Annotated in this window: 52 protein-coding genes (2 of these 52 running past the window's edge); 31 read left to right on the top strand and 21 right to left on the bottom strand. The window is 49.1% G+C overall.

Features of this window, described 5'->3' with window-relative positions:
* The 9 genes in view from M988_RS14975 to M988_RS14935 are tightly spaced (at most 12 nt apart) and all read left to right on the top strand, a layout consistent with a single transcriptional unit that may run on beyond the window.
* Nucleotides 1-1,814 carry the 3' portion of a phage tail tape measure protein gene (locus tag M988_RS14975; RefSeq protein ID WP_064574748.1) on the top strand. Its footprint begins 268 nt before the window's first position, so 1,814 of the gene's 2,082 nt are visible here — the last part of the coding sequence; the start codon falls outside the window, past its left edge; it ends in the stop codon at nucleotides 1,812-1,814.
* The gene (locus M988_RS14970; protein ID WP_082919464.1) at nucleotides 1,811-2,146 is read left to right on the top strand and encodes a DUF2590 family protein; all 336 of its coding nucleotides are present in this window, start codon (nucleotides 1,811-1,813) and stop codon (nucleotides 2,144-2,146) included. The genes M988_RS14975 and M988_RS14970 overlap by 4 nt, the downstream gene beginning before the upstream one ends.
* On the top strand, nucleotides 2,139-3,323 hold the full coding sequence (locus M988_RS14965; protein WP_064574746.1) for a baseplate J/gp47 family protein: 1,185 nt from the start codon (nucleotides 2,139-2,141) through the stop codon (nucleotides 3,321-3,323). The genes M988_RS14970 and M988_RS14965 overlap by 8 nt, the downstream gene beginning before the upstream one ends.
* Entirely contained in the window at nucleotides 3,316-3,912 is a 597-nt protein-coding gene (locus M988_RS14960) for a hypothetical protein (RefSeq protein WP_064574742.1), read from the top strand. Before M988_RS14965 ends, M988_RS14960 begins: the two co-directional genes overlap by 8 nt.
* Nucleotide 3,913: 1 nt before the next feature.
* Nucleotides 3,914-5,887, top strand: a complete 1,974-nt coding sequence (locus M988_RS22690) for a phage tail-collar fiber domain-containing protein (protein WP_082919463.1) — start codon at nucleotides 3,914-3,916, stop codon at nucleotides 5,885-5,887.
* Nucleotides 5,888-5,899: 12 nt separating this feature from the next.
* Nucleotides 5,900-6,424, top strand: coding sequence for a tail fiber assembly protein (locus tag M988_RS14950; protein ID WP_064574741.1), 525 nt, complete (start codon nucleotides 5,900-5,902; stop codon nucleotides 6,422-6,424).
* Nucleotides 6,414-7,139 (top strand): hypothetical protein, encoded by a 726-nt coding sequence (locus M988_RS14945; protein WP_064574738.1) that lies wholly within the window; start codon nucleotides 6,414-6,416, stop codon nucleotides 7,137-7,139. Before M988_RS14950 ends, M988_RS14945 begins: the two co-directional genes overlap by 11 nt.
* On the top strand, nucleotides 7,111-7,650 hold the full coding sequence (locus M988_RS14940) for a baseplate complex protein (protein ID WP_064574736.1): 540 nt from the start codon (nucleotides 7,111-7,113) through the stop codon (nucleotides 7,648-7,650). The genes M988_RS14945 and M988_RS14940 overlap by 29 nt, the downstream gene beginning before the upstream one ends.
* 7 nt (nucleotides 7,651-7,657) lie before the next feature.
* Nucleotides 7,658-9,379, top strand: coding sequence for a hypothetical protein (locus tag M988_RS14935; protein WP_064574734.1), 1,722 nt, complete (start codon nucleotides 7,658-7,660; stop codon nucleotides 9,377-9,379).
* A gap of 545 nt (nucleotides 9,380-9,924) precedes the next feature.
* Here M988_RS14935 and M988_RS14930 read toward each other — a convergent pair.
* The 3 genes from M988_RS14930 to nadK all read right to left on the bottom strand — a co-directional run bounded on the left by M988_RS14930 (nucleotide 9,925) and on the right by nadK (nucleotide 13,265).
* On the bottom strand, nucleotides 9,925-10,431 hold the full coding sequence (locus M988_RS14930) for a hypothetical protein (protein ID WP_064574733.1): 507 nt from the start codon (nucleotides 10,429-10,431) through the stop codon (nucleotides 9,925-9,927).
* 196 nt (nucleotides 10,432-10,627) lie between these two features.
* Nucleotides 10,628-12,289 (bottom strand): DNA repair protein RecN, encoded by a 1,662-nt coding sequence (gene recN / locus M988_RS14925; protein WP_008812627.1) that lies wholly within the window; start codon nucleotides 12,287-12,289, stop codon nucleotides 10,628-10,630.
* A 97-nt stretch (nucleotides 12,290-12,386) separates the two neighbouring features.
* On the bottom strand, nucleotides 12,387-13,265 hold the full coding sequence (gene nadK, locus M988_RS14920; protein WP_004847209.1) for an NAD(+) kinase: 879 nt from the start codon (nucleotides 13,263-13,265) through the stop codon (nucleotides 12,387-12,389).
* A gap of 123 nt (nucleotides 13,266-13,388) precedes the next feature.
* On the opposite strand from nadK, the gene grpE reads away from it, so the two are divergent.
* Complete coding sequence (gene grpE / locus M988_RS14915; RefSeq protein WP_008812628.1) at nucleotides 13,389-13,976, top strand: nucleotide exchange factor GrpE; 588 nt, start codon at nucleotides 13,389-13,391, stop codon at nucleotides 13,974-13,976.
* Between the two features lie 54 nt (nucleotides 13,977-14,030).
* On the opposite strand, the gene ung is transcribed toward grpE, so the two are convergent.
* The gene (gene ung / locus M988_RS14910) at nucleotides 14,031-14,726 is read right to left on the bottom strand and encodes a uracil-DNA glycosylase (RefSeq protein WP_008812629.1); all 696 of its coding nucleotides are present in this window, start codon (nucleotides 14,724-14,726) and stop codon (nucleotides 14,031-14,033) included.
* Nucleotides 14,727-15,106: 380 nt separating this feature from the next.
* Here ung and grcA point away from each other — a divergent pair, with 380 nt between their 5' ends.
* Entirely contained in the window at nucleotides 15,107-15,490 is a 384-nt protein-coding gene (grcA, locus tag M988_RS14905; RefSeq protein WP_008812630.1) for an autonomous glycyl radical cofactor GrcA, read from the top strand.
* A 304-nt stretch (nucleotides 15,491-15,794) separates the two neighbouring features.
* Here grcA and srmB read toward each other — a convergent pair whose 3' ends face one another.
* Nucleotides 15,795-17,123, bottom strand: coding sequence for an ATP-dependent RNA helicase SrmB (srmB, locus tag M988_RS14900; RefSeq protein ID WP_008812631.1), 1,329 nt, complete (start codon nucleotides 17,121-17,123; stop codon nucleotides 15,795-15,797).
* 236 nt (nucleotides 17,124-17,359) lie between these two features.
* Between srmB and M988_RS14895 the strand changes: the two genes are divergently transcribed.
* The gene (locus M988_RS14895) at nucleotides 17,360-18,022 is read left to right on the top strand and encodes a tRNA1(Val) (adenine(37)-N6)-methyltransferase (protein WP_282107349.1); all 663 of its coding nucleotides are present in this window, start codon (nucleotides 17,360-17,362) and stop codon (nucleotides 18,020-18,022) included.
* A gap of 255 nt (nucleotides 18,023-18,277) precedes the next feature.
* Nucleotides 18,278-19,657, top strand: coding sequence for a branched-chain amino acid transport system II carrier protein (brnQ, locus tag M988_RS14890; RefSeq protein ID WP_008812633.1), 1,380 nt, complete (start codon nucleotides 18,278-18,280; stop codon nucleotides 19,655-19,657).
* Nucleotides 19,658-19,739: 82 nt separating this feature from the next.
* Here the strand turns inward: brnQ and nadB are convergent, their stop codons facing one another.
* Entirely contained in the window at nucleotides 19,740-21,341 is a 1,602-nt protein-coding gene (gene nadB / locus M988_RS14885; RefSeq protein WP_172635535.1) for an L-aspartate oxidase, read from the bottom strand.
* Between the two features lie 214 nt (nucleotides 21,342-21,555).
* Here nadB and rpoE point away from each other — a divergent pair, with 214 nt between their 5' ends.
* From rpoE to lepB, 6 genes are all read left to right on the top strand, one after another.
* A complete protein-coding gene (gene rpoE / locus M988_RS14880) occupies nucleotides 21,556-22,131 on the top strand; it encodes an RNA polymerase sigma factor RpoE (protein ID WP_008812634.1) in 576 nt (191 codons plus the stop codon).
* A gap of 29 nt (nucleotides 22,132-22,160) precedes the next feature.
* Nucleotides 22,161-22,805 carry an anti-sigma-E factor RseA gene (gene rseA, locus M988_RS14875; RefSeq protein WP_035503207.1) on the top strand — a complete coding sequence of 215 codons (645 nt, stop codon included), beginning with the start codon at nucleotides 22,161-22,163 and terminating at the stop codon, nucleotides 22,803-22,805.
* A complete protein-coding gene (gene rseB, locus M988_RS14870; RefSeq protein ID WP_008812635.1) occupies nucleotides 22,805-23,767 on the top strand; it encodes a sigma-E factor regulatory protein RseB in 963 nt (320 codons plus the stop codon). Before rseA ends, rseB begins: the two co-directional genes overlap by 1 nt.
* Nucleotides 23,764-24,228: a SoxR-reducing system protein RseC gene (gene rseC / locus M988_RS14865; RefSeq protein ID WP_039187291.1), complete on the top strand. Its 465-nt coding sequence runs from the start codon at nucleotides 23,764-23,766 to the stop codon at nucleotides 24,226-24,228. The genes rseB and rseC overlap by 4 nt, the downstream gene beginning before the upstream one ends.
* Nucleotides 24,229-24,360: 132 nt before the next feature.
* Nucleotides 24,361-26,154 carry a translation elongation factor 4 gene (gene lepA, locus M988_RS14860; protein WP_008812637.1) on the top strand — a complete coding sequence of 598 codons (1,794 nt, stop codon included), beginning with the start codon at nucleotides 24,361-24,363 and terminating at the stop codon, nucleotides 26,152-26,154.
* 117 nt (nucleotides 26,155-26,271) lie between these two features.
* Nucleotides 26,272-27,246, top strand: a complete 975-nt coding sequence (lepB, locus tag M988_RS14855) for a signal peptidase I (RefSeq protein WP_039187287.1) — start codon at nucleotides 26,272-26,274, stop codon at nucleotides 27,244-27,246.
* Nucleotides 27,247-27,384: 138 nt separating this feature from the next.
* Here lepB and M988_RS22875 read toward each other — a convergent pair whose 3' ends face one another.
* The gene (locus M988_RS22875) at nucleotides 27,385-27,522 is read right to left on the bottom strand and encodes a hypothetical protein (RefSeq protein WP_156518182.1); all 138 of its coding nucleotides are present in this window, start codon (nucleotides 27,520-27,522) and stop codon (nucleotides 27,385-27,387) included.
* 21 nt (nucleotides 27,523-27,543) lie between these two features.
* Between M988_RS22875 and rnc the strand changes: the two genes are divergently transcribed.
* The 5 genes from rnc (at nucleotide 27,544) to acpS (ending at nucleotide 31,110) form a co-directional block, all read left to right on the top strand.
* Nucleotides 27,544-28,224 (top strand): ribonuclease III, encoded by a 681-nt coding sequence (gene rnc, locus M988_RS14850; protein WP_008812639.1) that lies wholly within the window; start codon nucleotides 27,544-27,546, stop codon nucleotides 28,222-28,224.
* Nucleotides 28,221-29,126: a GTPase Era gene (gene era, locus M988_RS14845; RefSeq protein ID WP_064574731.1), complete on the top strand. Its 906-nt coding sequence runs from the start codon at nucleotides 28,221-28,223 to the stop codon at nucleotides 29,124-29,126. The genes rnc and era overlap by 4 nt, the downstream gene beginning before the upstream one ends.
* A 12-nt stretch (nucleotides 29,127-29,138) precedes the next feature.
* Complete coding sequence (gene recO / locus M988_RS14840; RefSeq protein WP_064574727.1) at nucleotides 29,139-29,867, top strand: DNA repair protein RecO; 729 nt, start codon at nucleotides 29,139-29,141, stop codon at nucleotides 29,865-29,867.
* A gap of 131 nt (nucleotides 29,868-29,998) precedes the next feature.
* Nucleotides 29,999-30,730 carry a pyridoxine 5'-phosphate synthase gene (pdxJ, locus tag M988_RS14835; RefSeq protein WP_039187285.1) on the top strand — a complete coding sequence of 244 codons (732 nt, stop codon included), beginning with the start codon at nucleotides 29,999-30,001 and terminating at the stop codon, nucleotides 30,728-30,730.
* Entirely contained in the window at nucleotides 30,730-31,110 is a 381-nt protein-coding gene (gene acpS / locus M988_RS14830) for a holo-ACP synthase (RefSeq protein WP_004847188.1), read from the top strand. Before pdxJ ends, acpS begins: the two co-directional genes overlap by 1 nt.
* A 52-nt stretch (nucleotides 31,111-31,162) precedes the next feature.
* On the opposite strand, the gene barA is transcribed toward acpS, so the two are convergent.
* Nucleotides 31,163-33,904 carry a two-component sensor histidine kinase BarA gene (gene barA / locus M988_RS14825; protein ID WP_061060330.1) on the bottom strand — a complete coding sequence of 914 codons (2,742 nt, stop codon included), beginning with the start codon at nucleotides 33,902-33,904 and terminating at the stop codon, nucleotides 31,163-31,165.
* Between the two features lie 76 nt (nucleotides 33,905-33,980).
* Here barA and rlmD point away from each other — a divergent pair, with 76 nt between their 5' ends.
* The 4 genes from rlmD (at nucleotide 33,981) to M988_RS14805 (ending at nucleotide 41,534) form a co-directional block, all read left to right on the top strand.
* Nucleotides 33,981-35,297 (top strand): 23S rRNA (uracil(1939)-C(5))-methyltransferase RlmD, encoded by a 1,317-nt coding sequence (gene rlmD / locus M988_RS14820; RefSeq protein ID WP_064574725.1) that lies wholly within the window; start codon nucleotides 33,981-33,983, stop codon nucleotides 35,295-35,297.
* Between the two features lie 33 nt (nucleotides 35,298-35,330).
* A complete protein-coding gene (gene relA, locus M988_RS14815; RefSeq protein WP_064574723.1) occupies nucleotides 35,331-37,574 on the top strand; it encodes a GTP diphosphokinase in 2,244 nt (747 codons plus the stop codon).
* Between the two features lie 339 nt (nucleotides 37,575-37,913).
* Complete coding sequence (locus M988_RS14810) at nucleotides 37,914-38,939, top strand: GGDEF domain-containing protein (protein ID WP_061060328.1); 1,026 nt, start codon at nucleotides 37,914-37,916, stop codon at nucleotides 38,937-38,939.
* A gap of 165 nt (nucleotides 38,940-39,104) precedes the next feature.
* Complete coding sequence (locus M988_RS14805) at nucleotides 39,105-41,534, top strand: bifunctional diguanylate cyclase/phosphodiesterase (RefSeq protein WP_224452301.1); 2,430 nt, start codon at nucleotides 39,105-39,107, stop codon at nucleotides 41,532-41,534.
* A 91-nt stretch (nucleotides 41,535-41,625) separates the two neighbouring features.
* Here the strand turns inward: M988_RS14805 and paaY are convergent, their stop codons facing one another.
* The 13 genes from paaY to paaA all read right to left on the bottom strand — a co-directional run bounded on the left by paaY (nucleotide 41,626) and on the right by paaA (nucleotide 53,106).
* A complete protein-coding gene (paaY, locus tag M988_RS14800; RefSeq protein WP_039187273.1) occupies nucleotides 41,626-42,222 on the bottom strand; it encodes a phenylacetic acid degradation protein PaaY in 597 nt (198 codons plus the stop codon).
* Nucleotides 42,223-42,234: 12 nt separating this feature from the next.
* Nucleotides 42,235-43,176 carry a phenylacetic acid degradation operon negative regulatory protein PaaX gene (gene paaX / locus M988_RS14795; RefSeq protein WP_008812648.1) on the bottom strand — a complete coding sequence of 314 codons (942 nt, stop codon included), beginning with the start codon at nucleotides 43,174-43,176 and terminating at the stop codon, nucleotides 42,235-42,237.
* Between the two features lie 115 nt (nucleotides 43,177-43,291).
* On the bottom strand, nucleotides 43,292-44,596 hold the full coding sequence (gene paaK, locus M988_RS14790) for a phenylacetate--CoA ligase PaaK (RefSeq protein ID WP_039187269.1): 1,305 nt from the start codon (nucleotides 44,594-44,596) through the stop codon (nucleotides 43,292-43,294).
* Between the two features lie 80 nt (nucleotides 44,597-44,676).
* Nucleotides 44,677-45,882 carry a 3-oxoadipyl-CoA thiolase gene (gene pcaF, locus M988_RS14785; protein WP_064574719.1) on the bottom strand — a complete coding sequence of 402 codons (1,206 nt, stop codon included), beginning with the start codon at nucleotides 45,880-45,882 and terminating at the stop codon, nucleotides 44,677-44,679.
* Complete coding sequence (paaI, locus tag M988_RS14780) at nucleotides 45,879-46,328, bottom strand: hydroxyphenylacetyl-CoA thioesterase PaaI (protein WP_008812651.1); 450 nt, start codon at nucleotides 46,326-46,328, stop codon at nucleotides 45,879-45,881. Before paaI ends, pcaF begins: the two co-directional genes overlap by 4 nt.
* Nucleotides 46,325-47,881: a 3-hydroxyacyl-CoA dehydrogenase gene (locus M988_RS14775; protein ID WP_064574717.1), complete on the bottom strand. Its 1,557-nt coding sequence runs from the start codon at nucleotides 47,879-47,881 to the stop codon at nucleotides 46,325-46,327. Before M988_RS14775 ends, paaI begins: the two co-directional genes overlap by 4 nt.
* A gap of 2 nt (nucleotides 47,882-47,883) precedes the next feature.
* A complete protein-coding gene (paaG, locus tag M988_RS14770) occupies nucleotides 47,884-48,690 on the bottom strand; it encodes a 2-(1,2-epoxy-1,2-dihydrophenyl)acetyl-CoA isomerase PaaG (RefSeq protein ID WP_039187259.1) in 807 nt (268 codons plus the stop codon).
* A 4-nt stretch (nucleotides 48,691-48,694) separates the two neighbouring features.
* A complete protein-coding gene (gene paaF / locus M988_RS14765; protein ID WP_064574715.1) occupies nucleotides 48,695-49,468 on the bottom strand; it encodes a 2,3-dehydroadipyl-CoA hydratase PaaF in 774 nt (257 codons plus the stop codon).
* A gap of 9 nt (nucleotides 49,469-49,477) precedes the next feature.
* Nucleotides 49,478-50,536: a 1,2-phenylacetyl-CoA epoxidase subunit PaaE gene (gene paaE / locus M988_RS14760; protein ID WP_061060323.1), complete on the bottom strand. Its 1,059-nt coding sequence runs from the start codon at nucleotides 50,534-50,536 to the stop codon at nucleotides 49,478-49,480.
* 15 nt (nucleotides 50,537-50,551) lie between these two features.
* Complete coding sequence (gene paaD, locus M988_RS14755) at nucleotides 50,552-51,061, bottom strand: 1,2-phenylacetyl-CoA epoxidase subunit PaaD (protein WP_039187249.1); 510 nt, start codon at nucleotides 51,059-51,061, stop codon at nucleotides 50,552-50,554.
* 27 nt (nucleotides 51,062-51,088) lie between these two features.
* Entirely contained in the window at nucleotides 51,089-51,850 is a 762-nt protein-coding gene (paaC, locus tag M988_RS14750) for a 1,2-phenylacetyl-CoA epoxidase subunit PaaC (protein WP_064574713.1), read from the bottom strand.
* A 9-nt stretch (nucleotides 51,851-51,859) separates the two neighbouring features.
* Nucleotides 51,860-52,147 (bottom strand): 1,2-phenylacetyl-CoA epoxidase subunit PaaB, encoded by a 288-nt coding sequence (gene paaB, locus M988_RS14745; protein ID WP_004847152.1) that lies wholly within the window; start codon nucleotides 52,145-52,147, stop codon nucleotides 51,860-51,862.
* Between the two features lie 14 nt (nucleotides 52,148-52,161).
* Nucleotides 52,162-53,106 carry a 1,2-phenylacetyl-CoA epoxidase subunit PaaA gene (gene paaA, locus M988_RS14740; protein WP_039187244.1) on the bottom strand — a complete coding sequence of 315 codons (945 nt, stop codon included), beginning with the start codon at nucleotides 53,104-53,106 and terminating at the stop codon, nucleotides 52,162-52,164.
* Between the two features lie 319 nt (nucleotides 53,107-53,425).
* Here paaA and paaZ point away from each other — a divergent pair, with 319 nt between their 5' ends.
* From paaZ to pyrG, 3 genes are all read left to right on the top strand, one after another.
* Nucleotides 53,426-55,498, top strand: a complete 2,073-nt coding sequence (gene paaZ / locus M988_RS14735) for a phenylacetic acid degradation bifunctional protein PaaZ (protein ID WP_064574711.1) — start codon at nucleotides 53,426-53,428, stop codon at nucleotides 55,496-55,498.
* A gap of 71 nt (nucleotides 55,499-55,569) precedes the next feature.
* Nucleotides 55,570-56,364, top strand: coding sequence for a nucleoside triphosphate pyrophosphohydrolase (mazG, locus tag M988_RS14730; RefSeq protein ID WP_020303890.1), 795 nt, complete (start codon nucleotides 55,570-55,572; stop codon nucleotides 56,362-56,364).
* A 294-nt stretch (nucleotides 56,365-56,658) separates the two neighbouring features.
* Nucleotides 56,659-57,671: the 5' portion of a glutamine hydrolyzing CTP synthase gene (gene pyrG, locus M988_RS14725; protein ID WP_004847142.1), read on the top strand. The gene runs 625 nt beyond the window's last position; 1,013 of the gene's 1,638 nt are visible here — the first part of the coding sequence; the start codon lies at nucleotides 56,659-56,661; the stop codon falls past the right edge of the window.

The following is a 57,671-nucleotide window of genomic DNA, read 5'->3' as shown; positions in this document are numbered from 1 at the left end:
TCAGTAACCGCTACGGCAAAAGTGCGGTCGATGTTGTCAATTCCAGTTATGCCATTAAAGGCGCAATGGTGGGGCTGGCTGATAAAGAGCTACCTCGCGTCACCGTTGCTGCAAATACCCTCGCCGCTGGGGTAAAAGCCAGCGGGGAAGAAGCCGGGGAATACATGGGCGCAATGGCTGCGCGGTTCAATACTGAACTGTCGAGCTTAGGGCACGTGCGTTTTGCTGAAGAGCTGGCAGGTAAAACCGCCTATATGGTGCAGAACTTTGGCGTCAAGATGCAGACCATGCAAGAGCTGATAGAAGGCACCAAGAATGCCGGTGCTGACTTTGGCGTTAGCATGGATGAGCAATTTGCCGTATTGGGTACGTTGTCGCGCACCCTCGGTACCGAGTCCAGCGGGATTTACGAACAATTCCTACGCAGTGCCCCTGCGGCAGCGCAAAAACTCGGGATGAGTTTTGTTGATGCCACCGGAAAAATGTTGCCGATGGGCGAGATTTTACAAAAGCTTCAGGATAAGTACGGGGCAAGTATTGAAGGTAACGTCAAAGCACAACAGGCGTTAGATGCCGCATTTGGCGGCGGTGCTGATGTTATCAAGAAGCTATACGGCCAACAGAATACGCTTAATAAGAGTATCAGCGATTTAGGTCGTAATGATGGCATGAAGCGTGCTCAAGAGATGGCCGAAAGAATGGTTGAACCTTGGGATCGCCTTACACAAATTTGGAAAAACATGCGTATTGCTATCGGCGATACGCTCTTGCCTGTGCTTAACCCACTGATTAATCGCGCTGCGGATGCCGGGGCGAAGTTTGCCCGCTGGCTTGAAATGTTCCCAAACATTGCCCGCTGGTTGGGCTATATCACCTTGGGGGTGTTGTCGTTCGGCCTAGCAGGTGCGGCAACCAACATCATTATGGGGGTATTTGGCTTCACCATGATGGGGCTGAAGGGGATTGCGGCGGTTGTGGTGGGCGGTTGGAACGCGCTTGTCTGGACGCTTAACATCCTGCGTCCTTCCCTGCTTTTGACGCGTATTGGATTAGCTGGTCTATGGGTGCAATCCAAATTATTGGCGCTGTGGACAGGCGTTTGCCGCGTGGCCCTGTTTTTGTGGAATGGTGTTCTAAAAGCGGGAGCCATTGCCATGCGTATCTATGGTGTTGCCACTATGTTTGCAGGTGTTGCTATGCAGCTACTAACCAGCCCTATCACTCTGATTATTGGCGCACTGGCGTTGCTAGCTGTGGGGATTTGGTATGTGGTCACGCATTGGGATGAGCTAAAAACCGCCATTATGAATACGGCGGCATTCCAGTGGATCATGGATATTGCCGGAAAAGTCGGTCAGGTCTTTGCTTCAGTATGGGCCTCCATCGTTCAGGGCTGGGGCGATGTTGTTAGTTTCTTTGCGGGATTATCGCCCGTTGCTGCGTTTACGGGGTTTGCCGATACCATCGGCGACGTTTTCAATAAGTTGTTTGACGTCCTAAAAAGTACGTTTGCAGCGTCCTACAACTGGATTGTGGAAAAGCTAAACAAAATCCCCGGTGTAGATATCGATCTGAAAACAACCAGTGTGCCAAATATGGCACAAGGCATGTCGGCACCTTCTGGGGGGCAGTCGCTACTGACGGGCACCAGTACCGGAACGGCTATTCCGCGTGATGGTCTGATGAGTCAGGTTAAATCTGATAGCAAAACAACCGTTGATAACCGCAAAACATGGGGTGATATCAATATTACCGCGCCGAATGGCATCACGCCGGGGCAGTTGTCCGAGTGGCAAGAGATGGAGGCGGGATGATGGCAGAGCCTAAATATATAGACCTTTTGATAACGGACGGTGATTTCACGCTCGACAGTGGTCGAGAGCCGTTGCGCTGCAACAACTGTGAAAGCATTGGTCAAGATATTGTGCATAGCATTCTTGAAAGCGGCATTACCGCCCAATTGATTGGAGAACGCAGCCCAACAATGCGCGGTGATGTGATCACACAATTGATTTTGTTAGTAGAAGACGATGAGCGACTCATACCCGGCACGATAGTGATCACTGAAGAATCACTCTCACGGCTCTATGTCACAGCCGAAACCTATGATTTTGGCACCTTAAGCAAAGGGGTTGATTATGACTGAAAAACCCGTGGTTGATTTTGAGCAGGTGCTTAAAGACAGCGGTATGCCTATGACCGCCGACGAGATCGGAGCGGCATTTGATACGACCGTGAAAGCGGAAGGTTTCGTTACGAATACCTCCAAAATGTCACCGTTTTGGCGTCTGATTAAAGTCATTGTCACAACGCCGGTATTGTGGCTTCAGGACGCACTCATCAACACCGTGCTGATGAATATGTTTGTCGCAACCGCCAGTGGGCAAATGCTACGGCTACTGGCATGGGCGGTGAATGTCATTGTTAAGCCCGCCACCGCTGCCGTGGGGGTGTTGCGTTTTTACAAATCAAATGCGGCGAACGCGGTCACCGTGCCCGCAGGAACACTGGTACAAACCGAACGCATCAACGGGGTTGTTTACGTACTGAAGGTGACGCAAGACACGCTTATTCCTGCGGGAAAAGAAAGCGGCACTGTGCCGGTTATTGCGGCAGCTACTGGCGATGGCTACAACCTTGCGCCCGGTTATTACCGAATATTACCCGTAAGCGTAACGGGGATCGGTAGCGTTGAGAATGAGGAAGACTGGTTACTAACACCAGGAGCAAACGAAGAAAGCGACGATGAGCTTCGCGAACGTTGCCGCAACCAATTCAATCTAGTGGGTAACTATCACACCGATGCGGTCTACCGCAGCATGATTGCGGGTGTTGCTGGGTTGTCGATTGATCGCATTTTCTTTTTACATGATGCGCCGCGTGGGCCGGGCACAGCAAATGCGTACTTATTGCTAGACAGCGGTGTTACGTCCCAGCCGTTTATTGATGCGGTAAACGACTATATCAACAGTCAAGGCCATCACGGACACGGTGATGATATGCAGTGCATGGCGATGCCTGAAACACGTCACACACTTGACGTAACGCTATTTGTTACAAATCCAGACAACATGAGCGCTGAAGATAAAGCCGCGTTACGTACTGGCGTTGAAAACCTGATCCGCTGTGCGTTTCGTGAAAACAGTAACTATGACGTAAAAAAGACGTGGCCCTATTCGCGCTTCTCATTTTCAAATTTGGGGCGAGAAATTCACAGAACCTTTGATGTGGTGGATTCATTGCGCTTTTCACTGACTGACATTGTCAGCGATCTCGCCGTACCAAGATTGGATGCGCTGACCGTGGAGATCGAACGTGACTGAATTTAAAAAACGATTACACACCCTGAAGTTACCTTCATGGATGGACAAAGGCGACCCCGCCAAGTTATTGCGTGCCTGTGTGGCATTTTGGTTACAGGTATATAACTGGATCACATGGCCGTTAAGGCAGTTTGATCCACTAACCTGCGTTGAGCCGGTATTAAACCTATTGGCGTATGACCGCGATATCACCCGCTTTAACGGTGAGCCTTTGGTGTTGTTCCGTAAGCGTGTGGCTTATGCCTTTATCAATGCGCGGGACGCGGGGTCAGTTGAGGGGTTTATTGCGATTTTCCAGCGTCTAGGCATTGGCTACGTGGAGTTGCTAGAACGCCAACCGGGGATTGATTGGGACGTTATTACGGTGCGCGTCACTGATAGTCAGATAGCAGAAAACACCGATTTGTTACTTGAAATTATTCGTCAATATGGCCGGACGTGCCGCCGTTACAGATTTGAAGTGATCACCAAGCAAAAAATGTTTATTCGCGCTGGGTGGTATGAAGGGGAATATGTTTGCTATGTGGCTAGCCTATCCCAAGAAACCAACAATAACAGCGCCACATATGGCGCGAAGCTAGGGAACTGAGATGTCACAAACTGTCATTACGCTAGCGTTTGAACGCTGGAAAGCGCAGCAAGCGATTAACAATAGTGCCGTGGTTTTAGATGAGTTTGTTTTAGCCAATGTGCCTAATCTTGATGTGGAAAGTCCGATTGACCGCGCCGAGCAGCTCCCAGAGGCGAAGTATATTGTCCATCGTCAAGCAGTCAGTGCAGCGGGCTTGGTGAATGAAAATTCCGTGGTCTATTCAGTCACTATGGGCGCGGATGTCGGTGATTTTGAGTTTAACTGGGTTGGTCTGATGAACAAGGCCACCGGCACGTTGGCGATGATTGTCCATGCGCCACTGCAAAGCAAAATCAAGAATGCCGAGGGCAAGCAAGGTAACGTGCTCACCCGCTCCTTTTTGATGGAGTACAACGGCGCGGCGTCAGAAACGCAGATCACAACACCCGCAGAAACATGGCAGATTGATTTCACCGCACGTCTTGCGGGGATGGATGAGCGCCAGCGCCTTGAGAACGTCGATATTTATGGCGCAGCGGCATTTTTTGGTGATGGTTTCTTAGTCACTCGTCAAGTTAGCCAATACAGCATTACGCAGGGGGCAGGCTACGTAGGTGGTCTGCGTTGCAAGCTATCGACCACGCAAAACATTACCGTGACGACCAAGCCGGTGAAAGTTTGGGCAGATGTGTGCTGGAAAGGCACGCTAACAAGTGTTTGGGCTGAAGAGCTGAAAATCACGGTAGCAAATACGCTGGCAAATTACGTGCAAGACGGTGTACAGCATTACGTGTACGCGGTCGCCAGCATTGATGCGAACGGCGTAATCACGGATTTACGTCCAAAAGGCACATTAGACGGCCAGCAGGGCAATAAAGACTTTTTGCGTATTGATAAAAGCCTGTCAGAAATCGCGGCGAAGGGGGAAGCTGCCCAGAAAAAAGCTATAGCGAACTTGGGGTTAACTCAAACCGTTGAACTAGCGGACGGCGCTTTACAGAAAGATGAAAACCTTTCAGATGTGCCCGATAAACCCAAAGCCCGCAAGAATTTAGAATTAGGTACCGCTGCAACATCCAATGTTCAAAAATCGGCTACGGATGGCACTGCCAATGCCTTGATGGCGAATGGTGCGTGGGGGATCGGTACGAGTGGTCTCATCATGAAAGATAGTGACATCCTATCGCCGACAAGCATTGGAAATGCGTTTTTCGTTCAAGGTGGTGGCGCTGATAATCATTTTGGCAGCTACGGCGCCGGTGTTCACATTTCTTATGGCACGGGAGGCGGTAATACCCTGCGGCTTACTGCGAATTTATTTGTCGATGCCTCTGGAAATCTGTCTGTTGAATGGTTGGAGGTTAACCGAAATGACGGGGCGGTTAAGGCGAAAAGGCTACAAAAACTTTATGGGCCATTGAATAAGCCCACTGCTACGGATATTTCAGCATTTCCAGTTCGTGGGATGATAGCTTCTGGAGTGAATCTAAATACCCTTACTGGAACAAAGGAAGGTTTTTATTATCAGCCTATGAACGCGTCTGCTACGGCGGCACTTAATTATCCAACTCAGGCGGCTGGTAGTTTGTGTGTCATTAAAAACGGCGCAAACGGTAATGATGGATGTATACAAGAATATCGTCCTTATAACAGCACAGTTATTTTCAGTCGAACTTACGATTTAGCCTCAAACAGATGGTCTGGCTGGGATTTTAGTTACAGTAAAAATAATCCACCTCCAGCACCCGATTTAAGACCCTATATAACGACATCAGCGGCTGATAATCGGTATATCCAAAATACCCAAATGGGCGCTGAAGAGTATAAGGATATCCCTTACCCCGGCCAAGCAAGTCTACCGTGGGGTGCCTGTATTACTGCGATAGTAGGTACAACTAAAAGTACAGGTTCGGGGATTTCATTTCATATCTCTCGGGTCTATTTCCGTCGCTTGCAAAAATATATCGGTGGCTCTTGGAAAAACTTCGCATAAGGGAAATACGGCATGATTTATAAAAATTTTACACCGTGCACCAACGAACGCACTGAGGATGGCGCGCTACACCTCCAGTCTGAGGACGGTCAAGATTGGTATGACGTACGAGAAAAGTTAAGCGCGGAAAAGCTAAAAATTGCATATCAAGCGGATGGTGTTATCCGTCAGCAAAGCTACAACGCGGTTGAGTTATTCCCTGAAAATCTTTCTATTGCGGAAGTGAGCAAGAAAAGTATCCCGAATGATTTTCCAGAGCGGCTTGACGGTAATTGGATTTTTGACGGCAAGAAAATCACACCGCGTGTAATCCCAAAATCCGAACTCATTGCGCAGGCCGAAGAAACCCGCGCGCAGCTCATGGCCGAGGCAAATCAAAAAATCGCGCCGCTACAGGCCGCATTAGACGTAGGCATGGCGACTGATGAAGAATTAGTCCAGCTCAAAGCGTGGAAAACCTACTTAGTGTTACTCAGTCGCATGGATACCAGCAATGCGCCAGATATTGAACTGCCAGAGGTACCCGATGTGGCGTGAAGCAAAAATCGCGTTTCCTGATGAGCTATCGGCACTCAGCTGCGCAATAGTTCCTGCCCACCCTTGGGTATATGGTTTGGGGCAGATTACCGATTCAGGCAATTATTTAAGCCCTGTCAATGCGTTGGCTTATTTATCCAAGAAGCTTGCTGTTAGCGCTGAAGAAACAAATGTTATTGTTTTTATGATCGCAGAACATGACCACAGCAATTTTATGCAGGGATTATCGCAACTGGCTGAGGTGTTCCCCGCGCCGGCATTTACTCAGGTCAGCAGAATGGCAAAGGCAGCGTTTGAGCTGAGCACAGTCAAAATGCAGCTACCAAGCAAGAACAGTGGCGCACTACCTGCGGCAGTCCCGTTATCGGTCGCAACCAATCGCGCTGCATTGAATGCACAGCGTGTGGCAAAAGCTCAGATAGACGCTGCAGTACAGACGAATACGGCAAAATTACAATTGCAGGTTGGCGAATTTATCCAAGCGCGTGCGGGCATGTTGAAAACTATTAGCGACGGTTTAGAGACGTTGAAAGGCGCAAGCGCTAATGCGTGGGTCTTTACCCATACAGGCAGCATGATAAACGCCGCCGTTGAATTACTTAAAAATATCCCCCGAGCCACAGCCGTGCATACGGTCGCGCTGATGTTCATCGGCGATAACTTGGCGGGGTTGGAGAAAATGATCCATGAGCCAAGCCGCGTTACTCGCTCTTGATGGTGAGGGGATCAGCATGAAGAATATGCTGGTTTCACCGTCAATGCAGTTTCAAGAAAAAGACCAATCCGGGCAGACCTCAAGCACCGCGAACGCAGAGCAAGGTATAAAAGCCAAAGAGCTGCGCGTATCGGGTCTGATTACGTTTGATGAGCAACCTGTGTTACAGCGATTATTTCAGTTAGCGTCAGCGACGGAATCTAGCGGAGCGCTCAAGAAGTACCGCGTTGCTAATGAAACCGCCGCCGCCATTAATTTTCGTGAAGCCACTTTCACAGGCACTATTGAAGCCACCCCACAAGAAGATCGCCTCGCTTGGCAGGTGAGTTTTACCTTACGTGAAAAGGTTAGCGTGCCGGAGAAGCGAGAAGCCAGAAAAGGCAATAAGACAACCAGCACAAAACAGACAGGTGCGGCAGGTGGCAAAGGTACGTCAGCTGAAGAAGGGCCGGAAACGCTGAGTTGGTTTGAAGCTAAAGTATTAAAACCCGTTAATGATGCGCTGGGGTAAATAACCGATGAAACCTATTAAACGCCTTTACCTATCAGCAGACAGTGTTCACCTCGCTGACGTCAACATTATGTTGGAGATTAACGCCTGTGGACGCGGCTTTATTACAGCGAAAACGCAGACTGATTACACAGGAAAAATGGTGCGGCTTGATGTGGGGTATGATGGCCTTGTCCTGCGGTGGTTCACCGGCTATGTAGAGCGATCACAACCAGCTGATAATGGCTCTGTACGTCTTTTCGTTCGTGAGCTGATCGGCGTGTTTGAAAAACTATGGCCGTGCTCATTCCAGCACCCAACACTAAGACAAATCACCGATTGGCTGACTGAACAAACAGGACTGAAGGTTAGCCCACCGGAGAGCGCCGCCTATGCTGACAAACCTATACCCCATTTCACCCACAGCGGAACCGGCTACCAACTGTTAGCAAGTTTGGGGCCTGCGTTTTCCATACCGGATTACCAATGGTACCAACTTCCCGATGGTGGCATTTTCGTTGGTGCGGCTGAACATGGGTTAATGGCGGGCAAACCGGTTGAAATCCCCAACGAGTTTAGCCAAACCACGGCGGGCGGTAACTCAATGACCGTACCACTTATTCAAAGTCTTCGCCCTGGTGCCGAGGTTAACGGCCAGCGCTTAAATCAGGTACGTCTCGAAAATGACAATATGACGCTTTCTTGGGTACCACGAAATAAGGCTACGGGTAAGCCTTTGCAAAAAGCGCCAATACAACGCCAGATGGAAAGCGCCTTCCCTGAATTAGCCTCCGGGCTACATTTGCCTAAGATGGCCCGTGTTGAGGCCCCTAGCGAAGATGTATCGAGCGGTGATATTTCCGATCAGTTCCGCCCCCGCTATGCTGTTGACTTGCAGCTGTTAGACGCGGACGGCAACCCAGCAACCGATACGCCAATTTATCCTGCAGTGCCGTTGCCAGTTCCTATGGCGGGCAGTGAGTCCGGCATGTTCCAATTTCCCCCACCGGGCACGTTGGTTGAAGTGGGATTTACAGGCGGACGCCCAGACAGGCCATTTGTACGGCAGACGATGCCACAAGGGCAGAACCTGCCCGATGTGAAGCCGGGCGAACAGCTCCAACAACAGCGTGATGGTGTATCACAGCGTGTGACGGTTGCAGGCGATTGGGTTCGCCAAACTGATCAGACGATAAGTGAAACCTCAATGAAGCGAGAAGTTAAGTCTGACGAGGAAACCCGCACTATTGTTGTCCGAGAAACCACAGTCCAAGCTACCGACAAGACAACGGTTTTAGGCACATCGACGTTACTAGCCGGTGCCGTGGTACAGGTGAGCCAAGGCGATTACAGCTTGGGAACGTCAGGGGCATTAACGGTAACGTGTCAGACAATGGCCGTTGATGTCACCAATGACGCAAAACGAATGATTGGCGGAAACCTTAGCGACACCATCAAGGGGGAAGCGACAATCAGCGTTGGGAGTTCACTGACGGAAAAAATAGCCGGAATTCGTCGCAGTGTCGCGCAGTCTCAAGAACTCATCGCCCCCGTAGTAAAGCTGGGGAGCGATAGCATAAACGTACTGACATTGCTTACCGACACGCTTGATGTGCTCAATGAGTTAGCCACCCAAGCAGCCAACCACACACACCCGAGCACAGGTCAAAGTCAGCAGGCGGCACAGTTCACCGCAACCGCCCAGAAGACCAGAGTGTTAGCTAAGAAATACGGCCCACTCATTGCGTAAACGTCGCATGATTTAAACGCCACACAAAGCCCACCACGCCCAATCAATCAACAAGGCCGACAACGTTCGGCCTTGTTTGCATTCGTCGCGCCATAACCCGCAGAGGAAACAGAAACCCACAGACGAAAGCGAGTGTCAGACGAAAACGGCGCTACACCGCACCCGCCTGCACGATTTGGATCTAAAAAATTTTGCAAAAGAATTTTTGCGCAAACGCACCGCCAGCCAGCGCCGACGCTGGGCTTGATGCATCTGAGTGCTTTTGCACTCTGTGCAAGCATTTGCAAAAGTTTGCAAAAAGTCAGCCTATCGCCTCGGCTAACGTTTTGTTTAACATCATGTTTTAAAAAGGATCTCTTTGCTTTTCGTCTGGATCTTTGCGGGTAGGGTTACGGGGTAGGGTTGAGGTCATTTATTTCTATGAGGTCAGGCGGGACGCGGCTTGTAGGTGAGTTGGCGAGGCTAGAACATATTGCAAAACTTTGCGCAAAAGGATCTATCATAAAGCCGCCCGCATATGCGGGCGGATAGTTCAGTTCATAAGTTTAGAGTTTGCCGCTTTCGATTTTGAAATCGACCAACTCTTTATTTTTCAGGTCATATGTACAGTAATATGTCATTGTTGTTTTGGCATTAAATCCATTTGTGAACTTAACTTTGTCCCCAATGAAGGTCATTCTATTTTTCGATTGATTATATTGGGAGTGACTAAACATCGGTGTAAACATTCCGTCAGTCCATTCAAACTCATACTTAGATGATTTTTCAATAACAGGCCTGCATAGGCTTGAAACTTGTATCCAGTTTTTTTCAAAGATGCAGGTATCATCACTGGCTTTACAGTCTTTTGCTGCGGCTGTTTTGGTTTTGGCTGGGGTGGTTTCATCATCGCCAAAGTACCAATAGAGACCAGTCCCAACCACGATAACAACGGCCAAGCCTGCAAGTGCGTGCCACCAACGCTCACCCGGTTTTTTTACACCACAATGCGGACATACTTTCGCACTATCGGACACTTCTTTTTTGCATTCTTTGCATGTAGTCATTGCCATAAATCATCTCCTATGAAAATTAATTCAATATGTTATGTAAGTCCTTAATGTTCGTATGACATTTTCGCTACTATCCGTGGTATTTCAAATTTTTTAGACAATAAAAACTACATGCGTGGTCAAGTTGTGGATCTGATTTTAATTAAATTCAATAAAAACAACTAATTGAATATTCATATAAAAAAGTTGAGCTTTTTTATGCGGCAAGCAGTTCTTTTGCATTTGCCAGCGTATTACGCGTCACTTCACTTCCGCCCAACAGGCGCGCCAGCTCTTGTAAACGAGCCTTTTTATCGAGTGGCTGCATAGTGGTTTCAGTTTCTGAGCCGTCAGTCTGTTTGCTGACATAAAAATGTTGGTGTCCACATCCTGCAACTTGAGGTAAATGGGTCACACACATAACCTGTGTAGATTCGCCAAGTTGACGCAACATCTTACCGACAATTGCCGCGGTTGGTCCACTGATGCCCACGTCTACTTCATCGAAGATGAGTGCCGGAGTATCCATTTTTTGTGCGGTGATAACCTGAATAGCCAGTGCGATACGTGATAGTTCACCGCCTGACGCGACTTTAGCCAGAGGCTGTAGAGGCTGGCCGGGGTTAGTCGTTACGCTGAATTCAATGCGGTCAGCACCGTCAGCGGTGAGCGCTTCAGGCATGAAATTCACGTCAATAGCGAATTGTCCATGAGGCATTGATAGCTCGTGCATGCTATGAGTGATTAACGAGGAGAGCTCCTGCGCGAACTCGACCCGCTGCTGGTGCAACTGCTGTGCTAGCGAAAGTGCTTGCTGGTGATGAATATGCACATTCTCTGCTAGCTGTTCCTGTTCGCTCTCTTGCTGACAGAGAGACTGCTGCTCGTCTAGTAATTGCTGATGGAACTGTGGCAACTCTTCTGGCGAAACGTGGTGTTTTCTGGCTAATGCAATTTGGCGAGAAATACGCTGCTCTAATTCATAGAGGCGTGCAGGATCCATATCGATGTTATCGCCATAGTGACGTAACTCGTTGCTGGCCTCTGATATTTGGATCGAGGCTTCTTCAAGCATATCTAGAAGCGGTGAAAACTGACTGTCGTAGCTAATCAATTCGGACACATTTTGTTTTGCACTGTGCAAGAGACTCAGAATATTGCCGTCTTCAGCCTCCGAAAGCATGTTGAGCGCTCGCTGACTGATGGTTAACAACTGCCCACTATTGGCTTGGCGCTTATATTCCTCATCGATTTGTTCATACTCACCCGCCTGAGGAGCAAACTCATTGAGCTCTTTTAACTGATATTGCAGCAGCTGTTTACGTGATTCACGCTCTGCTACCTGTTTTTGATGGTGCGTTAGCAAACGGCAGCTATGGTGCCATTGACGATAGGCCGCCTGCATTTCAGCCAACAGTTCTGATTGATTGCTGTAGGCATCAAGCAGATGCTTTTGATGTTCGGATTTGAGTAGCAACTGATGCGCGTGCTGACCGTGGATCTGGATCAGATGCTGACCTAACTCACGCAGCTGTGAAAGGGGAACCGCGGTGCCGTTAATAAAACCCCGCGAGCGGCCATCGGCGCTGATAACGCGTCGGAGCAGGCATTCGTTGCTGTCATCCAACTGGTTCTGTTCAAGCCATTGGCGCGCTGAGGGGGTGTCCGCCAAAGAGAAACGAGCGCAAATATCGGCTCTAGGCGTATTTAAACGCACCATAGCCGCTTCTGAGCGTCCTCCAAGGCATAAGCCCAAGGCATCGATAGCAATAGACTTACCTGCGCCAGTTTCGCCAGTGATAGCGGTCATTCCGCGTTGGAAGTCGATTTCAAGTTCACGAACAATAGCAAAATTAGAAATGGTCAGTTGCGTCAGCATTCGAAATTCCCCTGTACGGAATCACATAACTGTATTTAACTACAGTATAAACTGGTTTTTTATACAGTAAAGTAGCTGACGAAAAAATTTTCTTAATTTAGAAAAGTTTTTTAGACCACCCTAACTTGGTGCTTAATGTATTGAAATAGTTGTAGTCTTTGGGATGTATCAAGTTTAAATGAAATTGGCTACGCTGAATCATCACTTCTTCTCCTTGCTGAATTGGCAGGGCTATCTGGCTGTCACAGCTGATTTCCAGATCGTTGCTGAAGTGGCTAAAGCGGAGATGGATTTTGCTGTTACTATCGATAACAAGAGGTCTGGCGGATAGCGTATGAGGAAACATAGGCACCAGTGCGATGGCATCTAGGGTTGGGGTCAGAATAGGCCCCCCGGCAGATAATGAGTAGGCGGTAGAGCCTGTAGGGGTTGAGATGATTAGGCCGTCAGAGCGTTGTGAGAAGGCAAAGTTTTCATTGATATAAACTTCGAACTCAATCATATGAGCCACTTTACCAGGGTGTAATACTACCTCGTTGATCGCGGTGCTCATGCGTCTTTGTTGTTGCTCGCGGCACACCTGGACTTCAAGTAAAAAGCGTTGCTCGCTAAAATATTCGCCGTCGAGGACGTCAGAAAGCTGTTGTTTAGCGTTATCGGGATCGAGGTCGGTAAGAAAACCCAGGTTGCCACGGTTTACACCGATAACTTTGATATCGTAGCGCGCCAGAATGCGTGCCGCGCCGAGCATATTGCCATCGCCGCCGACGACGACAGCGAGATCGGCCTGCTGCCCAATGTCTGCCAAACTGCCTGTAGTCGCGTTTTCCAACTTGAGGTCGTGTGCAATTTGGTGTTCGACGATCACCGGATAGCCTTTACCGACGAGCCAGTTAAACAGCATCTCATGCGTGGCCAGTGCCGCAGGATGACGCGGATGACCGACCAGACCGATACATTCAAATTTTTTATTCATGCAGTGGTTTTCCTACTGAGTGCAATTTAATGACTCTCATTATGCGCGGTTCTCTTGAATCGCCAGCTTTCATCCCCATAATAAGCCAAGTAGCGAGATTAATGCCAAACCGCGGAGAATTTCATGAGTAGTAAAGAACAGAACATGTCGAATGAGCAAGCCTCACAAGAAATGGAAAACGGACAAGAGCAGCACGAACAGGCTCAGGTCGATGCGGCAGACGTAGTCGATGTGCGCGATGAGCGCATTGCTGAACTGGAAGCTCAGTTGCAGGAAGCCGCTCAGCGTGAGCGTGATTCTGTTATGCGTGCCCGCGCAGAAGCTGACAATATTCGCCGTCGTGCCGAGCAGGACGTAGAGAAGGCGCATAAATTCGCTTTAGAGAAGTTCTCTAACGAACTGTTGCCAGTGATTGACAGCTTGGAGCGTGCGTTGGATCTGGCGGATAAATCCAATCCAGATTTAGCGGCGATGATTGAAGGCATCGAATTGACGCTGAAATCTATGCTGGATGCCGTGCGTAAGTTCGGCGTAGAGCAGGTGGGTGAAGTCAATGTTCCGTTTAATCCTGAAGTGCATCAGGCAATGACGATGATGGAATCCGATCAGCATGAACCAAACCAAGTCATGATGGTTATGCAAAAAGGCTATACCTTAAATGGCCGCCTGATCCGTCCAGCGATGGTTGCGGTATCTAAAGCTAAGGCTTGATCGATATCCTAAAAATCAAAAACCAGTCGATCGACTGGTTTTTTTTCGCCTGAACTATTCCTCGCTACCGTTTTCCGGTAAGCGGGGCTGCCAGTCAATCGGCGTAAGCCCCTGTTCAATCAGGAGTCGATTGGTTTGTGAGAAATGGTGGCAGCCTAAGAAACCGCGGTGTGCAGACAGCGGTGATGGATGGGGTGCCTTCAACACGCGGTGGCGCTGCGTATCGATAATGCTGCCTTTCTTTTGCGCATGGGCTCCCCACAACAAGAACACAATCCCTGAACGATGTTCGTTAAGCGCTGCGACAACTTTATCTGTGAAGGTTTCCCAACCGAGCTTAGCGTGCGAGTGCGCTTGACCACGCTCGACGGTTAACACGGTATTGAGTAGTAAAACACCTTGGTCGGCCCAGCTTTTTAGATAGCCGTGATTAGGGATTTGAAATCCTTCAATATCGGTTTGTAGCTCTTTATACATATTCATGAGAGAAGGGGGCGCGGGAATGCCTGGGCGAACGGAAAAAGAGAGTCCGTGTGCCTGATTTGGCCCGTGATAGGGGTCTTGTCCAAGGATGACGACTTTAACGTCATTAAATTCGGTGAAGCGAAAAGCGTTAAATACATCTTTCTGCGGTGGATAAATGGTCTTACCGGCTTGGCGCTCTGCCGCAACGAAAGCAAGCGTGTCGTGAAAATAGGGCTTTTCTTTCTCGGCACCGATGACATCGTGCCAGTTTAGTGGAGAAGTCATCTTCACTTCCTCTTTGTTTATACGGAAATTATCTGGCGGTAGCTTACCGTTTCAAGCGATGAAGTTAAACCGTGAAGAAAATTTAACCACGTGCAGGTTAGCCACTGGGTGAGTGTTTTTTGAACGAAAATTAAATTTTTTTTGAAAATTTACAAAAATAGAAAAGTCTCCGCGAAATGGTTAAATTTGATGTAAAACATAAATTTGCCCAAATTGGTAAAATGACCACCATGAAAAAATTGATTTAAATCAAAGAAAACCCCACTCTATATTGGTATATAGAACATCAAGACAACATTGGTTTTACCAAATGGCCGATGTTAAGGCCGTAAACGAAGAAATTAATCCCAGATTTTTTGCTCTATTGACGGAGGCAACAAATGATTCAAGGTATTCAGATCACTAAAGCTGATAATGCAGACCTGATGAACTCTTTCTGGCTGCTTGATACAGATAAAAATGAAGCACGCTGCGTATGTGCTAAAGCAGGCTATGCAGAAGACCAGATCGTTGCAGTAAGCGAGTTGGGTCAAATCGAATATCGCGAAGTCCCTTTGGATATCAAACCAACTGTACGTGTGGAAGGCGGTCAGCACTTGAACGTTAACGTTCTGCGCCGTGAAACTCTGGAAGATGCCGTTAAGCACCCAGAAAAATATCCACAGCTGACTATTCGTGTTTCTGGCTATGCGGTGCGTTTCAACTCACTGACTCCAGAACAGCAGCGTGACGTTATCGCTCGTACCTTTACTGAAAGCCTGTAATTTCAGGTTTGAGGCAATAGGACATAGCAAAAAGGAGCTGAAAAGCTCCTTTTTTACGTCTGTAGCCCAGAGAACTTTGCTAAATAGTACAAAATAGCTGCACAGCATGTTGTTGCATAATTAATGTTATTTGCATTCTATTTCATTATATTAATTCCACTCTTCATCGAATTTTTAGTGCGCGAACTGGGAAAAGAATCAGAAAAAATAGTCTGGCTGGATTTAATCTCGTAGCGGTAAAATTGTTGGTGTTAGGATGAAAAAAAACCGCCATTAAAGGCGGTTTTTTTGTTAGCTCGCTGATTTATTCTTCAGTTGGAGTCACTGACTGTGCGGCTTTAGGCTTACGGCGTTTTCCGACATTTTTACTATCGCGGTGACGCACTTTTACCTTTTTATCTTTCTTCTCTTCGTCTTTTTTCTCTTGGCGCTTGAGCAGCGTCTTCTTAGACGGCTTACCTTTGTTCTTCTCGCTTGGCGGCTTGGTGGTTGGACGAAGTTCGTCAACCACGCGAGATTTAATTTGCTCTTCGACATAGCGGCTGATTTTGCCCAGCAGCAGATGGTCATGAGCTTCCACCAGAGAAATTGCGATGCCTTTACGACCTGCGCGACCGGTACGGCCAATACGGTGTAGATAGGTGTCAGCGGTGCGTGGCATATCGAAGTTGAAGACGTGGCTGATGTCTGGGATATCCAGACCACGCGCGGCGACGTCGGTTGCAACCAACACGTTCACTCGGCCATCAAGCATGCGCTTCATGGCTTCATTACGCTTAGCCTGCACCATCTCGCCTTCTAAGTAGCAGGAGTTGATACCCGCTTCGCGCAGCCAGCCTACCAGTTCATGCACGCGCTCGCGCTTACGCACGAAAATAACGGATTTGGTGACTTCAGGCTCTTTTAGCAAATGACACAGCAGCTTGGTTTTGTGCTCAAGAGTATCGGCGCGGTAATACCATTGCTGGATCTTCTTACGCTCACGGCGTGAAGGATCGGCTTCGATTTCGACAGGATCCTGCAGCAGACGCTCAGAGAACTCTTTAATTGCGTCGCCTTCCAGCGTTGCTGAGAACAGCATAGTCTGTTTACGCCAGCGAGTTTCTGCAGCGATGGTTTCGATATCTTGTGCAAAACCCATGTCGAGCATGCGGTCTGCTTCATCAAGGATCAGGGTTTCAACCGCGCGGCAATCGAAGTTTTCTTCTTTGATGTATTGCAGCAGACGACCAGTGGTTGCAACCACGATGTCTTGATTTTCGCTGAACACTTCAGCGTGATTCATGTAGGCAACGCCACCGGTGATGGTCGCGATATCCAAATTTGTATGTTTAGCCAATTCGATGGCTTGCTCGGCAACCTGCATTGCCAATTCACGCGTTGGAGTCAGCACCAATACACGTGGTGGGCCGGATTTTTTACGCGGGAAGTCGAGCAGGTGCTGCAATACTGGCAGCAAATAGGCGACGGTTTTCCCGGTTCCGGTAGGTGCTGAACCCAGAACGTCGCGACCGTCCATTGCCGGAGGAATGGCGGCAGCTTGAATGGCTGTCGGGCGGTCATAGCCTTTGTCGCGCAATGCGTCGAGTAGGCGTTCATCGAGTTCGAGTTCGGAAAAATTGCTTGCTGTCATGGTCTACCTCTACTTGGGGCGCCGATTATAGACGGGTTGGGGCAGATGTTCACCCATTAAAGCGGGGGAATTAGTATGTTTGCACCGATCCCGCCTTTGCGAATCTATGGGGATATTTTATGCTATGCGACCAAAAATAAGGAGTTACTGTGACTCAACGCCCATCAGAATCAGTACCATTGCGCCGTAACGGATTCACATTTAAGCAATTTTTCGTTGCACACGATCGCTGTGAGATGAAGGTCGGTACCGATAGTATTTTGTTAGGCTCGTGGACTGACATCAGCAATCTCGATGGAAAAATACTGGATATCGGCACAGGCAGCGGTCTTTTAGCTTTGATGCTGGCGCAGCGTACCACAGATGTCGTGCAAATTGATGCCGTTGAACTAGACCAAAACGCGGCCACTCAGGCAGCAGAAAATTTTGTCCTGTCGCCGTGGGCCAATCGAATGCGGGTTCACACCTGTTCATTACAGGCTTTTGCCGCGCAAACCTCCGAACGTTATGACCTGATTGTGAGCAATCCGCCTTACTATCCGCAGGGAGTAGAGTGTCGCAATGTGAGTCGCAATACCGCTCGTTATACCTCGGAGCTTAGCCACCAATCATTGCTAAAGCATGCGAGAGAATTGGCTACAGATAATGGCAGAATGGCCGTCGTTCTCCCTACTGATGTAGGCGTAAGCTTTATTCAGACAGCGGCTCAAGAAGGGTGGTTTATACTGCACTACACTGAAATTGCAGAATTTGACGATAGAGTCGCGCGACGTTCACTGATGTTGTTTGGTTCCAAGCCTGTAAATCAGCAGTCAGATCGACTAGTGATCCGCGATAAAAGCAGTGAATACTCCCATGATTTTCGCCTGTTAACGAAAGATTTTTACCTTTTCTTCTGAGTCTGTTGCTTTGGTTAGCATAATATTTCACTATCAGACTCAGATGCGGTAATTCACCGCAATTTTGTTCTGATAGGAAAGGCTGAAATAATTAACAGGCTCAGGGAGTGGGCGTTCATTGTCGAATTATCTCTAGTAGTGCCATTTCCCTTTGTATTACTCCTTTCTTAGTCAGATCCCTATTGAGCTTTAGTGAATAACTGGCGTACGTGTCTGCTGCGTATACGTCCAGAAAAATTTATAAGAGGGCAGACTATGCAACAACGTTTATCTACGGCTGACACCATGGGGTTAGGGTTAATGACCTTTGCTTTTTTTCTGGGCGCAGGAAACATCATTTTTCCTCCATTAGAAGGTCAGATGGCAGGGCATAACGTACTTTATGCTATGGGCGGTTTTTTGCTCACTGCTGTGGGTTTGCCGTTACTCTCTATTATTGCCGTTGCTCGGGCGGGTGGCGGTTTGCCGTCCATGACTCACGATCTGCCGAAAGGGACAGGTACTTTTGCCGCTGTTTTGTTATTTATCATTATCGGTCCAGCTTTTGCCGCTCCGCGAACCGGCTTGGTCGCTTTTGAAATGGCGGTAAAACCGTTGCTGGTTAGCTCAGGTAGCTACAGCGATACGCCGGTGACGCTGGGTAGCCTGACTCTGGATGGTTTACAAATGTTAGTTACCGCGCTGTTTTTTGCAGTGACGCTGATGCTTGCATGGAGCCGTGGCAAACTGATCGATAGTATTGGCAAGTTCTTGACGCCGATGTTGTTTTTGCTGCTGGTGGTCTTGGCGCTAGGCGTGATTTTCAAACCGCAAGGGGACATCGTAGCGCCGGTAGCGGCCTATGAGCAGATGGCATTTTCTAAAGGTTTTATCAGCGGCTACAACACTATGGATACCTTTGCTGCGCTGATGTTTGGGATGTTGCTGGTTGATGTATTGCGCGGTAAGGGTGTGACTGAGCCGAAGGCTTGCTTCCGCTATTTGAGCATTGCGGGTGTGATTGCTGCGCTCGGTCTGGCGTTTGTATATATCTCCCTGTTTTGGCTGGGGGCGACCTCTTCAACAATTGCTGGTGGAGCCGATAACGGTGGCGTTGTGCTGGCGGCGTATGTGAAGGCGTTATTTGGTCAGCCAGGTCAGTGGATTTTATCATTAGTGGTCATGCTGGCATGTTTAACTACGGCGGTGGGCTTAGTCAGCGCCTGTGCGGACTATTTCTCCACCTTAACGCCGCTGCGCTACCGTCATTGGGTCATTGTATTGTGTCTCATTTGTGCGGTGGTGGCTAACGTTGGGCTGAGCCGTTTGATTGCACTGTCGGTTCCCGTGTTAATGGCATTGTATCCGTTGGCGATTGCCTTGGTGGCTCTGACTTTTGTGCGACGCTGGTTACGTAATCCGGTTCTGGGATATCGTCTGGTTATGCTGGTTGCGTTGCTGTGCAGCTTGCTGGATGGTGCGCGTGCCGCAGGCGTTGAGTCCATCGGTTGGTTAGCTCGCCTGCTGGATTGGCAAATGGCGGCGATGCCGCTGGCCGCAGAAGGTATGGCGTGGGTTCTACCCACGTTTATTATGCTGGTGTTGGCTTTCTTCTTGCCTGCGAAAAGCCGTAATCAGAAAGTGGCTTTGGCTTAATAACGTCCTTGTGATGAATAAGCCACCTTCTCTGAAGGTGGCTTTAACTATTTTAATCCGCCTTAGGGCTCTTAAATCCGCTTCAGGGCTGCAAAATCGTTGGCTTAGGCTCTGCTAATAGATCGGGATAGTCGAGAGTGTAGTGCAATCCTCGGCTTTCTTTTCGTTCCATCGCACAACGCACCATTAGCTCCGCGACTTGAACCAGATTGCGCAGCTCTAAAAGGTTATTTGAGATGCGGAAGTTTGCATAGTACTCGTCAATCTCCTGCTGCAACATTTGAATGCGGCGCAGCGCGCGCTCCAGACGTTTTGTGGTACGAACGATACCAACGTAATCCCACATAAACAGGCGCAGCTCATGCCAGTTATGTTGGATCACGACGCGCTCATCGGAATTGTAAACTCGGCTGTCATCCCACTCGGGTAAACTTGGCGCAAGGCTGGTTTGCGGCAGGCGTTGCAAAATGTCCTGTGAAGCCGACCACGCGTAGACCACGCACTCCAGTAAGGAATTAGACGCCATACGATTAGCGCCATGTAGGCCGGTATAACTCACTTCACCAATCGCATAGAGTCCTTCCAAGTCAGTACGCCCTTGATGATCGACCATCACTCCACCGCAGGTGTAATGTGCCGCGGGTACGATAGGTATAGGTTCTTTGGTGAGATCCAACCCCAAATCCAGCAGTTTTTCATAGATCATCGGGAAGTGCTGCATGATGAAGTCAGCGGGTTTGTGGCTGATGTCTAAATACATGCAGTCGGCGCCAAGACGTTTCATCTCATGGTCGATAGCGCGTGCGACGATATCGCGTGGTGCGAGTTCACCGCGTTCGTCGAAGTCGGGCATGAAACGCGAACCGTCAGGGCGCTTAAGAAAAGCCCCTTCGCCGCGCAAAGCTTCGGTGAGCAGGAAGTTTCTGGCCTGTGGGTGATACAAACAGGTGGGATGGAATTGGTTAAATTCGAGATTTGCAATGCGGCAGCCAGCGCGCCACGCCATAGCAATACCGTCACCTGAAGAGATATCTGGGTTGGTCGTGTATTGATAAACTTTAGCGGCGCCGCCGGTCGCTAGCACCACGGTGCGGGCGCGCAAAGTTTCGACCCGCTCTAGATCGCGGTTCCATACATAGGCGCCGACTACACGTTGGGTCCCCGGTAAACCGATCTTCTTGGAGGTAATGAGGTCAACGGCGTTATAACGCTCGCACACACGAATATTGGGGTGTGCATTTGCTTTCTGCACCAGCGTGGTCTCTACTTCTTTACCAGTAGCATCTGCGCTGTGCAGAATTCGGCGATGGCTATGGCCGCCTTCACGCGTGAGGTGATAGCGTGATTCGCCAGCGGGACTCATTTCGGTATCGAACAGCACGCCTTGATCGATAAGCCATTGCACGCAATCCTTTGCGTTACGGGCAATAAATTCAACGGCAGAGGGTTCGCACAGCCCTGCGCCCGCAATCAGTGTATCTTGTACGTGTGATTCAATGCTGTCCGTTTCATCGAATACGGCCGCAATGCCACCCTGAGCATAAAATGTGGCACCTTCATTGAAGGGACCTTTGCTCAGCACGGTGACTTTACAATGTTCGGCAAGGCGTAAAGCGAGTGAAAGTCCGGCAGCTCCGCTACCGATAATCAATACATCGTTAAAATGTTCTGAATTTGGTTGCATAGGTTGTGGTGTGTGCAGCTGAAAAGTGAAAATCATGTTAGCCTATGCCAACGTGTAAATGCACGGCTAATGAACAACGAATATAAAAACAGCATCGTACGGAACTTTTTAGTACGTATGAACTCTAAGCTAGTGCTTGCTCAGGATCGATTGAGACAACTGGCAGTACAATTTATTCATGCGTGGAGAGAGATTTGAGGAGAGATTACCTCGGATGAGCGAGCAGTTAACGGATCAGGTGCTGGTCGAGCGAGTCCAGAAAGGAGACAAGAAGGCTTTTAACTTACTGGTAGTTCGCTATCAGCATAAAGTTGCGAGTCTCGTATCCCGTTACGTGCCGTCAGGCGATGTTCCTGATGTGGTACAGGAGTCGTTTATCAAAGCTTATCGTGCGCTGGAATCTTTCCGCGGCGAAAGTGCTTTTTACACCTGGCTTTATCGTATTGCTGTGAATACAGCTAAAAATTACCTGGTTGCTCAGGGGCGACGTCCGCCATCAAGCGATGTTGATGCCAGCGAGGCTGAAAACTTCGAAAGTGCGGGTGCATTGAAAGAAATTTCGAACCCTGAGAACTTAATGTTGTCAGATGAACTGAAGCAGATCGTTTTCCGAACCATAGAGTCTCTTCCTGAGGATTTGCGTATGGCAATCACCCTCAGAGAATTGGATGGTTTAAGCTACGAAGAAATAGCTGCCATTATGGATTGTCCGGTTGGAACAGTACGTTCCCGTATTTTCCGGGCGAGGGAAGCCATTGATAATAAAGTTCAACCGCTGATACAGCGTTAATGATGCGGGCACAGGAAGGGTATTTAGGCATGCAGAAAGAACAACTTTCGGCTCTGATGGATGGTGAAGTGGTGGATAGTGAACTGATCGGTTCACTTGGCAAAGACGACGCACTTCAGCAAACGTGGAAGAGCTATCACCTGATACGTGACACCCTGCGTGGTGACGTCAGCGACGCGATCGAGTTTGATATTTCTGATCGTATTGCTGCGGCGCTCGATGATGAACCGGTTCGTCTGGTTCCCAACGCTATTCCCGAATCTCAGCCTCAGCCTCACAGCTGGAAAGATATGCCGTTCTGGAGCAAGGTTCGTCCTTGGGCCAGTCAAATCACTCAAATTGGTATCGCTGCCTGCGTTTCACTGGCGGTTCTAGTGGGTGTGCAACAGTATAATCAGCCAGCAGGTGGCGTGAGTGATTCAGATGCCCCTGCATTTAATACTTTGCCGATGGGCGGCCAAGCTTCCCCTGTAAGCTTTGGTGTTCCAAATGAAAGTACCAATGCGAATGGACAGCAGCAGGTTCAGCAGCAGCGTAAGCGTATAAATGCTATTTTGCAGGATTACGAACTGCAGCGCCGCTTGCATACCGAACAGTTGCAGATGGACAATGGTAATACGCAGGCGTCAGTTCAGGTGCCAGGAACTCTGTCATTAGGAACTCAACAGCAGTAATGAAGCAATTTTGGTTCGCCATCAGCTTATTCGCTGGTAGCCTGTTTGTCTCTAACATCGCCTCAGCGGAAGATTCGTCTGAGGCGATGTTGCAACAGATGAACAGCGCCAGTCAGTCACTCAGCTATGAGTTAGCGTACATCAATATCACCAAACAGGGGATTGAGTCGTTACGCTATCGCCATGCCATTTTCAATAAACAACTGTTATCTCAGCTTTTGCAGATGGATGGACCGCGACGTGAAGTTTTACTGCGTGGCAATGAAATCAGCTATTTTGAGCCTGGGCTTGAGCCATTTACGCTTAATGGTGATCACATTGTTGACGCTTTGCCGTCGATTATTTTCTCCGATATCAAACAGTTGCGTCAGTACTACAATTTTATATCCGTAGGCCGAACCCGCGTTGCCGATCGTCCATGCGAAGTGATCCGCATTGTCTCGCGCGATGGCCTGCGCTTTAGCTATATCGTTTGGATTGATGAAAGTTCTAAGCTACCGTTACGCGTCGATTTACTCGATCGCGATGGAGAAACGCTGGAACAGTTCCGAGTGATCTCCTTTACCGTTGGCGATCAGGTCACCGCCGCGATGTCGAGTTTGGCTCAACTGACTTTACCTCCGCTGTTGAAACTACCAGCAACGGATAAGGTTGATTTCAGTTGGAGAACCTCTTGGCTACCGCAAGGCTTCAAGGAAGTTTCTCGTAGTCGCCGGACATTACCAACATTATCAGAGCCGGTAGAATCGCGTCTGTATAGCGATGGTCTATTTAGCTTCACCGTCAATATCAGCAGCGCAGCTTCCGGTGCTGCGGTGAGCGAACAGTTCTTACGCCAAGGACGCCGCACTATTCATACTGAGACTCGTAACAATGTTGATATTACCGTTGTTGGGGAATTGCCGCCTGCTACGGCTAAACGAGTCGCGAATAGCATTGTCCTCGATGGTCGTAAATCATGATGCGCGAATGGGCAACGGTGACATCCTGGCATCAGGGGGTTGCGACGTTAAACTGTGAACAGCGTTCTAGTTGTGGATCATGTGGTGCGAAAAACACCTGTGGCACGGCGGTTTTCGATAAAATTAATCCACAGTCTCAGCATCAATTGCAGGTTGAAATTGATCAGCCGTTAGAGCCTGGGCAAAAAGTTGAAATCGGTATTACCGAGGCCAACTTGTTGCGTTCTGCAGTTTTGGTTTATCTCACACCGCTATTAGGTCTTATTATTGGCGGCGGTGTCGGGCAGTCAGTTATGCACACTGATGCATGGGCTGCGTTAGGCGCTTTAGTGGGCGCAGGTGCTGGTTTTATGTTTGCGCGTATTAAGGCGAAAAGATTGAGTGACCGGCAAGATTATCAGCCGATAGTTTTACAAGTCGGTTTGCCCCCTTCTATGATCCGCACCCCCACGAATATCTAGGTTTTACCGGGTTCGATGTGTAGAATGCATCGAATCTGGCAAATTACCGCCAAACGTTAAACCATCGCTTTGAACCCATCAGTGTGTCCTTAGGCGAGTAATCTAGAAATCATCAGGCAAAATATCTTAATAATGAAGCATATACGAAATTTCTCCATTATCGCACATATTGACCACGGTAAGTCGACACTGTCTGACCGTATTATTCAGATTTGTGGCGGTTTGACTGACCGTGAAATGGCAGCGCAAGTTCTGGATTCTATGGATCTGGAACGTGAGCGCGGCATCACTATTAAAGCGCAGAGCGTGACGCTCGACTATAAAGCACAGGATGGTGAAACTTATCAGCTGAACTTCATTGATACCCCAGGACACGTTGACTTCTCTTATGAGGTTTCTCGTTCACTGGCGGCATGTGAAGGGGCATTGTTGGTGGTTGACGCGGGTCAGGGTGTTGAAGCTCAGACTTTGGCGAATTGCTACACCGCAATGGAAATGGATCTGGAAGTTGTCCCTGTTCTAAACAAAATTGACCTGCCTGCGGCCGATCCCGATCGTGCGGCACAAGAAATTGAAGATATCGTCGGTATTGATGCGATGGACGCCGTACGTTGCTCGGCAAAAACCGGTGTCGGAGTACCTGAGGTTCTTGAGCGTTTGGTGCGTGATATTCCACCGCCAGAGGGTGATCCAGACGGTCCATTGCAGGCGCTGATCATCGACTCATGGTTCGATAACTACTTGGGCGTGGTGTCTTTGATCCGTATTAAAAACGGTTCACTGCGCAAAGGTGAAAAAGTTAAGGTGATGAGTACGGGTCAGGCTTATAACGCTGACCGCCTCGGTATCTTCACGCCTAAGCAAATCGATCGTGATGTGTTGAACTGCGGCGAAGTTGGCTGGTTAGTTTGCGCAATTAAAGATATTCACGGCGCTCCAGTCGGCGATACCTTGACGCTGGCCCGTAATCCAGCGGAGAAATCGCTGCCAGGCTTCAAAAAAGTGAAGCCTCAGGTTTATGCCGGTCTGTTCCCTGTCAGCTCTGATGATTACGAAGCTTTCCGTGATGCGTTAGGGAAACTCAGCCTTAACGATGCTTCCCTGTTCTATGAGCCAGAAACCTCGACGGCGTTGGGCTTTGGTTTCCGCTGTGGTTTCTTGGGCTTATTGCACATGGAAATCATTCAGGAGCGTCTGGAGCGTGAATACGATCTGGATCTCATCACAACGGCGCCAACGGTTGTATACCAAATTGAAACGACCAGTGGTGATGTGATCTTTGTTGATAGCCCGTCCAAGCTACCACCTATCAACAATATCGAAGAGCTTCGTGAGCCTATTGCTGAATGTCATATGCTGTTACCGCAAGAGTATCTTGGTAACGTTATTACGCTTTGCATTGAGAAGCGTGGTGTCCAAACTAACATGGTATACCACGGCAATCAGGTTGCACTGACTTACGAAATTCCTATGGCCGAAGTGGTTCTGGACTTCTTTGACCGTCTGAAATCAACGTCCCGTGGTTATGCGTCATTGGATTACAGCTTTAAACGCTTCCAGCAGTCTGACATGGTTCGCGTTGATGTCTTGATCAACAACGAACGAGTGGATGCTCTCGCGTTAATCACCCACCGCGACAACGCGCAGTATCGTGGTCGTGAGCTGGTTGAGAAGATGAAAGAGCTGATCCCACGCCAGCAGTTTGATATTGCTATTCAGGCGGCTATCGGCAACCAGATCATCGCACGTTCGACCGTTAAGCAATTGCGTAAAAACGTTCTGGCTAAGTGCTACGGCGGTGACGTCAGCCGTAAGAAAAAACTGTTGCAGAAACAGAAAGACGGTAAGAAACGTATGAAGCAGGTCGGTAACGTCGAACTGCCGCAGGAAGCCTTCTTGGCGATTCTGCATGTTGGTAAAGACTAAAGTTCTATGATGAGCGGCACCCATTTCAGGTGCCGTTCTCATTGAGAGGCTTATACCCATAAGACTTCAGAAAGTAGCAGTATGAAAGCCTATGGGGATATTTAAGGAGTTATTGGCATGGCCAATATGTTTGCTTTAATTCTGGTGATTGCAACGCTAGTTACCGGGGTTATTTGGTGTATCGATCGCTTTAAGCTGGCTCCGGCGCGTCGGGCAAAAATCGAGGCGATTAACGCACAAACGGTTGAAGGCTTGGATAAACAGACGGCAAAGGATGTGGTGAAAGCTCCAGGTTGGATTGAAACCTGTGTGTCTGTTTTCCCTGTTTTGGCGCTGGTTCTGATTATCCGCTCATTTATTTATGAGCCATTCCAGATCCCATCGGGGTCAATGATGCCAACGTTATTGATCGGTGACTTTATTTTGGTCGAGAAATTCGCCTACGGAATTAAAGAGCCGATTGCGCAGCATACGATTATTCCGACCGGTCATCCGAAGCGTGGCGATATCGTGGTATTTAAATATCCGCTCGATCCTCGTTTGGATTATATTAAGCGCGCTATTGGTCTGCCAGGCGATAAGGTGACTTATGATCCTTATAGTAAAGAAGTGACGGTATATCCTGCCTGTCAAACGGGGCAAAGCTGCGATAAGCTGCTGCCAATTACCTACAGTGCGGCTGAGCCTAGCGAATGGGTACAGACTTTCGGTCAGATGGGAAATGGTGAAGCCAGCAGTGGCTTCTTCCAAGTTCCTTTGGACCAGAATGTTGAGAACGGCTATCGCATGAGTGAGCGCAAAGAGACGTTGGGCACGGTCACTCATCGTATCCTAACCGTACCTCAGGCGCAGGATATGATGTCTCGTTATTATCGCCAGCCGGGTCAGCCTCAGGGGGTTTGGGTTGTGCCTGAAGGTCATTACTTCATGATGGGGGATAACCGTGATAACAGCGCTGACAGCCGTTATTGGGGATTTGTCCCAGAGCAAAATCTGGTGGGTAAAGCCACGGCAATTTGGATGAGCTTTGAAAAGCAAGAAGGGCAATGGCCTACTGGCGTTCGCCTAAACCGCATTGGCGGTATCCACTAATTTCCTGCTCCTATTTCGAGCTGTAGGCCTTTGCTTGCAGCTCGAAACTTCGTCTAGATATAAAATAAGCGCCTAAACTTATTAGTTGTTGCGTTAATAGCAATGTAACTTCAAGTAATAGCGCATATTACCGCAGCATTATATTTTCAGTCGTTGTAGAATACCCATTCGAGCGATAAAAAGTTGGCTTCCGTCTGGGAGCCACTGCAAACGAAACAGCTTTGGATTGGCTAATGGCAAGCAGGCCTGTTCCGTATGCTGCGGTTTTTGACGCATTCTAGATCTATTTGGTATCTCATGAATCCCATCGTAACTAACCGGCTTCAAAAGAAGTTGGGCTATACTTTTCAACAGCAGGAGCTGTTATTGCAGGCATTGACTCATCGCAGTGCCAGCAGCAAACATAATGAACGTCTTGAGTTTCTGGGTGACTCAATTCTGAGTTTCGTTATTGCCAATGCGCTGTATCACCGCTTCCCGCGGGTTGATGAAGGCGACATGAGCCGTATGCGCGCTACTTTGGTGCGTGGAAATACGTTGGCTGAAATGGCACGCGAATTCGATTTGGGTGAGTGCCTGCGCCTTGGGCCGGGCGAGCTAAAAAGCGGCGGTTTCCGTCGTGAGTCTATTTTAGCCGATACCGTAGAAGCTCTGATTGGCGGCATTTTTCTGGATAGCGATATCCAAACGATTGAACGACTGATCTTGGATTGGTACCGTTCACGTCTGGATGAAATTAGTCCAGGTGATAAGCAAAAAGACCCTAAAACGCGCCTGCAAGAATTCTTGCAAGGACGCCACCTGCCGCTGCCATCTTATTTGGTTGTGCAGGTTCGTGGCGAAGCACACGATCAGGAATTTACTATTCACTGTCAGGTCAGCGGCCTGAGCGAACCGGTTATCGGTGTTGGCTCAAGTCGCCGTAAGGCCGAGCAGGCAGCCGCTGAACAAGCGCTGAAACAGCTGGAGCTTGAATGAGCGAAGAAACAACTTATTGCGGATTTATCGCCATCGTTGGTCGTCCCAACGTTGGCAAATCGACACTCCTGAACCAACTATTGGGGCAGAAGATTTCGATTACCTCGCGTAAGCCACAAACGACCCGTCACCGTATTATGGGGATCCACACCGAAGGGCCATATCAGGCTATCTACGTGGACACCCCGGGTCTGCATATTGAAGAAAAACGCGCCATCAACCGTTTGATGAACCGCGCAGCAAGCAGTTCTATCGGTGATGTCGAACTTGTCATTTTCGTGGTTGAAGGTACTCATTGGACTGCCGACGACGAAATGGTGGTGAATAAGCTACGCGATCTGAAAGCGCCAGTGATTTTAGCCATCAATAAAGTTGATAACGTTCAGGATAAGGCTGCTCTGCTGCCGCATATTCAGTTCCTGAGTGAGCAGATGAACTTTATGGACGTGGTTCCAATCTCTGCGGAGAAAGGCACTAACGTTGATACTATCGCGAACATCGTTCGTAAAAAACTGCCGGAAGCGATTCATCACTTCCCTGAAGAGTATATTACTGACCGTTCACAGCGCTTTATGGCCTCAGAAATCATCCGTGAAAAACTGATGCGCTTCTTAGGCGAAGAACTGCCGTATTCCGTCACCGTTGAAATTGAACGCTTCGTCTCGAACGACCGTGGCGGATACGATATCAATGGTCTGATTCTGGTTGAACGTGAAGGCCAGAAGAAGATGGTTATCGGTAATAAAGGCTCAAAGATCAAGACTATTGGTATCGAAGCTCGTCAAGACATGGAAGCCATGTTTGAAGCTAAGGTTCACCTTGAGCTGTGGGTTAAGGTGAAATCCGGTTGGGCAGACGACGAACGTGCGCTGCGCAGCTTGGGTTATGGTGAAGATCTCTAAGAGATCGCGCCTATGGAAGGTTGGCAACGCGCATTTGTTTTGCACGGGCGTCCTTACAGTGAAACCAGTCTTTTATTAGACCTGTTCACTGAAGGGCATGGACGTGTACGTCTGCTAGCAAAAGGCGCTCGCAGTAAACGTTCTAGCCTTAAAGGCGCGTTACAACCTTTCACTCCTCTTCTGGTTCGTTGGGGCGGCAAAGGGGAAGTCAAAACCCTGCGAAATGCCGAGCCTGTCTCTCTCGGACTACCGCTTACCGGCATTTCGCTGTATAGCGGCCTGTATGTCAATGAGCTGGTTTCTCGCGTTCTTGAACAAGAAACCAACTACTCTTCGTTATTCTTCGATTATCTCAACTGCCTACAAAATCTGGCGGCTACGGTTGGTTCTCCCGAACATACGCTGCGTGAGTTTGAACTCGCTCTGCTAGGCAATCTTGGCTATGGCATTGATTTTCTGCACTGTGCGGGCAGCGGTGAACCGGTATCAGATGATATGACCTACCGATATCGGGAAGAAAAAGGCTTTATTGCGAGTTTATTAGTCGATCAGCTCAGTTTTACCGGCCGAGACTTAAAAGCACTCGCTGAACGCCGTTTCCCCGATCCAATAACGCTGCGTGCGGCGAAGCGCTTTACGCGCATGGCGCTTAAGCCTTATCTGGGGGGAAAACCATTGAAAAGCCGTGAACTGTTTCGTCAGTTTGTGGGGAAACGCCCTGTCAAACCGACTTCTGCTTAAAATCTGACTGTCCCCTTCATCGTCATAATTCTGTCTGGTCTGTTCTCTCGAACTTAGGTGTACACTAGCTTACAGTGAACCGTATTCTGTCCGTTGTCTCTGACCTATAAGCTTTCTAATGAGGATTTGTCATGGCTGATTTACTGTTAGGCGTAAACATCGATCATATCGCAACACTGCGCAACGCGCGTGGGACTCAGTATCCTGACCCCGTTCAGGCCGCTTTTATTGCCGAACAGGCGGGGGCAGATGGCATTACCGTACATCTGCGCGAAGATCGTCGCCATATCACCGATCGTGATGTGCGTTTGCTGCGCCAAACCATTCAGACGCGCATGAATCTTGAGATGGCTGTTACCGACGAAATGATTGAGATCGCCTGCGAGCTGAAACCTCATTTTTGTTGCTTAGTTCCTGAAAAACGCCAGGAAGTGACAACCGAAGGCGGTTTAGACGTTGCTGGCCAATTGGACAAAATGACGGTTGCCGTTGAACGTCTAACCCAAGCTGGCATTTTGGTCTCTCTGTTTATCGATGCCGATCCGCGCCAGATTGAAGCGGCGGTTAGCGTCGGTGCCCCGTATATCGAAATTCACACAGGGGCTTACGCAGATGCAGAAAGTGATTTAAAACGTCAGGCTGAGTTCGAACGCATTGCTCATGCAGCGCGTTTTGCGAGCGAGCGCGGTTTAAAAGTGAACGCCGGTCATGGCCTGACCTATCACAACGTGTTGCCAATTGCGGCATTGCCCGAAATGCATGAGCTGAATATTGGTCACAGCATTATTGGGCGAGCGGTGATGAGCGGCTTGCCAGAGGCGGTTAGCGCCATGAAACAACTGATGCTGGAAGCGCGTCGCTAATGGCTGTTTTAGGCTTAGGTACCGATATTGTTGAAATTTCTCGAATTGAGGCGGTGGTTGCGCGCAGCGGCGATCAAATGGCAAAACGTGTGCTCGCCCCAGCTGAATGGGAGCAATACCTTTCTCATCAGCAGAAAATTCGCTATCTTGCCAAACGCTTTGCGGTGAAAGAAGCCGCCGCGAAGGCATTTGGCACGGGGATCCGCAACGGACTGGCCTTTGCCCAATTCGAGGTTTACAACGATGCGCTCGGTAAGCCCGTATTACGCTTACACGGCCGTGCAGCTGAGCTTGCACAAGAGATGGGGATTACCTCTATTCATGTCTCATTGGCCGACGAGCGGCGCTATGCCTGCGCTACGGTTATCGTTGAAGGATAATGAGATACTCTGGTATCCCCTTCGATCTTGGGGATACCTTTTCGCCAATATATCAATTGGCTAGCTTTTCCCTTGCCGCTTGCTCTACGTTTGCGATTTCGTCAAGCAACTCCATCCACTCAGGCTCTAGGTCACCCACGGCGATTTGATGGCGTAGTTGCTGTTCTATATAACGACATAACCGCTTCAGACGGGGTAAACCGCTGTAGCTACAGCTTCCATGTAATTTATGGATAACGTCTACAATAGAGGCGTCTTGATGACCGCTGAGTGCCGCTTCAACCTGCGTTTTTACCTGCGGCAGGAATTCCAGCAGCATCTGTAATAAATCACGGGCTAAATCTTCTTTGTTAGCCGCTTGTCTGAGCGCCATATCCCAATCAAGAGTGAGATCGCTATCGGCTTCTATTGCCGGCATTGATATCATTTCGTCTTGGATTTCAGGGCTACGGTAATAGCGTGCCAGCAGTTGGCGCAGCATATTTTCATCGATAGGTTTGGCCAGATAATCATCCATTCCGGCGCGAAGTAGGCGCTCACGCTCACCGTTAATCGCATGGGCGGTAACGGCAATAATCGGGGTATCGATATAACGTGGCAGTTTTCGAATCAGCTCGCTGGTACGGATGCCATCCATTTCTGGCATCTGTATATCCATTAGGATGATATCCAGTCGATGCTCCTTAGCTTTGGCAATAGCTTCTTCGCCGCTGTTGCAGAGAATGGTTTGCTCAACCAGTTCGCCAAGTAGGGCGCCAATAAGCTTCAGATTTGCTGGATTATCATCGACCGCCATCACGGAAAGCGGGAGACGCTCAGCATTGTGATCTATCACGACGGGAGCTCGCTTAGGCAGGCTGTTATCTAGCAGAATGGGCAGCAGCCGATTACTCGTTAGTGGTTTGGATAGGCAGCTTCGAATACCTCTCATTTTAAGCTCATCGCTATCTAGCAGCGTATGGCTGGGCATCGCCAGAATGACGCGATCGGCTAAAGAAAGGGCTTTTCGCAACTTTTCCTCCCCTTGTGAATCGTGCGAGGTAAAGTTAACTGGTAGACCAACGAGAAGAATATCGTAATGAGAGTCAGGAATAACCTGAGCGAGCAGCGGGCTATAGCTCACCTCGAGCGGTGTGGCCTGTAACAAATCCAATGTGCATTGCGCCGCCACAGGGTTTGATTCGATATACAGCAGCTTTTGCCCAGCCAACCGCTGCATAGGGAAATGGCTCTGCGGTGCATTATGGTTAAGCTCTAGCTGAATATGGAACCAGAAGGTGGAGCCTTTATTGGGTTGGCTATGGAAGCTAATATCGCCGCCCATTTCATTAACCAATTTTTGCGTAATGACCAAGCCTAAACCGGTTCCGCCGTGGCGACGAGAAATGCTGGCATCCGCCTGACGAAATGCTTGGAATAACTGTGATTGCTGGCGTTCTGAAATCCCTATACCGGTATCATGCACGAGCACTTCTAACTCAACCTGATGAGGCGTTGCGCTGCGTAGTTCAACGCGAATGTCGATATTGCCCTTCTCGGTAAATTTAATGGCATTGCCAAGGAGGTTAGTAAGGACTTGCTGTATACGCATTGGGTCGCCAATAACGTGCTCAGGAACGTCATTACGAATATTCAGCGTGAGTTCAATCCCTTTCTCGTGCGCGCTAGGGGCGAGCAGCACGGTGACTTCATCTACGGTCTCACGCAGCAGGAAAGGTATGTGTTCCAAAACCAACTTTCCGGCTTCCAGCTTCGAGAAGTCCAACACGTCGTTGATGATGGTAAGAAGATTGTTCGCAGATCGTTCTATGGTCTGTAAGTAATCGCTTTGCGTCGCATTGAGCGGTGTTTTGAGAACCTGACGAGTAAAGCCAATAACCCCGTTGAGCGGTGTACGCAACTCATGTGACATATTTGCCAGAAACTCGGATTTAATTCTTGCTGCTTCCTGTGCGCGCTTTTTGGCGAGATCCAATTCAACGTTTTGTATTTCCATCTGTTCCAGCGTTTCGCGCAGGTCTGACGTTGCCTGATCGATATTTTGCTGCATCTCTTCGTGGTAAGCCGTAAGCGACATCGCCATAGAGTTAATACCGTTCTTGAGCATATCAAGCTCGCCCAGCATGTGTCCTTCTACGCGGCTATCCAACTGCCCTCGTCGAATACGGTCAACGGTGTTAACCATATTACGAATTGGTCCGGTCACATCACGCATTAAGCGGTAGGCAAACAGCAGCGCGATACACATACATATCACCAGCAATAACGTGGCAACGAAGACCTCTTTGTATTGCTGTAAGCGCACAGAACGAAGATCCAGTTCGATGGCGATATAGCCAAGATGAGGGTTTTCGGCGCTGGTGGCATCAATGAATCGATCTTCAGAAATAATCGGTGTGCGTAGAATCAGCGAGTCCCCATGCTTAGACAGCATTAGGTCGTTCGGCATCGGCACCCCTTTGGGGAGCTGGAGCAGAGAATAGTTATGATGATAGTTCGAGGTGACGAACAGATCGTTGTTATCGTCAAACACCGCGATAGAGCGCACGATATCTGAATGGCGACGGTGTAATAACCCAATGAGCTGACGCACCGATTCGCGACTGCGGAAGGTCATGCCGTATTCGCTCGCGACAGCGAGGGGTTCTATGATACTGGAACCAGAATCAACCAACTGTCCTTGTAACTCATTGTATCTATGAACAACGAAGAAGGTACTGAGTAGCAAACCAATCAATAACGTGGGGGCTAGAATCAGTATCATCATGCGCGCGCGCAGGCTGTATTTGGTCATGTGGGTCCAATGTGGGAGAATTGGTGGCAGATATCATTCTTAGCAAAAGCTAAACCAAACAACGAATCGGCAGAACATGGCTCAATTTTACTCTCCGGGGCGCCGCATGGCGACCCGACAAACGATAACTGTGACGGCAAACGACCTTGACCCCTTTGGTCAGGGCGTGGCGCGCCACAACGGTAAGGCTATTTTCGTTCCAGGCCTTTTGCCCAGTGAGCAGGCTGAAGTCACCCTCACCGAAGATAAAAAGCAGTTTGCACGCGCTAAACTGAAGCGGTTACTCACTCGCAGCCCAGAGCGTGTTATGCCGCGCTGTCCTCATTTCGGCGTATGTGGTGGCTGCCAACAACAGCACGCCAGTGCTCCACTTCAGCAGCAAAGCAAATCAGCGTCTTTACAACGTCTCATTATCCGCGAAACCGAGGTAAATATCATACCAGAGTCAGTGATTAGCGGACCAGAATACGGCTATCGTCGCCGAGCGCGCTTAGGTTTGCAATTCTTATCCAAGCAACAGCAGCTGGTTATGGGATTTCGTCAGGCGGGATCTAACGATTTAGTTCCTGTAAAAGAATGCCCAATTTTGGTCCCCGCGCTGGCATCACTCTTGCAACCGCTGCAGGCGTGTTTGGCGGGTATGAAAGCGGTACGTCGGTTGGGGCATGTGGAATTAGTGCAAGCGGATAACGGCTGCGTATTGGTATTGCGACATCTTGAGGCACTGAAAGAGCAGGACTTAGCGCGATTGCACGATTTTGGTGCACAACATGATGTGATGATCTACCTTCAGGGCAACGAAGGTGAATTGGTTAAGTTGTGCGGTGAATCGCCGTTTTATCAGGTAGACGAGCTACGCTTATTTTTTAGCCCTCGAGATTTTATTCAGGTCAATGATGCGATTAATCAGCAGATGGTTGCACAGGCGTTGGAATGGCTGGATGTAAAATCTACCGATCGCGTTTTGGATTTGTTCTGCGGCATGGGTAACTTCACATTACCGTTAGCAAAACGCGCAAAACAGGTCGTTGGTGTAGAAGGTGTTGCTACGCTGGTGGAAAATGGTCTGTATAATGCTCATATTAATGCGCTGAATAATGTCGAATTCTTCCAGCACAATCTCGAGGATGACGTGACTCGCCAGCCATGGGCTAAACTTGGATTCGAAAAAGTATTGCTGGATCCTGCTCGTGCAGGGGCAACTGGTGTGATGACCCACATTGTAAAGCTGGCACCGGAAAAAGTGGTGTATGTTTCATGTAACCCCACCACGCTTGCGCGTGACAGCAAAGTTTTAATCGCCGCGGGCTATCGAATGGAACGCGTGCGAATGCTGGATATGTTTCCCCACACGGGGCATTTAGAGTCGATGGCGCTGTTTGTTGCGTCTTAATCGTCTCAAGTTGATGAGTAGAAGGGAGAGGATATGGTTGCGGTAAGAAGTGCCCATCTGAATACGGCTGGTGAATTTGCCCTCGATGAGTGGGTGAAGAGCCTGAATCTGTCGAACCAGCAGTCGTGTGAGCGTCTTTCTGCAACTTGGCGTTATTGTCAGCAAAAAACAGCCGATCATCCTGACGCCGCGCTATTGCTGTGGCGTGGGGTCGAGATGGTGGAAATCCTTTCTACGCTCAGTATGGATAACGATAGCATGCGTACTGCGCTGCTGTTTCCACTGGTGGAAGCCAAGGTTATTGACCGCGAGACGGTGGAAGAGGACTTCGGCAAAGAGATCACCAACCTCGTGCACGGCGTGCTGGAAATGGATGCCATTCGGGCGCTAAAAGCGACGCAGAATGACTCTGGTGCGTCTGAGCAAGTGGATAATATTCGCCGTATGTTGTTGGCGATGGTTGAAGATTTCCGCTGCGTGGTTATTAAGCTGGCAGAGCGTATCGCGCATCTACGTGAAGTGAAAGATGCCCCAGAAGAAGAGCGCGTTTTAGCCGCTAAAGAGTGTTTTAATATTTATGCGCCGCTGGCTAACCGCTTAGGTATCGGCCAGTTAAAATGGGAGCTAGAAGATTTCTGCTTCCGTTATCTTCATCCTGACGAGTACAAGAAAATAGCTAAGCTGTTGCATGAGCGCCGCATCGATCGCGAGCAGTTCATCGACAACTTTGTGGAAGCGCTGCGTAAAGAAATGGCCAAAGAGGGCGTAAAAGCCGAAATTTATGGCCGACCAAAGCATATCTATAGCATCTGGCGCAAAATGCAGAAAAAGGCGTTGGCGTTTGATGAGCTGTTTGACGTCCGTGCGGTGCGCATTGTGGTCGAGAGATTACAGGATTGCTACGCTGCATTAGGGATAGTGCATACTCACTATCGTCATTTGCCAAACGAGTTCGATGACTACGTGGCTAACCCAAAACCTAACGGCTATCAATCGATCCATACCGTCGTTTTAGGGCCGAGAGGGAAGACGCTGGAGATCCAGATCCGTACGCGTCAGATGCATGAAGATGCGGAGTTGGGTGTTGCGGCACACTGGAAATACAAAGAAGGACCTCAGGTTGCGGGGCGTTCTGGTTACGAAGGCCGTATTGCATGGCTGCGTAAACTGATTGCATGGCAAGAAGAGATGGCTGACTCCGGGGAAATGCTGGATGAGGTTCGTAGTCAGGTCTTCGACGACCGCGTATATGTGTTTACGCCAAAAGGTGACGTGGTTGATCTGCCGGCTGGCTCAACGCCGCTGGACTTTGCTTATCACATCCATAGCGATGTGGGACACCGCTGTATTGGTGCAAAAATAGGTGGGCGCATCGTACCCTTTACCTACCAGCTCCAAATGGGTGATCAGGTCGAAATCATCACCCAGAAACAGCCTAACCCAAGTCGTGATTGGTTAAACCCGAATCTTGGGTATGTCACAACCAGCCGTGGGCGGGCGAAAATCCACAACTGGTTCCGCAAGCAGGATCGCGATAAAAACATCCTTGCCGGACGTCAAATTCTTGATGATGAGTTAGAGCGCTTAGATATCAGTTTGAAAGAGGCGGAGAAGCTGCTGATCCCTCGCTATAACGTCAACTCAATGGATGAGGTATTGGCGGCAATCGGCGGTGGTGATATTCGCGTTAACCAAATGGTTAACTTCTTGCAGGGCAAAACTAACAAGCCAAGTGCAGAAGAAGCCGACCGTGAAGCGCTTAAGCAACTGACGCAAAAGGGTCAGTCTCAGTCGCGTAGTGATAAAAGTAGTGGGCGGGTGGTCGTTGAAGGGGTTGGCAACCTGATGCACCATATTGCGCGCTGCTGCCAGCCGATTCCAGGAGATGAAATCATTGGTTTCATCACTCAGGGGCGTGGCATTTCGATTCACCGTTCGGATTGCGACCAGCTTAACGAACTACGTTCACACGCGCCTGAACGTATCATTGATGCCGTTTGGGGTGAAAGCTACTCAAGTGGTTACTCTCTTGTGGTGCGTGTGATGGCTAACGACCGCAGCGGTTTACTGCGTGATATCACGACCATTCTGGCGAATGAGAAGGTCAATGTGTTAGGTGTAGCCAGCCGCAGCGATACCAAAAAACAGCTAGCTACAATAGATATGGACATCGAGATTTATAATCTACAGGTACTAAGCAGAGTGCTGGCTAAGCTTAACCAACTACCCGATGTCATTGATGCTAGACGTTTACATGGTGGGAAAGCGGATAAGTAATCCTGTGATAGGGCGGCATGGATGCCGCCTTATTTATATTAAGATAATTCTCTTGTCAGCATATTCTCGCTAATAAAAATAACGATTCCTTATTAGACTGTTAATTCCCTGCATATTAGCCGTCTAAAATGTTATGTGTAGTCATATTCCTAATAACATAAAATAACAATGTTTTAGGAATCATCCTAAATTGGCATAATTAAATTATGCTTAATTGGATAATTATATCAACCTACATTATGATCAGGTTCTTATTTGGTGTGCGTGATTTTTAAATCTTGCATTACGAGAATAATCCTACTTGGTGAAGGTGCTCATGAGAGAATTCTGGTTTAGCTTATGAGTTCAGATAATTTCTTTTTTCGGCTAATAAGCCGAAGGCAAGATGTTGTCACGGTAATGCTGTTTGTCATTAGCGCAGCTTGCTTTACTCTTTTCTACTACAAAACAGAAACAACAGTAAATCAAATAGAGTTTCTGCTAAAGCTTTCAAACGCACGAAGTGACTTTATTTCTCTTGCGGCCTCATCTTTCAATAACATGGAGGATAGGGTAAATAATGAACAGCTTAAAGAGAGTGAACGACAAGCGTTACAGCTCAGCTATTCAAGCTATATCAAGTTACTGCATGAATATAATATTCCTGAAAAACTCAAAGAAAGTGAAGAGATCACCTCTAATAAATTATTAAATCATGTTATATCTGCCAAGGGCGGTAACGATAATATCATTGAGTTCCCTCAAAATACCCAGTGTTTTAGGATACTAATAGAAGAGTCACTGTGTAATATAGAGTCAGCGTTTCATTGGAAATTAATACTATTGATAATGATTCCGTTCTTGATTTCAATCGTTCGCACGTTGCATGGTCTTTATTATATTGATGTTTTCGAAAAATTGAACAAAGACTACTATATTGATTATTTAACAAAGGCCTATAATCGAAGATATATACCGAAAATAAAAAAACATAATAAATTAAACTATGTACTGGCCATTGATATCGATAATTTCAAGCACATCAATGATAGTTATGGGCATGACATTGGTGATAAAGCCTTATATAAGTGCACGAAAATCATGCAACGAAATATCAAAGCAAGCGACATAGTGGTAAGAATGGGAGGCGATGAGTTTTTGGTTTTCCTATTCAATGCTTCGTTACAGGATGCCAAACACATCACGACGAAAATTTTGCAAGATATTAACGGAGAAAGCTTGTATATATCAGAGCAGGTTACTGCAAAAATGACGGTTTCTGTTGGTGTCGCTAAATTTACAGACGATATTAGCACGACAATGAAACTGGCAGATGTTAACTTATATGAGTCGAAGAGTCGTGGTAAGAAGCAGTTCACATTCTGAGCATTAGTTTGCATGATAAAAAATAAATTGGCGTTTATAGAGAACTATTCCCTCAAAACTATCGTCCTATCCGTGTTCGTTTTTTTTACGACGTTTATGGTCATATTTATCCTGTATCTCCAATTTCAGCAGGAGAATCATGCTCTCAACCGTATGAGCGAGAAGGTGATTACGTCAAAAGGTGAAACGGTTAAAAGCATGCTTGAGCACTATATCAATGTGCCCAAGCAATCTAATGCTGCGGTAGCAACTTCGCTCAAGGCGATGGATTTTAGTGATCCAAACGATCAAATGCCCGTCATTAAAAGCATGCTGCTACAAACCATGGGGCAAATTTTTTCGGGCGATAAATATCTGAGTATGGTGGCGCTGGGAACGAAGGATGGTCACTATATCAGTGTTGGTAGGAATAATGTTACAGATAAAGAATATTTAATTCTAAAGTCGCGAGAAACCAAAGGAAAACTAAATTTTTACAATGGGTTATCGCAAAGTGAGGCGCCTAGAGAAAGCATTGCTAATTACGACGTTAGCCGTAGGCCGTGGTTCTCCTACGTCAATGAAAGCAAGAAAGCGACATGGACAAAAGCCTATCGCGATTTCAATTCAGACAGCGGTATTAGTATTTCTTACAGCTCGCCGGCCTATGATAAAAATAACCATTATATTGGTGTTATCTCTAGCGATCTGCGGCTGAGTCGATTTAGTCGCTACCTGATGGAACTTACTGAGAATGAAAACAACGTTATTTTCATTGTGAACGGTTCTAATCAGATCATCGCGTCCTCTAAAGACGATTTTCTTATCTCTGACACTTCTTTTGGTATTGCCGATCAAGAAGGCGGTGGACTGCTTTCGGTGATGGACTCAAGCGATCCGCTGATTAAGTCAACGGTGAAAATACTTCAAAATAGCCCGAGTGACGTGGAGAGAATAGAGTCTAATGGCTCGATGTTTTTCGGAAAAGTTATGCCTGTAGGCAATAACCTCAATTTGCCAGGCTGGCGTATTGTGATTCTGTCGGCTCAGGATGATTTAACCGGCGACCTTCGCAGTAACCGTATTATCACTATTATTCTCTCCTTTATCATTTTTGCTGTGGGTACCTTGATTGCGGTGAAGTTGCTCACGATGGTAACCAACCCGATATTAGATATTGCCCGACAGGCACCGTTGATTGCGCGAAGAAAGTGGAAGCCGCAGCTCAATAGTCAGGCACAATTTTCTGAAATCAGAGTGCTCAACTCTTCCTTTATGCAAATGTCAGATGAGTTAGAAGGTATGTTCCTTAAACTTGAGGAACAGCTTAATATCGATGAAGAAACTAAGCTGATGACGCGTAGAGGATTACAAGGCAAGCTGCGTGAATGCTATGAAGAGCGGAGTGATTTTACGATTGGTTTACTGGCGATTGTCGGACTGAGCAACTTCAACACTATCACCAGTAGTTTAGGTCGCAGATACGGTAAAGATTTTGTTTTACGTTTTATCCATGACCTACAAACTATTTTACCTGTTGGAACTTGGCTGGCTAGAGACGCTGACGAACGTTTTATTATTTGCTATCCGGGAATAAAAACACAGGATTTCTGTGTATCCGAGCAGCACAAATTCGAGCGTTTCTTTAGAGGGATGGATACCGAGCACGACACTGATGGACAAGTTTATGCAGGGAATACGGGCTTCGTTCATGACGTGATGAGTCCAGAGAATCTTAACGAAAGTATTATGGATGCGCATATCGCATTCAAATTCGCTCGCAGTAAAGGTAATGGCTACAGCATGTTGTTCCACTCAGATATTCGTGCTGAGGAAATCCGTAATATCAATATGCTGCGTCATTTGAAGAGTGCCCTGTCGCTGAACGAGTTTTTCTTGGTATTCCAACCCATTGTGAGTTTAACCACGCGCAATATTACAGGCGCCGAATGTCTTATTCGTTGGAGAAATGCTGAGCTTGGCATGGTTGGCCCCGATCTGTTTATTCCGTTGGCGGAAGATACCGGATTCATTGTTCCGCTAGGCGCTTGGGTGATTGAAAGTGCCTGCGCGCAGATAAGCCAAAAGCTGAGTGGCGGCGAGTGGCCAAGCGACTTCAAAGTGCATATCAATATTTCGTTAATACAGCTGATGCAACGCGACTTTATTCATACGCTGTTTAGCACGCTGGCACGCCACAACGTTGCACCACACAATATTTCCATTGAGATTACTGAAACCAGTATGATGAAAGAAACCGAAATTCTGACAACCACAATTAGAACAATTCGTGGAATGGGCGTTTCTATATCGATTGATGATTTTGGTTCTGGCTTCTCTAGCCTCTCTTATCTACACAAACTTGAGTTTGATACCTTAAAGATTGATAAAGATTTTGTTAGCGACGTGCTGGAAGACAGTCGCAATGAGTCAATTGTCTCGGCAGTCATCCGCCTTGCCGATGGTTTTAATGTTCCGCTGGTGGCTGAAGGTGTGGAAACGGCTGAGGTTGCGGATAAATTACAGGCAATGGGATGTCAAAAAGCCCAAGGATATTATTTTGCTCGACCGATGCCGCTCAGCGAATGGCCGGACATCGGGAAGACATTGCCATAATGGTGCAGAGGTATGTGTTAGGGCTCAGCTGCCATTATCTTGTATTCAGGCTTGGCACTATTGCGTTTAAGCCTGTTCGCAATTGGCGATGTTAAATTTGCCCTTTGGGCACAACATCGCCGCTAAAGCTCAAGCGCTTTCTATCGGGTTCTTCTTCACACAGCGGCGCGACTTCCCGCAATGTTTCTTGGCATCGAATAACCAGATCTTGATATTCACGCGTTCCCGCACGTTTCCAACTTAGCTCCTGTTCACCGAGTTCTCGCACCACGCGGGCAGGGCTGCCGACGACCAGCTTATTGCCATCAAATTTTGCGGCGGCTTTGACAAATGCGGCAGCACCGACAATGGTATTCTCACCGATATCGGCGCCATCCATGACCACCGCATTCATACCAACCAGTGCATTACGTCGAATTCGGCAACCATGCAAAATTGCGCCGTGACCAATATGCCCATCTTCTTCTACGACGGTATCCTGTTGGGGAAAACCGTGCATCACGCAGTTATCTTGAATATTCGCGCCGTCTTGCACTACGATGCGGCCGAAGTCGCCGCGCAAACTGGCATTTGGCCCGATGTAGACGCGTTTTCCGATAATCACATCACCAATCAGCACCGCTGTCGGGTGAACGAAACTGCTGGCGTCGACGACGGGGGTAAGGCCATCAATCTGATACACGGGCATTATTCTTTCTCCTCAGAGTGTAGAGTTTTCTCGCGGCAGTCCGCCAAAGCGGCGGTAATAGGCTGCGGCAGGCTGGGGAAGTTCACCGATTGTCGTTTCTGTTTTTTCACTCACATAGCGAGTAGCCTGAGAGTCAACACGTTGATAAATATTAATACACAGGTTGCGCGCAATTTGGCCTTCCCATTGATTGGGCAAAAGGGCATCTGGCAATAAAGGATCTTTAAGCACCACGCGGCGATAGTAGTGGATCAGCAGCAGTCGCAGTTGGAAACAGCGTTCCGGCGTGAGTTCCTCTTCTGTTGCGTCGCGAAGCAGAGCCATTAATGGACGGAACGAAGTAATAAATTCGTGATAATACTCAGCCACTTCGTTCAAGGACCAACTGGTTGAAACCAGTTCTTTGAGGCTTTGCTCTGAGCGGTTATAGGGATAATCAGCGCGGAAATAAATGGTAGATTCGCTGGCGTTTAGCTCCCCTAACATGGCGGGAACGTCATTTTGCTCACGTGCAGGTGCGGCCATCAGCGTTGCGTTCATTTGGCCAAAACCGAGCCAGCTCAGCGCTTTTTTCAGCCTCGCACGCTCGGTTTTACTCGCCATCTCGAGCAACAATAGATCCCACTGACCGTCCCACGCGGGCTGTTCACTCAGATAGATTTTACTTTCGGCGTGGCGAAATTGATTCATGCCGCGCTCCGTTACTCGGTAGTAGCTACGGCGGCCTATTTTCTCAACGTCTAGCCAGCCCTCTTTTTGCAGGCGAAAAACCGAGGTACGGACAAAGCGATCACCAAAGCCTAGCGGTTCGAGTAATGCACTCAGGCTCCCTAACCAGACCTCTCCCCCTCGATGGCTCAGCGCATCACCATAAAGAGAGATAATTAGAGAGGTGCCGCTGATCGGCTGAGCATCCAGCGCATGACGGATAAATTCGTCAATTTTATGTTCCATTATTTTCCACCGGCCAGTATTTGATGTGTCATCACAGTAGCATAACCGGATGAAAAATTGTGGCGCGATTGATAATCTCTCAGCCCCTCAAACTCGAGGAGCTGAGCATCATCACTCAGCGCTGGCGGCAATCTACAACGCGCACTGCTTTTCCTTCCGAACGCGGAATATCACCGCAGTTAACGATGCTCACCTGTGTACTTACGCCGACCATCGATTTGATATGATGGCGGAGTTGATGGCAGATATCGCACCGTTGATCGTGATTGAGTACGTTCGGTTCCTTCAGCTCAACTTTCACCGAAAGGTTATCCAGATTACCTTTGCGAGTGACTTCCAACTGATAATGTGGCGATAGCTCGCGGAATTTCATTATTTGTTCTTCGAGCTGAGATGGGAAAACGTTGACGCCGCGAATGATCAACATGTCGTCGGAGCGACCGGTGATTTTATCCATCCGACGCATGTGACGCGCGGTTCCCGGCAGCAAGCGAGTCAGATCTCGCGTGCGGTAGCGGATCACCGGCATCGCTTCTTTGGTCAGGGTGGTGAAGACGAGCTCGCCAGCTTCGCCATCGGGTAACACTTGGCAGCTGTCTGGATGGATGATCTCTGGGTAGAAATGATCTTCCCAGATCGTCGGGCCATCAGCATATTCGGCGCATTCCATCGCTACGCCCGGTCCCATCACCTCAGAGAGGCCATAAATATCAAGTGCCTTAATACCCATGCGGGTTTCAATTTCAGTGCGGAGAGAATCAGTCCAAGGCTCAGCTCCAAATATGCCTAAGCGTAGGGAACAGCCACGCGCATCGCCACCCATTTTTCGCTCGAGTTCATCTATTAATGTCAGGCAGTAAGACGGCGTTACCATAATCACGTCAGGTTTAAAATCGAGGATCAACTGGGCCTGCTTTTCTGTCTGCCCGCCGGACATGGGGATCACGGTCGCTCCAAGACGTTCTGCACCATAATGGGCCCCTAAACCGCCGGTAAATAAGCCATAGCCATAGGCAACGTGTATTTTATCCTTCGCCGTTGCACCTGCCGAACGTAGGCTGCGAGCCACAATATCCGCCCAGTTGTCGATATCCTGTTGGGTATAACCGACCACCGTAGGGCGTCCGGTTGTTCCTGATGAGGCATGTACGCGTACCACTTGTTCCATCGGCACCGCAAAGGTGTCGAAAGGATAGTTGTCACGAAGATCCTGTTTAGTGGTGTAAGGAAATTTTGCAATATCGCTCAACTGCTGGAAATCGTCAGGGTGAACGCCAGCGGCGTCAAATTTACGTTTGTACATCGGCACATTGTTATAGGCGTGATGCAGCGTCCATTTCATACGCTCAAGCTGTAGCGCTTGAATCTCATCACATGAAGCAAATTCAATCGGGTCAATGTGCGGTAAAGGGTTAGTCATGTGGCCATTCCTAATCGTCATATTATTAGTATTGAATAGCTCTCGCAGACTCTGAGTTGTAGGGAACAGAGAGGGAGAGATCAGACACGCTCTATAATCATGGCGATGCCTTGCCCTACGCCGATGCACATAGTGCAAAGAGCGTAACGACCGCCGCGCCGTTCCAGTTCAAAAGTAGCTGCTAGCGCTAAACGCGCTCCGCTCATGCCCAGAGGATGCCCCAGAGCAATGGCACCACCGTTTGGGTTTACGTGCTCGGCATCATCAGGCAAACCAAGCTGGCGCATGACGGCTAGCGACTGCGCGGCAAAAGCCTCATTTAGCTCAATCACATCCATTTGGTTAAGGCTCAACCCCGCTAACTCTAAGACTTTGCGTGTGGCAGGAAGAGGGCCGATACCCATAATGCGCGGTTCTACGCCACAGGTTGCGGTTGCAACGATACGTGCTCGCGGCGTTAACCCCTGCGTATGCGCCATCGATTCGGAAGCCACAATCAGTGCCGCTGCGCCGTCGTTGACTCCAGATGCATTGCCTGCAGTCACGCTGCCCGGCATTCGGAATGGTGTTTTTAGTTTTTGCAGTTGTTCAAACGTGGTTTCAGGACGTGGATGTTCATCTTGAGTGAAGCGAATCTCGGTGCCTTTTTTCCCATTCAGGATCACAGGAACAATTTCTTGAGCGAATACGCCCGCAGCCTGAGCGATGGCCGTACGTTGCTGGCTGCGTAGTGCAAAAGCGTCCTGATCGTCACGGCTGATATTGAACTGTGCGGCGACATTTTCGGCCGTTTCCGGCATTGAATCGATCCCGAATGCGCCTTGCATCAGAGGATTAACAAAACGCCATCCAATAGTAGTATCGAAAATCTGTGCTTGGCGGCTGAAGGCACTGTCAGCCTTACCCATCACGAGCGGTGCACGAGTCATCGATTCCGCACCGCCAGCCAGTATGAGCTGCGCATCGCCAGCTTTGATGCAGCGAGCCGCAAACGCCAGTGCATCAAGGCCAGAGCCGCATAGTCTATTGATGGTGGTACCGGAAACCGTCGTTGGCAAACCTGCTAATAATGCGGCCATACGCGCTACGTTGCGGTTATCTTCTCCCGCCTGATTAGCGCAGCCCAAGATCACATCGTCCACGCACGTCCAATCTAGCGACGGATAACGGACCATAAGTGCCTGAAGTGGGATTGCAGCCAAATCATCCGCGCGCAGATTCGCTAGCGCACCGGCGTAGCGGCCAATCGGGGTGCGAACGCCGTCGCAGATAAAAGCCTGACTCATGGCTGTTCTCCTTGCAGTTTTAAAAGGGTATGCCCAAGACGGTGTGCACGACCACGGAACCACGCTATGGTTTTGCCGTCCTGATTTCTGATTTCAACGTCGTATAGGCCGGTTTTGTTACCTTGATGGCGCACTTCTGCACAGGCGGTTAGACGATCGCCGCTAAAGCCAGGTCGGATGAAATCAATACTGCATCCTGAAGCAACGGCGGCAAGACCTTGGCTGTTACATGCATAGGCAAAAGCGGTGTCGGCAAGGCTGAATAACTGCCCGCCGTGACAGGTCTGATGCCCATTAAGCATATTTGGCATAATCGTCATGCTGACTTGAGCAAAGCCGCTGTCGACACGGTCGATGGTCATCCCCATCGCCTGCGCGCAGGTATCGTGGGTAAACATCTGCTCGGCACAACGCTGTGCCAACTGAGCCGGAGAGAGAGCGTTCATGGGATGAGATCCTGAGTTGCCGAGAAAGAAAGTGAAACGTAGCCCGCCGCTAATTGACGTAATAACGATGTTGGCCGGTAGCGGGGCTCGGCATAGAAGGCATTTAGGTTTTCTAACGTGGCGAGGATGTGCTGCCATCCGAGTTGTTGGCCCCAAGCCAGTGGCCCGAGCGGATAATTCACTCCACGGCACATAGCTAAATCGAGGTCTGCAGCGCTAGCGATCCCTTTATTCAGGGCATCTAACGCTTCGTTACACAGCATGGCGACGGTACGTAAAGTCAGCAGCGCCGGATAATCGGGCAGCACAATTACGTTCTTGCCTAGTGACTGTAAGAAGCGAATCACTAACGCAGTCTGCGCAGCCGTATTACAGCTGGCCGCACTGATGGTGATGACTGACGCTTGCTGATAGTTCGCGGAGAGATCGAACTGAACCACTGGTGTTCTCATTTCTTCGGCAACTTCAGAACTTAATTTACCTTTTGATAACATAAATGTAACTTCATCGAGGCGTAAAAAAGGAGCCGATTCAGCACTCTCTTTCTGTTCTTCAATGGCGATCCCATTTTGTTGCAACAGCGCCGCAAAATGAGGCAGAGAAGACCAGCATCCATGGGCGGTAATTCGCTGTGGTAAAGAGCCGTTTTCGATGCAGGAGAACGCCGGCGACTCTTGTATCGAGCTGCTATCGTAGCGGTAAAATCCGCGACCGCTTTTACGCCCTAAGTGACCCGCGTTGACTAATTCCTGTTGTACTAAAGAGGGTTGAAAACGGGGGTCATGGCCAAAGGCGCGAAAGACCGATTCAGTCACTGCATAATTCACGTCCTGGCCAATCAAATCGGTGAGCTGCAAGGGGCCCATGGCAAATCCACCGGCATCGCGCAAAGCAGCATCCAGCGTGGCAGGAGAGGCAACCTGTTCCTCTAACGCACGGAGCGTTTCTGCATAAAAAGGACGTGCTACACGGTTAACAATAAAACCTGGGGCAGACCGACATATCACCGGCTGCTTTTTCCATGCCACAGCGAGTTGCTGTAATAGATTGAGCGTTGCTTGCGTTGTTTCTAGCCCACGCACGATTTCAACTAACTTCATCACTGGGACGGGGTTAAAGAAGTGCAGTCCTGCCATGCGCTGTGGGTGTTTAAGCGCACTGGCGATAGCGGTAATCGAAAGCGAAGAGGTATTACTGGCAAATAACGTTTGTTGTGAACAGCTCGCTTCTAGATCGCGGAATAGGCTTTGCTTAACGTCCAAACGCTCGGCGATAGCTTCGATTGCCAAGGCGCATGGTGCTAATTCAGAGAGTGCGGTAACCACCTGAATGCGTTCGAGCAATTGTTCGGTGTAATTGGCATCGGCTTTGCCTGCCTCGACGCGCTGGCGTAGCCGTTGTTGCAATGTGGTAAGTGCCCGCGTTGAGGCTTCGACATTGACATCAAACAGCAACACGTTATGCCCTGCAGCGGCTGCTACTTGAGCAATACCGATTCCCATGGTTCCTGCGCCAATAACGGCAACGGGGCCTTGAAGGAGAGAAGATGACATGCTTATTTCCCCTTAAATTCAGGCTGACGTTTTTGGAAAAAGGCGCTTACACCTTCGCGGTAATCTTCGCTGCGTCCACCAAGGCGTTGTAGATCGCGTTCTAAATTGAGCTGTTGATCTAGGGTATTAGTGGCGGCGCTGTACATCGCTTTTTTAATCAACCCCAAACCATAGGTCGGCTGTGTCGCAAGGCGTTGAGCCAGTTCTTGGGTGTGGGCGGCCAACGCTTCAGACTCGACAACCTGCCAGATCATTCCCCACTCCAACGCCTGTTGGGCGCTGATTTTATCGCCTAACAGCGCCATTCCCATGGCGCGAGCATGACCCGCTAAACGGGGGAGGAACCAACTTCCACCTGAGTCTGGAACTAAGCCCAAACGACAAAAAGACTGAATAAAACTGGCGTTGTTGCTCGCAATGACGATATCGCAGGCCAGTGCAATGGCGGCTCCCGCCCCAGCAGCTACGCCGTTCACGGCGCAAACGATCGGCTTTGGTAAGGCTGTCATACGGCGGATCAGCGGGTTATAAAAACGTTCAACAGACAGGCCAAGATCGGGCGCAGCTTGTTCCACGCTGACGTTGCGATCGTTAAGATCTTGCCCGGCGCAGAAGCCGCGACCGGCACCGGTCAATAATACGCAACGCACGTTTTCATCTCGTTCGGCCATTTTTAGTGCGGCGCTGAGCTGACCGTGCATTTCATCGTTGAAGCTGTTTAAACGATCGGGACGATTCAAGGTGATCGTGAGAACGCCCGCCTCAATGTGAGTCAAAACCATGTTTTCTATTTCTATTGAAGAGGTCATAGGGCTAGCGTCCTTTAAATTTTGGTGAACGTTTTGCAAAAAAGGCCGCAATGCCTTCGGCGCGATCTTCTGTGCCTGACAGAGAAACAAACAGCTGACGTTCAAGATTAAGACCCTGAGTGAGCGTAGTTTCTTGGGCTGCTCTCAGTGCTGATTTCGCGGCACGCAGTGCCAGCGGAGACTGTTGGCTAATGCGTATGGCGATCTGTTGGGCGCGTTCTAACGTCAGTTCGGTAACGCAAATTTCGCTAACCAGTTTTGAATCCATTGCCTGTTGCGCGTTAATCGCTTCACCAGTGAGTACCATTTGGGATGCGAGAGATTTCCCGACGCTGCGCAGTAACCGTTGAGTGCCACCTGCGCCGGGGATAAGCCCCAGCGTGATTTCCGGTAGGCCAAAGCGTGCGTTTTCTCCGCAGATTACGATGTCGCAGGCCAGCGCCAGCTCACAGCCAGCGCCAAGTGCATAGCCATTGACCGCGGCGATAATCGGTTTGTTGATGGTGTTGAAACGCTGCCAAACCAGAGGGCGTTGGTCGATGATTGCGCTGGCAACCGTCTGCTGTTGGAGCTCGCGTAAATCGGCACCGGCAGCGAAACAGTGCTCAGAGCCGGTGATGACAACCGCGCCGATACTTTCATTGCGATCGGCCGTTTCTAAGTGCTGAACTAAGAGCTCGAGGCATTCGGTACTAAGGGCATTGCGTGCCTCTGGTCGATTAAGCGTCAGAGTTAATACGCGTTGCTGCTGGTGGCTTAAGATCCAATCGTTATTCATCGGTTTTCCTCAGACGTCGAAATCGAGAACCACGCCGTCGCCTTTTGGCCACGACTGGCAACTGAGGATGTAACCGGCGGCGAGCTGATCGGGTTCCAGACTGTAGTTAACGCCCATCTCCACTTCGCCGGCTTTGAGCTTGCATTTACAGGTGGCGCATACGCCCCCTTTGCATGCATAGGGCAAATCAGCGCCTTGGCGGAGTGCTGCATCAAGAATGCTGTCGTCTTGTGCGCTCATTGCAATATTCAAGCGACGGCCATCCAATTGAATGGCTACCAGAGTTTGTTCACGTTCACTGACGTTGGCGGGTCGGACATTGACGCCCGCGGTATTGAAGCGTTCGCTGTGAATGTGAGCCGCCGCCATTCCCGCTGCCTCTAGCGTCGTTTGTGCATCGTCCATCATGCTTTCAGGTCCGCAAATAAAGGCATGGTCAAAAACGCTAAAGTCGAGTAGAGATTTACCGATGCGGCTGAGATGTTCGCTGTCGATGCGGCCGCCCAGCAGCGGGCTATCCAGACTTTCTTGGCTGAACAGATAAAGAATGTGTAAGCGCTGTGGAAAACGATTTTTGAGATCGCATAACGCCTCTTTGAACATCACCGAGCGGCTGGTTCGGTTGCCGTAAATCAGGGTGAATTCGCTTTCAGCTTCGAGCAAAAGTGTGGTTTTGATGATCGAAAGCATCGGCGTAATACCGGAGCCTGCGGCAATGGCGAGGTAATTCCCGCGACGCTCGGCGCTGGGCTGATAGCCGAAGCGTCCCTGCGGCAGCATCACTTCGAGAGTGTCTCCCACGGCAAGTTGTTGATTGACGAAGGTGGAGAAACGCCCCTGATGAATGGCTTTGACGCCGATTTGCAAGATACCCTCCTGCGGAGAGCTACAAATGGAGTAGCAGCGACGGAGTTCTTCGCCATTCAAGTCAGCTTTCAGGGTTAAATGTTGACCTGGTTTGTAGTGATAATGCTGTTTTAGTTCGTCCGGCACCAGCAATGTGATGGCGACGGCATCGGGTGTTTCTCGCTCTATGGCGGCGATGCTTAAACGATGGAATACGGTCATTTTTTTATCGACCTCTTAAATACATTTGAAGTAATCGAACGGTTCAAGACACTGCTTGCAGCGGTATAAGGCTTTGCAAGCGGTAGAACCAAATTCGCTGACCTTCTGAGTGTCGTGACTGCCGCAGCGAGGACATTGAACCGTTTCGGTAGATAACGGTTTTTCACAGATCAGCCCTTGCGGCGGCGCAACGCCATATTCCCGCAGCCGATTTTTGGCTTCGGCGTTCATCCAGTCGGTGGTCCATGCTGGCGTCAGACAGATTTCAACCTTGACTGGCGAAAAGCCCGCCTCGGTCAGCGTTTCTTGAATTGCGCTAATTAAAAACTCGGTCGCGGGGCAGCCGGAATAGGTCGGGGTAAAGGTCACCAGCCAGCCCTTTTTTAAAGGCGTAACGCCGCGCACCATGCCGAGATCGGTGATCGAGAGCACTGGTAGCTCGGGATCGCTGATCGCGTGTAGGCATTGCCAGATCTGATGGATCTCTGGCGATTGCAGGTTTTCGAGTGGCTGACGTAGTTCCATGATGTTCTCCTATTCACCGCCAATGGATCACCAGCGACAATCGGGGTAGGCGCGTTGCAGAAACTGCATCTCGGCCAGCATGTATCCCAGATGTTCGGTGTGTTTCCCTTGCTTACCGCCACGTCGGTATGGCGCTTCTTCTGGGAGATGTAGCGTCGCTTCTTGCAGGGTTTGTTGTACGATCTGTAGCCACGGCGCGTGCAAACTCGCGGGATCAACGGCGATGCCCTGTTCGGCAAGTTGCAGCTCAAGTTCATCACTGAAAAACAGCTCGCCGGTGAAACGCCATAGCGCGTTAATGGCCTGCTGCATTTTTTGTTGGCTGAGTTCGGTACCATCGCCTAAGCGAATCATCCAGCCGCGGCTAAAGCGCAGGTGGTACTCCGCCTCTTTCAGCGACTTAGCGCTAATAGCCGCCAAGCGAGGATCGTGACTTTGGCTCAGCCCCTGATGCAGGAGGAAATGGTAGGTGTCGAGAAAAAACTGGCGTACCAACGTGTCGTTAAAACCGCCATTAGGCTGTTCAGCCAGTAGCAGATTTCGATACTCCAGATCGTCGCGGCCAAATGCCAAGCGATCTTCGTCGATATCCTCACCGGATAATTCCGCGGCGTAGCTGTAAAAATTGCGGGCCTGCCCGAGAAGATCTAGCCCAATGTTAGAAAGGGCTAAGTCAATCTCTAGCTCAGGCGCATGGCCGCACCAGGCGCATAGACGCTGAGCTAAAATCAGCGGTGTATCGGCCTGCCGCAGTACGTATTGAATGAGATCTTGATTCGAATGAGTCATGCTGGCGCCTTACATATTTTTGATGCCGTCAGGGATGGTATAGAAGGTCGGATGGCGATAGATCTTGTCGTCAGACGGATCAAAAAATGCAGCACGGTCTTCCGGCTGCGATGCCACTAAATGCTCTGATTTCACCACCCAGATTGAGCAGCCTTCGTTGCGTCGGGTGTAGGCGTCACGTGCGTTTTCCAACGCCATCTGATCGTCTGCGGCATGCAGACTGCCAACGTGACGATGCGCCAATCCCTGCTTGCTGCGGACAAATACTTCGTAAAGTGGCCAGTGTGCTTGATTCATGTTGCGTTCCTTGTTTATGCCGCCGTGGTATTGATGGCGGACTTTTCCGCATGAACTATTGCGGCTTCGCGTACCCAACTGCCTTCTTCCCACGCTCGACGTTTAGCGCTAAGACGCTCGTAGTTGCAGATACCTTGACCTTTGAGAACCTGATAGAACTCGCTCCAGTCGATTTCACCAAAGCGGTAGTGGCCGGTGGCTTCGTCCCAACACAGATCGTTATCTGGCGCGGTCATGCCAAGCGCTTCGAGTTGAGGCACGGTGTTATCCACGAATTTTTGGCGTAGCTCATCGTTGCTGTGGCGTTTGATTTTCCAAGCCATGCTTTGCGCACTGTGTGGGGAGTCACTGTCGTTGGGGCCGAACATCATAAGCACTGGCCACCAAAAGCGGTTGATGGAGTCTTGCAACATGGCGCGCTGTTCTGCGCTGCCATTGGCCAGCACGGTCACGGCTTCGTAACCTTGGCGTTGGTGGAAGCTCTCCTCTTTACACACTTTGATCATGGCGCGGGCGTAAGGGCCATAGGATGCTCGGCACAGTGCGACCTGATTGACGATAGCGGCGCCATCAACCAGCCAGCCAATCACACCGACGTCGGCCCAGCTTGGCGTTGGGTAGTTGAAGATAGAGGAGTATTTCATTTTGCCATCGAGCATCTTTTGGTAGATGTCCTGACGTGAACAGCCGAGAGTTTCAGCCGCGCTGTACAGGTATAAACCGTGTCCTGCTTCATCCTGTACTTTTGCCAGCAGTACTGCTTTACGGCGCAAACTGGGGGCACGAGTGATCCAGTTGGCTTCGGGCAGCATGCCGATAACTTCGGAATGCGCATGCTGTCCGATTTGGCGGATCAGGTTTTGTCGATAGGCATCAGGCATCCAATCTTTGGCTTCTATCGACGTATCAGCGGCAATTTTTTCATCGAAAAGAGCCTGATGTTGGGCGTTATGGGTCATTACGTCCTCACTTAATGATTCAAATATTTTTGATGTTAAGTTAAATTGCGAATCACTTTCAATAACTCAAAAGCTACATCCTGATAACACAAAGATCAAACATCTATTTTTGCTATTTGTCGTACAGCTCACAGGGTGTTTATTTTTGTTATTAAATAACAATGTCTTATTTTTATTGTTTGGTGTGTGAATGATTAAGGTGTATGGCTTTGAATATGGATTGTTTCTGTTTTGTTAAAATAATGACTGGCAAATAGCTAAAATGATGTGATACATCTACGTTAACAAATATGCCTTAAAGTGAAGCTTGGAGGGTGGGATGCAGCAGTTAACCAGTTATATTTCAGGTGCCTGGGTTTACGGACAGGGGAAAGAGCGCGCGATCCAGCATGCTGTGAGTGGCACAACGTTGTATCAGGTGTGTTCGGATGGATTGCCTCTGAAAGACAGCCTGAACTATGCCCGTCAGATCGGCGGCAAAGCGCTGTCTGCGATGACGTTCCAGCAGCGTGCTCAAATGATGAAGGCGATCGCAAAACACCTGTTAGCCAACAAAGAATCGCTGTATCAAATATCGGCTGAAACAGGGGCCACGCACGCTGATGGTTGGGTAGATATCGAAGGTGGGATTGCTACGCTGTTTGCCTATGCAGGTTTAGCTGGGCGTGAACTTCCAGACGATACTCTGTGGCCTGAAGACGAACTCATTCCCCTGTCTAAACAGTCTCAATTTGCGGCTCGTCATGTTCTCACTTCACGTCCAGGCGTGGCACTGCATATCAACGCATTTAATTTTCCTTGTTGGGGAATGCTAGAAAAATTGGCTCCGACGTGGTTAGCGGGAATGCCGGCGATTATTAAACCAGCCACGGCATCGGCGCAGCTGACACAGGCGATGGTTAAACTGATTATTGACAGTGGGTTGGTGCCAGAGGGCGCAATACAGCTGATCTGTGGAGGTATTGGCGATATTTTCGAGCATCTTGATTATCATGATGCGGTGACTTTCACCGGCTCTGCGCAGACGGGAAAGACGTTGCGTTCACATCCTCGATTGCTGGAAAAATCAATCGCTTTCACCATGGAGGCAGATTCGCTTAACTGCTGCATTTTAGGCGAAGATGTCACGCCAGATATGCCAGAGTTCGCCATTTTTATTAAAGAAGTGGTGCGAGAGATGACCACTAAAGCGGGGCAGAAGTGTACCGCTATTCGCCGCGTTATCGTCCCAGCAGCACAAATGGAAGCCGTACAACACGCATTGCTTAAGCGCCTGAGTGGCGTGACCGTGGGCGATCCGGCTAACCCAGAGGTGCGCATGGGGGCGCTGATTAACCTTGAACAGCGTGACGATGTGCAGGAAAAGGTTGATGACCTCCTGCATAACGGCTGTGAGCCGCTGTGCGGTGGCTCGCTTTCAGCTCTAAAACTGACTGGAACCGGTGCGGAAAATGGCGCCTTTTATCCACCAACCCTGCTTTACTGTGCCGATCCTTTTCATCACCTAACGGTGCATAACACTGAGGCATTTGGGCCGGTAGCAACGTTGATGCCTTATCAGAATAGACAACAGGCGATTGAACTAGCGTTGCTTGGGCAGGGGAGTTTGGCCGGATCTCTGGTGACGGCTGATGAACGAATCGCTGCGGAAGTGATCCGCGCTACGGCCTGCGCTCACGGTCGTATGCTGATTTTGGATCGAAACTCGGCGGTGGAGTCAACAGGACACGGTTCGCCATTACCGATGCTGGTGCATGGTGGCCCTGGACGTGCGGGCGGTGGCGAAGAGCTCGGTGGTTTGCGAGCGGTAAAACATTATATGCAGCGTACTGCGATCCAAGGCAGCCCAAGCATGTTGGCGTCGATTGGCCGCGAATGGGTTCGCGGTGCTAGCGTGATAGAAGAACAGGTACATCCGTTCCGTAAATATTTTGAACAGTTGTCGATTGGTGAAAGTCTGCTGACTGCGCGTCGTACGATTACTGAAGCGGATATCGTTAATTTTGGCTGCCTGAGCGGTGACCATTTTTACGCACATATGGATAAAATCGGTGCCGCAGAATCGCTATTTGGTGAGCGCGTAGCGCACGGATATTTTGTGGTTTCGGCTGCCGCTGGGTTATTTGTCGATCCGGGAGTGGGGCCGGTGATTGCTAACTACGGCATGGAAAACCTGCGCTTTATCGAACCTGTTAAAATCGGCGATACCATTCAGGTGCGATTAACCTGTAAGAAAAAAATCAAAAAAGTACAAAAAACGGCTGAAGACAAACCGCACGGCGTGGTGGTGTGGGATGTGCAGGTACTGAATCAGCATCAGCAACCGGTGGCGCTCTATAGCATTTTAACTCTGGTAGCGCGCCAAAACGGTGACTTTATCCCTTCAGCTTAAGTCCGTAAGATAGTCAGCACAGAAACCGCCGCATTGTGTGGCGGTTATTTATTCGACCTGAGAGCTGCACTATGACTTCTTCCCCGATGCAACGCCTGCTAACTATCATGCAAACCCTGCGCGACCCTGAGCGTGGCTGCCCGTGGGATCAGAAGCAAACTTTTGCCACTATTGCGCCTTATACACTGGAAGAAACTTACGAAGTGCTTGATGCGATTCAGCGTGAAGATTTCAAAGACTTACGTGAAGAGCTAGGCGACCTGTTATTCCAAGTGGTGTTTTATGCTCAAATGGGGCAGGAGCAAGGGCTATTTAATTTTGACGACGTCTGCAACGCAATCAGCGACAAGCTGGAGCGCCGTCATCCACATGTGTTTGCCACTGAGCATCATGAGAGCGCGGAAGCCTCTTTGGCGCGTTGGGAACAGCGTAAGGCTGAAGAGCGGGCAGAAAAAGATCTCAGCTCTTCCATGGATGATATTCCTAACGCGTTACCTGCGCTGATGAAGGCTTACAAAATCCAAAAACGCTGCGCTGCCGTAGGATTCGATTGGGATACCTTAGGGCCTGTGCTGGACAAAGTGTATGAAGAAATCGACGAGGTGATGGATGAGGCACAGCAGGCGGTTGTGGACGAAGAAAAATTGGGTGAGGAAATTGGCGATCTGTTGTTTGCTACGGTGAATCTTTCTCGTCACTTAGGTCATAAGGCTGAAAATGCTTTGCAGGCCGCAAACCGTAAGTTTGAACGCCGCTTCCGCGCCGTTGAGGATGCGGTTCGAGCTTCAGGTAAAACCATGGAGGAAGCGACGCTGGATGAAATGGAAGCACATTGGCAGCAGGTGAAAAAGGCTGAAGCTAAATAGCTAAAAATTTGTTTCTGAGCTGAACGAATCAGCCGTATAGCGGTAGATTTGTTCAGTGTGAGTTGTTATGCGTTTTAACAAATTTCGCCTGATATCGCCCGTTTATTGGTTTTTTTTGCCAATGAAAATTTTATCCGATTGTAATTAAACGAATAAATCAATTTAGTCATACCTTTTACCCCAAACAAATATGACTTAGGTGCGGAGATCGTTTGTGGCAAATGAAAGGTTCGGGTATACTACTGTCCCGTCTTGGTTCTTCCATCGTCTTTAAACCTAACTCTCAGGTTCAGCATGACAACTAATTATATTTTTGTGACCGGCGGGGTTGTATCCTCTCTGGGTAAAGGCATTGCCGCAGCCTCTCTGGCGGCTATTCTTGAAGCCCGTGGCCTCAACGTAAGCATGATGAAACTGGATCCGTATATCAACGTCGATCCGGGCACCATGAGCCCTATCCAGCACGGGGAAGTTTTCGTAACCGAAGACGGCGCAGAAACCGATCTGGACTTAGGTCATTACGAACGTTTCATCCGTACCAAAATGTCCCGCCGCAATAACTTTACCACTGGTCGCATCTACTCTGATGTGCTGCGTAAAGAGCGTCGTGGTGACTATCTGGGCGCGACCGTTCAGGTTATTCCTCATATCACTAATGCAATCAAAGAACGCATCCTTGAAGGTGGCGAAGGTCACGATGTGGTTTTGGTTGAAATCGGCGGTACCGTCGGTGATATCGAATCCTTGCCATTCCTCGAAGCTATTCGCCAGATGGCGGTAGAAGTAGGTCGCGAGCACACCATGTATATGCACCTGACTCTGGTGCCTTATATGGCTGCGGCTGGCGAAGTGAAAACCAAGCCTACACAGCACTCTGTTAAAGAGCTTCTGTCTATCGGTATTCAGCCAGACGTACTGATTTGCCGTTCAGATCGTGCTGTTCCTGCGAATGAACGCGCAAAAATTGCGCTATTCTGTAACGTTCCTGAGAAAGCCGTTATTTCTCTGAAAGACGTTGATTCTATATATAAAATTCCAGGCCTCTTGAAATCTCAGGGACTTGATGATTACATTTGTAAACGATTCAGCTTAAACTGTCCGGAAGCAAATCTGGCAGAATGGGAACAGGTGATTTACGAAGAAGCCAATCCTGGTGGTGAAGTAACCATTGGTATGGTCGGTAAATACATCGAATTGCCGGATGCTTATAAGTCAGTCATCGAAGCGTTGAAGCACGGTGGACTGAAAAATCGCGTGACCGTGAATATCAAGCTGATCGACTCGCAAGATGTTGAGACCAAAGGCGT

Origin of the sequence: Hafnia paralvei ATCC 29927, from assembly GCF_001655005.1 — a bacterium.
Classification (GTDB): Bacteria; Pseudomonadota; Gammaproteobacteria; order Enterobacterales; family Enterobacteriaceae; genus Hafnia; species Hafnia paralvei.
Note: the sequence above shows the minus strand (reverse complement) of the source record. Positions and strands in the feature narration are given on the sequence as shown.

Bases quoted from the DNA above. Each gene is read 5' to 3' on its own strand.
- M988_RS14970 (WP_082919464.1), top strand. From the start codon at position 1,811: ATGATGGCAGAGCCTAAATATATAGACCTTTTGATAACGGACGGTGAT.
- M988_RS14965 (WP_064574746.1), top strand. From the start codon at position 2,139: ATGACTGAAAAACCCGTGGTTGATTTTGAGCAGGTGCTTAAAGACAGC.
- M988_RS22690 (WP_082919463.1), top strand. From the start codon at position 3,914: ATGTCACAAACTGTCATTACGCTAGCGTTTGAACGCTGGAAAGCGCAG.
- M988_RS14950 (WP_064574741.1), top strand. From the start codon at position 5,900: ATGATTTATAAAAATTTTACACCGTGCACCAACGAACGCACTGAGGAT.
- M988_RS14945 (WP_064574738.1), top strand. From the start codon at position 6,414: ATGTGGCGTGAAGCAAAAATCGCGTTTCCTGATGAGCTATCGGCACTC.
- M988_RS14940 (WP_064574736.1), top strand. From the start codon at position 7,111: ATGAGCCAAGCCGCGTTACTCGCTCTTGATGGTGAGGGGATCAGCATG.
- M988_RS14935 (WP_064574734.1), top strand. From the start codon at position 7,658: ATGAAACCTATTAAACGCCTTTACCTATCAGCAGACAGTGTTCACCTC.
- M988_RS14930 (WP_064574733.1), bottom strand. From the start codon at position 10,431: ATGGCAATGACTACATGCAAAGAATGCAAAAAAGAAGTGTCCGATAGT.
- recN (WP_008812627.1), bottom strand. From the start codon at position 12,289: ATGCTGACGCAACTGACCATTTCTAATTTTGCTATTGTTCGTGAACTT.
- nadK (WP_004847209.1), bottom strand. From the start codon at position 13,265: ATGAATAAAAAATTTGAATGTATCGGTCTGGTCGGTCATCCGCGTCAT.
- grpE (WP_008812628.1), top strand. From the start codon at position 13,389: ATGAGTAGTAAAGAACAGAACATGTCGAATGAGCAAGCCTCACAAGAA.
- ung (WP_008812629.1), bottom strand. From the start codon at position 14,726: ATGACTTCTCCACTAAACTGGCACGATGTCATCGGTGCCGAGAAAGAA.
- grcA (WP_008812630.1), top strand. From the start codon at position 15,107: ATGATTCAAGGTATTCAGATCACTAAAGCTGATAATGCAGACCTGATG.
- srmB (WP_008812631.1), bottom strand. From the start codon at position 17,123: ATGACAGCAAGCAATTTTTCCGAACTCGAACTCGATGAACGCCTACTC.
- M988_RS14895 (WP_282107349.1), top strand. From the start codon at position 17,360: ATGAAGGTCGGTACCGATAGTATTTTGTTAGGCTCGTGGACTGACATC.
- brnQ (WP_008812633.1), top strand. From the start codon at position 18,278: ATGCAACAACGTTTATCTACGGCTGACACCATGGGGTTAGGGTTAATG.
- nadB (WP_172635535.1), bottom strand. From the start codon at position 21,341: ATGCAACCAAATTCAGAACATTTTAACGATGTATTGATTATCGGTAGC.
- rpoE (WP_008812634.1), top strand. From the start codon at position 21,556: ATGAGCGAGCAGTTAACGGATCAGGTGCTGGTCGAGCGAGTCCAGAAA.
- rseA (WP_035503207.1), top strand. From the start codon at position 22,161: ATGCAGAAAGAACAACTTTCGGCTCTGATGGATGGTGAAGTGGTGGAT.
- rseB (WP_008812635.1), top strand. From the start codon at position 22,805: ATGAAGCAATTTTGGTTCGCCATCAGCTTATTCGCTGGTAGCCTGTTT.
- rseC (WP_039187291.1), top strand. From the start codon at position 23,764: ATGATGCGCGAATGGGCAACGGTGACATCCTGGCATCAGGGGGTTGCG.
- lepA (WP_008812637.1), top strand. From the start codon at position 24,361: ATGAAGCATATACGAAATTTCTCCATTATCGCACATATTGACCACGGT.
- lepB (WP_039187287.1), top strand. From the start codon at position 26,272: ATGGCCAATATGTTTGCTTTAATTCTGGTGATTGCAACGCTAGTTACC.
- M988_RS22875 (WP_156518182.1), bottom strand. From the start codon at position 27,522: ATGCGTCAAAAACCGCAGCATACGGAACAGGCCTGCTTGCCATTAGCC.
- rnc (WP_008812639.1), top strand. From the start codon at position 27,544: ATGAATCCCATCGTAACTAACCGGCTTCAAAAGAAGTTGGGCTATACT.
- era (WP_064574731.1), top strand. From the start codon at position 28,221: ATGAGCGAAGAAACAACTTATTGCGGATTTATCGCCATCGTTGGTCGT.
- recO (WP_064574727.1), top strand. From the start codon at position 29,139: ATGGAAGGTTGGCAACGCGCATTTGTTTTGCACGGGCGTCCTTACAGT.
- pdxJ (WP_039187285.1), top strand. From the start codon at position 29,999: ATGGCTGATTTACTGTTAGGCGTAAACATCGATCATATCGCAACACTG.
- acpS (WP_004847188.1), top strand. From the start codon at position 30,730: ATGGCTGTTTTAGGCTTAGGTACCGATATTGTTGAAATTTCTCGAATT.
- barA (WP_061060330.1), bottom strand. From the start codon at position 33,904: ATGACCAAATACAGCCTGCGCGCGCGCATGATGATACTGATTCTAGCC.
- rlmD (WP_064574725.1), top strand. From the start codon at position 33,981: ATGGCTCAATTTTACTCTCCGGGGCGCCGCATGGCGACCCGACAAACG.
- relA (WP_064574723.1), top strand. From the start codon at position 35,331: ATGGTTGCGGTAAGAAGTGCCCATCTGAATACGGCTGGTGAATTTGCC.
- M988_RS14810 (WP_061060328.1), top strand. From the start codon at position 37,914: ATGAGTTCAGATAATTTCTTTTTTCGGCTAATAAGCCGAAGGCAAGAT.
- paaY (WP_039187273.1), bottom strand. From the start codon at position 42,222: ATGCCCGTGTATCAGATTGATGGCCTTACCCCCGTCGTCGACGCCAGC.
- paaX (WP_008812648.1), bottom strand. From the start codon at position 43,176: ATGGAACATAAAATTGACGAATTTATCCGTCATGCGCTGGATGCTCAG.
- paaK (WP_039187269.1), bottom strand. From the start codon at position 44,596: ATGACTAACCCTTTACCGCACATTGACCCGATTGAATTTGCTTCATGT.
- pcaF (WP_064574719.1), bottom strand. From the start codon at position 45,882: ATGAGTCAGGCTTTTATCTGCGACGGCGTTCGCACCCCGATTGGCCGC.
- paaI (WP_008812651.1), bottom strand. From the start codon at position 46,328: ATGAACGCTCTCTCTCCGGCTCAGTTGGCACAGCGTTGTGCCGAGCAG.
- M988_RS14775 (WP_064574717.1), bottom strand. From the start codon at position 47,881: ATGTCATCTTCTCTCCTTCAAGGCCCCGTTGCCGTTATTGGCGCAGGA.
- paaG (WP_039187259.1), bottom strand. From the start codon at position 48,690: ATGACCTCTTCAATAGAAATAGAAAACATGGTTTTGACTCACATTGAG.
- paaF (WP_064574715.1), bottom strand. From the start codon at position 49,468: ATGAATAACGATTGGATCTTAAGCCACCAGCAGCAACGCGTATTAACT.
- paaE (WP_061060323.1), bottom strand. From the start codon at position 50,536: ATGACCGTATTCCATCGTTTAAGCATCGCCGCCATAGAGCGAGAAACA.
- paaD (WP_039187249.1), bottom strand. From the start codon at position 51,061: ATGGAACTACGTCAGCCACTCGAAAACCTGCAATCGCCAGAGATCCAT.
- paaC (WP_064574713.1), bottom strand. From the start codon at position 51,850: ATGACTCATTCGAATCAAGATCTCATTCAATACGTACTGCGGCAGGCC.
- paaB (WP_004847152.1), bottom strand. From the start codon at position 52,147: ATGAATCAAGCACACTGGCCACTTTACGAAGTATTTGTCCGCAGCAAG.
- paaA (WP_039187244.1), bottom strand. From the start codon at position 53,106: ATGACCCATAACGCCCAACATCAGGCTCTTTTCGATGAAAAAATTGCC.
- paaZ (WP_064574711.1), top strand. From the start codon at position 53,426: ATGCAGCAGTTAACCAGTTATATTTCAGGTGCCTGGGTTTACGGACAG.
- mazG (WP_020303890.1), top strand. From the start codon at position 55,570: ATGACTTCTTCCCCGATGCAACGCCTGCTAACTATCATGCAAACCCTG.